This is a genomic window from Shewanella cyperi, assembly GCF_017354985.1.
Taxonomy (GTDB): Bacteria; Pseudomonadota; Gammaproteobacteria; order Enterobacterales; family Shewanellaceae; genus Shewanella; species Shewanella cyperi.
Genome location: NZ_CP071501.1, coordinates 2,628,371 through 2,686,041 on the forward strand (window position 1 = coordinate 2,628,371; position 57,671 = coordinate 2,686,041).

Below are 57,671 nucleotides of genomic sequence, written 5' to 3' on the forward strand. Positions count from 1 at the left end.
GGCTTGGACTGGAAGAAACCAAAACCCTTGGCCAGTTCGGCCGGGATCAGGTTACGCAGCGACACATCGTTGACCAGCATCAGCAGCTTGATGTGCTGAGAGGCTTCTTCGCTGCTAACGCCCATGGGCACATCGTCGGTCACCACGGCAATCTCTGACTCGAAGTCTATGCCCCAGTCTTCGCTGGCCAGCTCGATATTGCTGCGCGGTGGAATGAAGCTGTCGGAACCGCCCTGGTAGAACAGGGGATCGGTCCAGAAGGTCTCCGGCATGTCGGCGCCGCGGGCCTTGCGCACCAGCTCAACGTGGTTCACGTAGGCGCTGCCATCGGCCCACTGGAAAGCACGGGGGAAAGGTGACAGACACTTGGTCTCGTCAAATGCCACTGTGTTTTCCAACTGGCCGGCATTGAGTGCATCGTACAGCTCGTTCAGCTGTGGGCTGAGCAGATCCCAACCATCGAGCAGTTGCTGCATGGTGTGGGCGATGGCGGGCACGGCAACGGCCTTGGTCAAATCGCGGCTTACCAGCATCAGCTGACCGTCACGGCGTCCATTGTGATAACTTGCTAACTTCATATCTGCTCCTGTCCTGTTATCCCGTCGTCGGAACGACGTTGAAATTGGCGATACAAATACCCCAAGGGGCCGAATAAGAGAATAGCGTGAGCAAAATCACATTTCACGCGACTTCCCCGGGGTTTGTAAATTTATTGATACACGCCAGAGTTCCCTGTGGCCCCATGGCGGCGGTGCGACATTGGCGGGCATTTGGGCCGCGCCAACATGGCAGTTTCTTTTTACAGCGCTGACGCCGGGCGTCAGCGCTTCTTGCTTATCTTATATTCCCTGAGCTTGTTGGCGATGGCCGTGTGGCTGACCCCGAGCTTTTTCGCCAGTTGTCTGGTGCTGGGATACGCGGGATAGAGGCGCCTGAGCAAACTGGCCTCAAACTGCTTCATGGCATCGTCGAGGCTGCCATCAAACTGGTGATCGAAATAGCCAAAACCTTCGGCGTAGGACGGCAGCTTCAGCTGCTCCACTGTCAACTCGGTGGAGCCATCCCACATGGACACGGCGCGAAACACCGCATTCTTTAATTGGCGCACGTTGCCGGGCCAGGCATAGGTCAGCAGATGATCCCGGCACTGGGCCGAAATCCTGCGCATGGGGCTGGATAGCTGCTGGCTGTAATGCTCGAGGAACATTTCCGTCAACGGGATGATGTCCACCCGCCGCTCCCGAAGAGATGGCATATGGAAGCTGAGCACATGGATGCGGTAATAGAGATCTTCGCGGAACTCGCCCAACTGGCACAGCTCGGCGAGGTTTTTCTGGCTGGAGCAGATAATGCGCACATCTACCCTCACCTCGTCATCGCCGCCGATACGTCTGAAAGAGCCCTCGGTTAACAGCCTGAGCAGTTTGACCTGGGCCGCCTTGGACATCTCGGCTATTTCATCGAGAAATACCGTGCCGCCCTTGGCTTCTTCAAACAGGCCCCGCTTGACTATGACCCCGTCGCGGACAAAGCCAAACAGCTCTTCCTCGGCGGCACTGTCCGGCAGCGCGGCGCAGTTGATGGCGACAAAGGGATGTTCACGGCGCATGCTGGCATCGTGACAAGCCCTGGCCATCAGCTCCTTGCCGGTACCGGTTTCACCTGTGATAAGCAAAGGCGCATCGAGCTGGGCCATACGTCTGGCCTGTTTGAGCACCTCTTTCATCTTGTCGCTGATGGCAAGTACGTTCTCAAAGCCCTTGGTCTGGCTTTGCAGCGCATTGAACTGCTTGCCGACACGGGCCGGCGACTTGAGGGAGACCACGGCACCGGCGAGTATGCTCTTGTCATTCTCATCGGGCAGGTAAATGGGCAGCATTTCCGCCAGATATTCGTTGGGGCCAATATTAACCCGGGTGGCCTGGGCCAACACCTGGGGTTCACTGAGCCAACGGCCGAAACTGAAGCCCTGCACCCAGTGATTAAGGGACTCATCCATCACTTCATGTTCGGCCATTCCCAAAGTCATCAGGGCAGACTCGTTGACGATACGAATGCGCCCCTTAACGTCGATGGAAAATACCGAGTCGGGCAAGGTGCGCAGCAGGGTTTTGAGGGCGTAATGCTCCTGCTCGGAAGGCATAAAGGCAACGGTGCGCACATCATAGACGCTCTCAACCTTGCGGATCTGCGGCATCAAGGCGCTCAGGGTTTCAAAACTGATTTCGGCAAACTGCAAATACAGAAATCCGAGGTTACTGGCGTCGATGGCAATCAAATTGATGCCGTATTTCTCCAGTACGACCAGGATGTCCTTGGCCAGACCCACCCGGTCCTGGCAACTCACTTCCAAGCGCATATGGTTGATTGTCCCTTTAGCTTGTTCATTTTTATGGGAACGTCTGTGACCGCGGCGACAAGTGACAAGGCGCTGCGGAGGCGTAGCGTACTTGGCCTAATACGGTAGAGCTTAACATGAAAAGTGGCAAGCGATGTTTACAGAGGAATAAACGACGGATGAAAAAAATCAGTGTGCAACCTTAGTTAACACACTGATTTTTACTGACTCATTATCAGCCGAGCAACTGGTCAGTCTTGGCTGCCATGATGAAGTCATTGCGGTGCAGCCCCTTGATGGAGTGGGACCACCAGGTCACTGTCACCTTGCCCCACTCGGTCAGGATACCGGGATGGTGAAATTCAGCCTCGGCCAGATCCGCCAGCTTATTGGTGAATTCCATGGCCAGTTTGAAATTTTTGAATTTGTATACCCGTTCCAGCTGCATGATGCCGTCACGGACTTCCACGGCCCAATCGGGGATCATGCGGATAAGTTCTGCCAGCTCGGCATCGGACACTTTGGGCGCATCGGCCTGGCAGGCCTCACACTTCATGGTAGCTAAATCGCTCATTACTGCTCCTTATTGTTGTTCTGGGGTCAAACGGCCTTGGCCTTGGGTTCAAACAGGGGGGCAAACAACCCAAGCTGCCTGGCACGGGTGATGGACTGCATAATATCCATACGGGCAATCTCATCAAGAAAATCAATATGTTCAATTACATAATAGATGGGCTGCATTATATCTATGCGATAAGGGGTACGCAGCACATCCATAAGTTCGAAGGGCTTACGCTGGGGTACATCGCCCAGGGCGTACATGGTTTCGCCGGGTGAACTCAGGATGCCACCACCGTATATCCTCAGCTCATCGTCCTTGTGCTGTAACAGGCCAAATTCCACAGTGAACCAGTAGAGCCGGGCCAGATACACCCGTTCTTCCTTGCTGGCGGCCAGACCCAACTTGCCATACATTGCGGAAAAGTTGGCAAAGGAAGGGTTGGTCAGCAGCGGGCAGTGACCGAAGATCTCATGGAAAATGTCCGGCTCCTGCAGGTAGTCAAACTCTTCGCGACTGCGAATAAAGGTCGCCACCGGAAACTGTTTGCTGGCCAGGAGTTCAAAAAAGCGTCCAAAGGAGATCAATGCCGGTACAGCGGCTGTTTTCCAGCCCGTAGCAGCCATCAATACCTTATCCAGCTCAGGCAGCTGGGGGATCCTGTCCTTGGGTAAATCCAGCGCATCCAATCCATCAAGATATTGCTGGCAGGCGCGGCCGGGCAGATTCACTGCCTGACGGGCATAAAGCTCGCTCCAGATCTGGTGCTCATCATCCGGATAGGCGATAAAGCCTTGGGCATCCGCCTGGCGGGCAACGTATTGGGTTCCTTTCGTCATGGTGTTTCACTTCACGTCAACTGCAACCCCCCAATAGTGTTCCAACGGATGTTTTTTGTTAACTCCTTCACGTTTTATTCCCGCGGGATCCGCTAGGGATTTTTGTAAAGCTTTTATTACAAAAGCACTACATGAATGTTGTATTTACAGCCTTTTTTATCCCTACCGCTATCGGAACCGTAACAGATGGTTCCCGAAATCCCACAAACCGGAAAATTTCGCATAACCGGGTACCAGCCAATGGTTTTTGCCTCCGAGTCCATTACAATAGGCATATCCGAACCTGCCGGTGCAGGTCATACGACGCCCAATCCCGGTCGAACCGCTTGGGACGTTAACTACTGTGGTTTTCAAAAAAGGAAAGGTATGAAGCCAAGCAAGATCCGTAAGGCTGTGATCCCGGTTGCCGGACTGGGTACCCGTATGTTGCCCGCCACCAAGGCCATTCCCAAGGAAATGCTGCCCGTCGTGGACAAGCCGTTGATCCAATATGTGGTCAGCGAGGCCATCGCCGCGGGGATCAAGGAAATCGTACTGGTCACCCACGCCAGTAAAAACTCCATCGAAAACCATTTCGACACCAGCTTCGAGCTGGAAGCGCAATTGGAGCGCCGGGTTAAGCGTCAACTGCTGGATGCGGTGCAATCCATATGCCCCAAAGACGTGACCGTCATCAGTGTGCGTCAATCCCAGGCCAAGGGCTTGGGTCATGCCATTCTCTGTGCCCGTCCCGTGGTCGGCAACGAGCCCTTCGCCGTGCTGCTGCCGGATGTCCTGATTGATGAGGGCAGTTGTGACCTGACCCATGACAACCTGGCCGCCATGGTGCAACTGTTTAACGACACAGATGTAGGCCAAATCATGGTTGAAGGCGTACCGCACGAGCTGGTACACCAATACGGCATAGCCGACGTTAATGGCCACGATCTCAAGCCCGGCGAGTCCGAACCCCTGATTGAATTGGTGGAAAAACCCGAGCTGGAAGAGGCTCCTTCCAACCTGGCGGTGGTAGGCCGCTATGTGCTGCCTGCGGAAATTTGGCCCCTGCTGGCCAAAACCCCGGCCGGTGCAGGCGATGAAATCCAGCTGACCGATGCCATTGCCATGTTGATGGAGAGCCAGACAGTCAACGCCTATTACATGCAGGGTCGCAGCCACGATTGCGGCAACAAGCAAGGCTATATGCGCGCCAATGTGGAATATGCCCTGCGTCATCCCGAATTGGCAGAGGAATTTACCTCTTACCTCAAGAGTTTGGTCAAAGGATTGAAGTAATGACGATTTTGGTTACCGGCGGCGCCGGATATATCGGCAGCCACACGGTAGTCGAATTGCTGCAGGCGGGTGCTGAGGTGCTGGTGCTGGACAACCTGTCCAACTCCAGCATCACGGCGCTTGAGCGGGTTGGTCAGATCACCGGCAAGTCGGTCGACTTTATTGAGGGAGACATACTCAACAGGCCGCTGCTGCAAAAACTGTTCTCCGACTACAAGATTGACGCTGTCGTACACTTCGCCGGACTCAAGGCCGTCGGAGAGTCCGTTGCCAAGCCGCTGAAATACTACGAGAACAATGTCACAGGTACCTTAGTCCTGTGCCAAGTGATGGCCGATTTCGGCGTCAAACAGCTGGTATTCTCCTCTTCGGCCACTGTCTATGGCGATCCGGCCAGTTTGCCCATTACCGAAGACTTTCCCACAGGTGCCACTAATCCCTATGGCCGCTCCAAACTGATGGTGGAAGAGATACTCGCCGATCTGCACCATGCCGACCCCAGTTGGAACATTGCCAGACTGCGTTACTTCAACCCGGTTGGCGCCCATGAAAGCGGCCTTATTGGTGAAGACCCCAACGATATCCCCAATAACCTGATGCCCTTCATCAGCCAGGTTGCCGTTGGCAAGCGCGAGTGCCTGAGTGTGTTCGGTCAGGACTATCCCACCCAAGATGGTACCGGGGTTCGCGATTATATCCATGTGGTTGATTTGGCCAGGGGCCACCTCAAGGCCCTGGAAAAACTTGCTCAACAGCCGGGATTGGTGACCTATAACCTGGGCACAGGTGTGGGGTACAGTGTGCTCGACATGGTAAAGGCCTTTGAACATGCCTCGGGGCAACCCATCAAGTACCAGATAGCTCCCAGACGTCCCGGTGATATAGCCGCCTGCTATGCCAATCCCGACAAAGCGAAACGGGAACTGGGCTGGCAAGCCGAATACGGCATTGAGGAAATGGTTGTCAGCAGTTGGCGTTGGCAGTCAAATAACCCCAACGGTTACGGACAGTAGGATAATTCATGGGCGATAGCATTAATCTTGGCCGCAGACGTCTGTTCGGGCGCAAAGCCGATAACGCCATTCGCCCACCTTTTGTGCGCGAGGATACAGAATTCACCGACATTTGTACCCGCTGCGACAAATGTATCAAGGTCTGCGAAACCGGTATCCTGTTCCGGGGTGATGGCGGCTTTCCCGAGGTCAATTTTACCCAGGGTGAATGCACCTTCTGTCAGGCCTGTGTTGATGTCTGCCCCGAACCTCTGTTTGATAAACTCAAAAGTCCCCCCTGGACACTGAAGGCACAGATCTCGGATGCCTGCCTCACACAGCAGGGGATCTGGTGCCAGAGTTGCCGGGATATCTGTGAACCCGGCGCAATCAAGTTCACCCCGGCGGTGGGAAAACCTCCCTCACCCCATGTGGATTTGGACGCCTGTACCGGTTGCGGCGCCTGCGTCGCCCCCTGCCCCAGCCATGCCATCAGTCTGCCACCGGGAAATGCTACTTAAGCCCCGATGGCTCATCTAAAGCCTTGGCGGTTAAAGGACTTCAATCCAAGTTTCCACCGGTGGGACAGCCAAAATTCTGACTCCCAAGCGCCAAAACTTAGTGGTTTTGCCGGCCCGAAAAGCACGGTAATATCGCTGAAAATTGTGTAGCTGGACAAAAGTATTATGTTTGCAAAAAACAAATCGGGCGCAGAACTGACCTACCTGGCCAAGGGATGTTCATTCAAGGGCAACAGCCAATTCAGCAGTAACTTGCTGGTAGGGGGCGCGGTCTCAGGCAAGTTGCAATCGGAAGCCAAAATTACCATCGAAGCCGGTGGTCTGGTGGATGGCGAAGTCCATTGTCAGGAAATGAAAGTCTCGGGGCACTTCTCCGGTAAACTGCAGTGTGAAAAGCTGGTGATTGCCGCCGGTGGCCTGGTGGAAGGTGAAGTCAGATGCAACGCCATGGAAATCTACGAAGGTGGCCAGTTTGTAGGCATTCGCCAAAGAGATGCCATCCAGGGCGAGCTGCTGCATCCCGGCCCAACACCCGAGCCGTTGTTGGAACAAGCCTGATATTCCCCTCGAAGATTCAGTCAAAAGTAAGCAGTCTGTTAAATTTTGACATCGATCATAGTAAGGTTATTTGCCTGTGCTACCCTGTTATTCATCTCTTTCTTAAGCAGGCATTAAGCTATGCAACAGCAGCTTATCCGGCAAATTGGCGAACTGGATGTGTTTGCTTTGCAGGTTTTTCGCGCCATTTTCGAATCCGGACACGCCAATATTGCGGCCAGACAGCTGGATGTTTCGCCACCAAAAATAAGCCGCAGTCTCAATAGCTTAAGACAAGCATTCACCGATGAGCTGTTCTACAGACGCGCCCAGGGACTCAGAGCCACTCCACTGGCAGAGCAGCTCTACCCCATTGTCTGTCAGCTGACCGATTCTTTGTTTGCCCTGGGACATTGTGCCTTTACCGCAACTCAGGAGCAGCACAGCCCTTGCCTGCAATTGGCCGTGTGTGAAGGCTTTGTGGCCCCACTGGCCCTGGCCATTACCACAGGGCCACACCAGAGCCGTTTTCAACTGCACAGCTGGCAAAACCAGTCTGCCGATTTGATTCATCGCGGCGAACTGGATATGGGCATTTGCCTGTCGCCCAATGAACATCCGGAATTGAGTTACGAGGCGCTCGGTACCCCCCAGAAATTGTGTCTTGTGGGTCGTGATGACCACCCTATTTGGCAAGCCAGTATGCCGACCTTGGAACAGCTGTGTGAGTTTCCCGTGCTGAGCCCGGCCCACCCCAATGCAAATGGGCCACAGGCGTCACTGGCACTCTTTTGCCAGCGCGAGGGCATAGCAGCCCCCAGCCAGATCATCAGCCAGGATAAGGAAGAATGGTATGCCAACCTGTTGACTCAGGATAGTCTGGCGCTGGTAACCGCAGCCGAGCAGGAATTACTGACCTGTCTACCGCGGCTGAAAGTGAAGGCCATGGATGAAGGACAAAGCGGCCGCCTGAACTCTCAGGTTCAGCCCGCCGTGTTTTATCTGGTTGAAAAGCCCATGCGCTACCGCAGATACAGCGAACAACAGCGTGTGGAAGTCATTGAATTGTTGCGCGGATTGCTTTCATAAACAGCATTTATTTCACACATCGCAATTGCGCATTTTAAAAAAGGGAATTTACATACTTGAGGTTTAAGTCTTTGTTCACAAATACAAAACAAAGAAGTAATTACCTCTTTATGTATAGGAGCAGCACCTTATAGTTAAGGTACTGCATACGCAGTCTGAAAGGCTACAAAGGGACGCGATGATGAAAAACTACAATAAATCTCTGATGGCCATGGCACTTTTCAGTGCCCTGACCCTCTCCGCCTGCGGGGACGGGAAAGATGGCCAAGATGGAGCACCCGGTACCCCAGGTACTCCAGGAACCCCAGGCACACCCGGCGCACCTGCCGGATCTACAGTTTCTTACGTGGATTCGGCTGCCGATGTGACCTTTGAAATTCAACCCGCCGACATCAATGTTGCCGGCAGTGGCACCTTTGCCATCAAGTTCAAAGCAATGGGTAAAACCCCGCAGGGCAAGACAGTGCCCTTTACCGGACTTGACATGGTGTCCCTGTACTCGGTGACAGTTAAAGAAAACACCTCTGGTGACGGTGCGCCATTGCAATGGGTTAACAATGCCATGACCCAGGGCCTTGGCTCTTCCATGTACTGTACCCTGACAGGTACCTACACTTCCCGTGGCCGTACCGGAAATGCCTGTACCATGGTGGAAGACGCCAGCGAACCAGGCACCTATACCGGCACCTGGACCCATGATGGTGCCGCGCCCATCATGAATCCCAATGATGACTTAAATGCCACCCACCGCTTCTTTATGCGCGCTTACAACATTAAAGACAGCGAAGGCAACAGCGTCTCCGGCAAGGTACTGTCGGATCGACTGGACTTTGTCCCTGCAACCGGTGAACTGGTGGCCGATACCGGCAAAGACACAGTGACAGTGGAAGCTTGTATGAATTGTCACGGTAATCAGGATGGTCATATTGCCAAGATCCGTGCTCACGGCAACTATGAAAATCCGGAAAACTGTATCACCTGCCACAACCCCGACAATCAGCCCTCTGAAGAACAACTGGCCGAAGGCTGGGTGTTTGATTTTGGTGCCATGATCCACCGTATCCACGCCGGCCATCACATCAGTGATTACCTGTCAGGCGAAGCCAAGGAGTACTTTGGTGAAATCGGCTTCCCAGGTGAACTGAGTGAATGTACCAGCTGCCACAATAATGGCGACAGCTGGGAGCAAAATCTGTATCGCCAAGCCTGTAAAGGTTGCCATATCAATGTCAACTACGACACAGGTGAAGGCCACTCAGAGTTCAGCCTGGTGCAGACAAATGACACCCAGTGTAAGAACTGTCATGGTGCTGGAGGCTTGAGCCCTGCCGTTGTCCACAATGTGGGTAAACGCGCCGAGTACGCCAATCTCTTCAAAATTGAAGCTCAAACAGCCACAGTCACAGACCCAACTCCTGGCGATGGTAAGAAGACTCTGACAGTCACTGCCAAAATCACCATGAACGGTGCGCCAGTGGCCGATGGCACTGTGCTGAGCGATTACATGACCAGCACTACTCGCGGTATGCTGATCGGTAATATTGATGCCAATGGCAGTGTAACCGCGCTGAACGGCACATCTGCTGCTATCAGCATCACCAGCGGCGCAACCCTTGCGGGCGGCATCTTAACCAACAGCAAGGAATTTGACGAAACCAAACTGACAGGTACTGTTTATGTGACTGCCGAAGTACAGGTGTGCGCAGACAAAGGTGCAGTGGTGAAATGTCGTGATGGCGCCGGAACAGCGCTGGAAGGATTGGAGTTTGGTGTGGACCACGGCCTGGCCAACTCTGCCCCGCTCACTTACTTCAATCTGGACGACCCATCAGGTGCCACTGTGGTTGCCCGTATGGATGACCCAAGCAGGATCACCATAGATGAAGCCAAGTGTAACGGTTGCCACCAGAACCTGACCCATATCAAGGGTACCCATGGTGTAACCGAGTTCACCCAGTGTATGAACTGTCACAACGAAAACACCGGAATGTCTTTCCACTCCACAGTGCAATACGACACCGGAACTGTAGACGTTGACGGCAACAGGATATTCGCCACTGTACCGGGTTTGACCTTTGGACAGAGAGATCTGGTGACTGTTGCCCACCGTTTCCACAGTGGTAACTGGGATGCAGGACGCAGTATTCCAGCAATCTACCGTGACAAGGACATGAAACTGAATGGTTTCCCTGGGGTTGAGAACGACTGTAGCGCCTGTCACCAGGACAATGCCAAGTTCTTCGCCGCCGATGGTGGCCTGACATCCGGCAAGCGTGCCGTACTTGTGGGCAGTAACTATGTCACACCTGTGGCCGAAGCCTGCCGCGCCTGTCACGAGCACTCTGATGACGCAGCCTTGGCCCACTTCAAGAGCATGGGCGCCATAGTTGCCAGTGATGCAGCAACCAGTAAGGACCTGCCGGTTGAAAGCTGCGCAACCTGTCACGCCGAAGGCAAGGAATTCGGTGTCGATAAGATGCACGCCAACTAATAGCTCAAGCTAGACGTAAAAAAGGGGACCTGCGGGTCCCCTTTCTTATGCTTCAACTCTGTGGGCTTATTGCGACGGACCAGTTGCTATAACGGCAAGTAAAACTCTCTTGATAACCGGAAGTGAGCCAGTCTATATACTCGGAAAAACCTGCCGCTTTAACCCGGCACCAAAAACAGAATTGCCTCATCATCATAGGCGGATATGACTCCACCATAAGGTTTACCCGGGCCATGAAAAGAAGGTTTGAGGTCGAAGGGTTACTCCGGCAGAAAGGTAATCAACGACGGGTTATTCAGGCGGGTTGTCCGCCAACTGCGCCTGCCGGGTCTGACGCAGCAACCGCGCCACCTCCATTGGTTCCCTATCCAGGGCATCGGCAGGAATATACAGATGGTAGCCCAAATGCTTGGCCAACAGCTCACTGCGATGGCCAAACATCGCCAGTACCCCGCGGTAGCGCTCACCGTTAACAATAAGCGGGGTAAACTCGGTCCCAAGATAAGCCTCCAGAGTTTGCAGGCTCTCTTCATTGGCGACAGCCGTCATCATCAGCGGCCTTTGCTCCGACAACAGGCCCGTAGCCAGTCTGGGGGAAATGGAGTCCAGCACAGGATTGATGGCGTAGAGCCTGAGGCCAATGAAGGGTAAGTCCAATTGCTCCAAGCCATGGGACACCCGCGGAATATCGATGCGCTGGATATTGTCCCAGCGTACATACAACTGACCACGACGGTGTTTAAAGGTAAATCCCTGCTCATCACCGATAAGGCTTTCGTCGGGCTCGGCCAATTTAGCCCAGCCAAGCACCATGGCGAGCACCCCAAGAGAAAAACAGGTTAGTCCCAGCGCAAACAAGGACTGAGAATTGAGAAAAATCCCCAGCCCCAACAGTGCCAGCACCAGCCCTCCCAGACTCAGGGTCAGGCCATTGTGCTTGGCGCGGGGTTTAACGGTGAACAGGGGAGATGTCATGCATGCCTCAGCCAAAACCAGAAAAGGCCCACATATTCGTGGATTGCCCGCTGGGATGCAAGCAGGAAGCTGCCATCGGGACGCCACCAGTAGCCGCTGCGACCATAAAAATCCGTGGGCGCCGGAGCCGCCTTGATACCGCGCAGTTTGAAAATCGCCATGGCCCTGGGCATGTGGGTGGCGGAGGTTACCAGGCGCACCGGCACATCCCCAAGAATTTGGCTCAGGTACTCGGCCTCTTCCAAGGTGTCCCGAGCCTCGGGCAAACGCAGTATTCGGTCGGGTGCCACACCGAGTTCGACGGCCGCCTCCGCCATCACGTCCGCGTGTGCCCGACCACGGCCACCATTCCAGCCACTGACAATCAACACACAATCCTTGCCAAGGCGCAGCTGGGCCAATCCTTCGGTCAGGCGCGCCAAAGCAGTAGGCGACAACTGCTGCACCACACTGCCGGCTATGCCGTCATCGTGTCCCGAGCCCAGCACCATCACCTGGCAGCTTCCTTCAATGGGGCTGCGATTGACCTCATACTGCGCCTCTAAAGGAGCGGTTAACAACTTGCTGCCCCAGGGCATGGACAACACCAGCAGCAAAACGGCGGCACAGGCCAGCAGGAACCTGGCCTTGGCGCGGGAGCGAATGAGGATAAATGCCAGCAGTATCAGCAGTAGCACCAGTGGCAAGGGCATAACAAACAGCGAGAGGATTTTTTTCAACCAAAACATGGACCAAGCTCCTTATCGGTCAAGGTTAGCCGCTGGCCCTTTCTTGAATACGGACCGGTGGATAAGGATAACTGCTGCAGAGACAAAAACGCCAGCCCCGGGGCTGGCGTTTGGTCATCGCAGTGGCGTTACTTACTCCACAGCCAAGCGGCGCCGCGAACTCCGGAGGAGCAGCCGAAACGGTTTGGCACCACTGGAGTATCACATTCACCGCCGAGCACGTATTTTCGCAGCAGTGCCGGCAATTTGGGATAGATGGCCTCAACATTGGACATGCCGCCACCGAGCACTATGGCGTCGGGGTCGAGCACATTGATCACATGGGCCAGGGAGCGCGCCAGACGGTCCATATAGCGTTCAAAGGCTGCAATGGCCAGCTCATCACCCTGCTCAACCAAGGCCATGATTTCATTGCCCGTCTTGGCATTGCCACCATGGGCATTGAAGTCCCTGACAAAGCCGGTACCGGAAACAAAGGTCTCAATACAGTCGGCATTGCCACAGAAACATTGGGTGGTATTGAACTCATCGGCACGCATCCAGGGCAAGGGGTTATGACCCCATTCGCCGCCAATGCCATTGCCACCGGCGTGCACCCGACCATTGATGGCAACACCGGCGCCGCAACCTGTGCCTATGATGACGCCGAATACCACACCCTTGCCGGCAGCGGCGCCGTCAACGGCTTCGGATACGGCAAAACAATTGGCATCGTTGGCCACCCGTATTTCGCGGTTAAGGCGTTGCCCCAGGTCCTGGTCCAGCGGATGGCCGTTGATCCAGGTAGAGTTGGCATTCTTTACCAGGCCGGTAAAGGGTGAGACCACGCCCGGGATGCCAATACCCACGGTGCCGCTCATGCCCAGCTCGGCCTCGGCCTCCTGCACCAGGGCGGTCAGAGTTTGAAGGGTCCCCTCATATTCACGGGGCGTTGGCACCCGCTTGCGGTACAACTCTTCACCTTCTTCGCCAAGGGCAACCAATTCTATTTTGGTGCCACCGAGATCAATACCCATACGCATAATGAAACTTGCCTCTTTCTGTCAGCACTTTCACATAGTGCTGTTATTCCGTGCCCTGCCCTGGCGCCAAAGCGAGAAACCAGGGGTTGAGCAAGCTTTCTTTTTGGTTATACCTGAGGGGCTGACGGCTTTCATATTCCAGCACCTTGCCACCGGCAGCTTCCAATACGGCCTGGGCTGCCGCAGTATCCCACTCACTGGTGGGCCCAAGGCGCGGGTAGAGATCGGCCCGCCCTTCGGCCAGCATGCAAAACTTAAGCGAACTGCCAACGCTGAGCAGCTCATGCTCGCCCAACTCGGCCAGATAAGCCTCGAGCCCGGGCGAGCCGTGGGAGCGACTGCCGACCACCAAGGGTACCGGTCTGACATGCTCAGCTCCTGTCAGTGGCCTTGCCTGTTCACCTGGCACTCTCAACCAAGCACCCAGGCCTTTGGCACCGACGTAACAGGCGCCCTGACCTTCTTCCCCTCCAAAACAGGGGGCGTAAACCACACCGGCAACCGCTTGCCCCTGACGTATCAGAGCAATATTGACGGTAAACTCGCCATTGCGCTTGATGAATTCCTTGGTACCGTCCAAGGGATCCACCAGCCAGTACTCCTGCCACCCTTGCCGTACCGTCCAGGGCACCTCCGCCTCTTCCGACAACACGGGCACACCGGGATAGCGCTCCGACAAGGCCGACATAATGACTGCATGGCTGGCTAAATCTGCCGCGGTGACCGGGCTGTCGTCACTTTTGAGCGCCACATCAAATTGCTCACGGCCATAAATGGCCAAAATGGCATCACCGGCACGGCGCGCCATGTCGGCCAAATTGTCTAGTAATTCAGGCCCTATGGTGATGATTGTCATTGGATTCTCCGGGATACATGAGGCTAAACTGCCGGCCATTATGCCACTTCAGCATCCCCGGATTTATAACAAATTCATCATATTCCCGAGAAATGATACTAAGCCAGCAGGCCGGGGCAGGAAAGCCCCGCAGGCCCTTGTGCATTCGTATTCAGGTCAAAAGCATTCCAGCGCATACCGGAAACAGGGTGATAAGCCGGGACGGTAGTGTTGGCTTGAGGTCAGGGTGAAAGGCAGTGAGCAAGGAAGCCTGCGCTTTTACCAAGAGAAGGTAAAAACGCAGGCCATAGAGGAGTTAACGAGCGCAGTTGTAGTAGTCCAAATACCAATTGGCAAAGGCCTCAACGCCTTCTTTAATGCCCACCTTGGGGCTGTAACCCGTCAGCTTGAACAGATCTTCGGTATCAGCCCAGGTGGCTTTCACATCGCCGGGCTGCATAGGCATCAAGATTTTTTCAGCCTTACGCCCCAGTGCATTCTCAAGCGTTTCAATGAAATCCAGCAGTTTTACCGGACTGCCGTGGCCGATATTGAGCACCCGATAAGGGGCCGAACTTTCTGCCGGTGTCCCCTGCTCCACGGTCCAGTCAGCTTGGGTTGTCGGCGGTAAATCCGCCACCCGTACTATGCCTTCAACAATATCATCGACAAAGGTGAAGTCGCGACTCATCTCCCCCTGGTTAAATACCTTGATGGGCTCACCGGCCATAATTGCCTTGGCAAACAGCATAGGGGCCATGTCGGGGCGTCCCCAAGGGCCATACACGGTGAAGAACCTCAGGCCCGTGGTCGGCAGACCATACAAATGGGAATAGCTGTGAGACATGAGCTCATTTGCCTTCTTGGTCGCCGCATACAGAGACACAGGGTGATCAACACTGTCGGCTGTGGCAAAAGGCAGCTTTTGATTCAGCCCATAGACGGAACTGGAAGAGGCATACACCAGATGTTCGACCTTATGATGGCGACAGCCTTCAAGCACGGTCAGGTGGCCCACCAGATTCGCATCCGCATAGGCCATTGGGTTGTCGATGGAGTAACGCACACCGGCTTGGGCACCGAGGTGAATGACCCGTTGGAATTGCTCCCTGGCGAACAACCCGGCCATCGCCTCTCTGTCCGCAAGATCCATCTGAATGAAAGAAAAATTGGATTGGTCTGCCAACTTCCCAAGCCTATCCTGCTTCAGGCTGACCTCGTAATAGTCGTTGAGATTATCTATGCCCACTACCTGATGGCCATCACGGCAGAGAAATTCAACCACCCGGGCACCGATAAAACCGGCTGCGCCTGTCACCAAATACTTCATATCAACCTCTCAAATGTAAAACGCCGCCAACGGCGGCATTTATTCTTTCATGCCAACAGGATTTAATCCTGACCGAACAGATCCCGGGTATAGACCTTATCAGCCACATCGGCGAGTTCATCAACCATGCGATTGGAAATAATCACATCGCACATTTGTTTAAATTCATTGAGATCGCGGATAACCCGTGAGCGGAAAAACTCATCCTCTTTCAGTACCGGCTCATAAACCACCATCTCAATCCCCTTGGCCTTGATGCGTTTCATCACACCCTGAACCGCAGAGGCGCGGAAGTTATCTGAGCCGGCCTTCATAATCAGGCGATATACCCCAACCACTTTTGGCAGCTTGCGAATAATAGAGTCGGCAATAAAGTCCTTGCGGGTGGTATTGGCATCCACAATAGCGGCAATCAGGTTATTGGGCACGTCGTTGTAATTGGCCAGTAACTGCTTGGTATCCTTGGGCAAACAATAACCGCCATAGCCAAAGGAGGGATTGTTGTAATGCCCACCAATACGAGGGTCGAGGCAAACACCATCTATTATCTGCCTGGTATCCAGGCCATGGGTCTCGGCGTAGGTGTCGAGCTCATTGAAATAGGCCACCCGCATCGCCAGGTAAGTATTGGCAAACAGCTTAATAGCTTCCGCCTCTGTGCTGCCGGTAAAGAGCACAGGGATATCTTGTTTAACCGCCGCAGCCTGGAGCAACCCCGCAAATACCCGAGCCCGCTCAGAGTCTTCACCGACAATTATTCTGGAGGGATGCAGGTTGTCGTATAGAGCCCGCCCTTCCCGCAAGAACTCCGGTGAAAAGAGGATATTGTCACTGCCGAACCTTTCACTCACCGCTTTGGTATAACCCACAGGCACAGTGGACTTGATGATCATCACCGCCTGAGGGTTCACTTTTATAACCTTCGCAATAACAGCCTCGACCGACTTGGTATTGAAATAGTTGGTCGCCGGGTCGTAATCGGTAGGGGTTGCAATAACAACAAAATCAGCATCTTGATAGGCCTGTTCTGCATCCAGGGTGGCTGTCAATTGCAGTGGCTTTTCAGCCAGAAATCGCTCAATTTCAGTATCGACTATGGGTGATTTACCCGCATTAATTAATTCGACTTTCTCAGCGACAATATCAACCGCAATGACCTCATTATGCTGCGCCAAGAGCACTGCATTGGACAAACCTACATAACCTGTACCCGCTACCGCAATCTTCATAAAATCTGCCTATCTCCTAAAAAACTACAGGTAAAAATTGAACTTACATCCGGTAAACATCAGCCGATCATACTCCCGGCTCTACCGGCGACGAAACAAAACCTTTTTACATACTGCCGAGTCACCAACTTAACCGTTTACTTTTTCGACTACAGTAGCAAAATCGCCCCCTTGAGAATCTTTCCAGGATACTATTGGATCAACATCTAAGGGCCAGTCAATGGCCGTCGTTGGATCCTGCCAGTGCAGAGTCAATTCATCTTCTGGATGATAAAAATCTGTACACTTATAGAGCACATCGGCAAATTCAGATAACACATAAAAACCGTGTGCAAAACCTTCGGGGATCCACAGAGCCCGATGCTCCTCGACTGACAAAATTTGTGCGGTCCAGTGCCCAAAAGTAGCTGATTTAGGACGCATATCCACGGCTACGTCAAAAATAGTGCCGGACAACACCCAAATCAATTTCCCCTGAGGGTGGTTGAGTTGAAGATGCAAACCTCTGAGCGTACCTTTTTTAGAGCGAGAATAATTGTCCTGCACAAAACGGGTTTCCCCAATCAGTGCATCAAAAGTTGCCTGATTCCAGCTTTCCATGAAAAAACCCCGGTTATCATGGAAAACTCTTGGTTCGAACAGCACTACTTCTGGTATAGATGTCGGAATAAGTTTCATAAGATCTTGATAGCTAGATGAAGAGTCACGTTTGGCATCAGCACGTTACTACTGCATAACAGACACAGCTAAGTGTGTATCAATTCTTGCGCGCCTTAAGCACATCACGCAACGCCGTGGGCCAATCAGGTGACGACAGCAAGAATGTATTGTGAATTTTACTGTTATCCAGACAGGAATTTCTCGGTCTGGCAGCTTTGGCACCAAATTCAGTACTAGTGACGGGGCGCAATATTGGCATTGCTGGCAACAAACCTTGCTCTGTGAAGACGATGAAAATCCGCGACGCAAACTCAAACCAACTCACACAGGGCGTTCCACTGTAATGGTAAATGCCCCATTGAACCTTATCAATCGCAATGCTGGCGACTATGGTCCAAATCGCTATAGCGAGATCTTTTGCCGGGGTTGGGCCACCTACCTGATCCGCCACTATATTCAAGACTGAACCCTCGCCGGCGAGCTGAGCCCTAGCCAACCGCAGCATGGTACTGACAAAATTGTTACCCTCGGCGGCAAATACCCAGGAAGTTCGCAAAATGATATGTCGGGGGTTGGCCGCCAGAACCGCTTGTTCCCCCGCCAACTTACTTTTGCCGTACACGGACAAAGGCGCTGGCAGATCATCTTCGGTGTATAGTCCGTTCTTAAAACCATCAAACACATAATCGGTTGAAAGATGAATAAGAGGAATACCTGCCTCAGCGGTCGTCTCGGCAATAATAGCAGCGCCATCGCGATTCACTGCGTAACAATGCTCAGAATTCTGCTCGGCCAAATCCACTGCCGTGTATGCCGCGCAGTTAATCACCACATCAGGTCTCACCATGGCAACATAAGCGGTGACAGCGTCGGCATCGCTTATATCCAGCTCCGCATGCCCAGGTGCAACACACTGCCATCCCTCTGGCAATGTTTGCTGCAAAGCCCTCGCCACCAGTCCTTTGCCACCGGTAATCAACACTTTCATCTTTATACCCAAAATAAACCTATGAACCGGACACTTCTAAAGCCACGACTTTCAAATAGTCGCCATAGCCGGACTGTTGATATCGGGCAGCCAGTTTAAGCAAAGTGGTTTTATCTATCCAGCCTTGACGGAAAGCGATTTCCTCCAAACAAACAATTTTGAGTCCCTGACGTTTCTCAATCGTCTGCACAAAATGACCAGCTTCCATCAGGGCGTCATGGGTACCAGTGTCCAGCCAGGCAAAGCTACGACAAAACAGGCTTACGTGCAGATCATTGTTTGCGAGATAGGCATTATTGATATCGGTGATTTCAAGCTCTCCTCGCCCCGAGGGCTTGAGTGTTTTCGCAATGTCAACCACTCGATTATCATCAATAGTAATCTGAACCCCGAGTTGGCCTTCCCATTGAGTGCAATTCAATATTCTCGCAATACTTCAAGCACCTTAAAGGTACACAGTAAATTGATTTGTATGAGCTCAGCCTGACCATCTATGGACCTGTCCACATGACTTTCAGCCGCCGTATGGATAACCGCATTGGGCTTATAACGTTGAAAAATCGCCGATAATTCTGGATCACAAATATCCAGTTGCTCCAAATAATAATTCCGCGAATTCGCGACGCAGGCCAGTGTGTATAGACCGGAGACATGGTAAACACTTTGTTCGGAGACTTGGGTTACACATTTACTAGTCATTCTAGTTGTATGTTTCCCACTTGTTTGTGTCGATAGAATACAGCATAAACCCCGTCTTCTATCGTGGGTCTTATCCCAACTTTCAACTGCCCAAACACTTCACCTACGGTATAAGCTTTTCCCTTGAACTTGACCCGTCCATTGGGGTTCACGATACGGACTGCATGCTCTGAACTGTATTCATATTCAGGAACTTGTTCCTTAAATTCTCTTCTACTGATTTCGTAGTGAGCCGCTGGTACATCCAAGTTCAATGCGCAATGAGGCCTAAGCTGGTTGTACTGAATACGCCATTCATCGCATTTGCGTTGTAAGTGGGCCAAGTCACTGAACTCATTGCGATTTAAGAGCTCATCTTTCAAAGTGCGATGAAATCGTTCATCTTTACCCTGAGTTTGCGGATGACGGGGCCTGGAATGACTCACAGCAATGTCCAAATCCAGTAGCCACAAGGTAAAACGTGTCCAACGACCATACGGATTTCCCCATGGAGTCCCATTGTCCATCGTCATGGCATCCGGCAGTCCGTAGCGCCTAAATATGTCTGACAAATGGAATCGAGTTTCTTCGTAACTCTGTCTTTTAGTTATCTTTACACCCAAGGAAAAGCGGGAATGGTCATCCAGTACCGTTAAGGCGTGACATTGCTCCTGTCTAATGGATAGTGGACCTTTAAAGTCTATTTGCCACAGGTCATTTGGCTTTTCATGTTCAAACCGTTGCCAGTTTGGTTTTGATTCTGCAGAACTTAGCTTCAGCAAATCATTACGGCGCAGGATTTCAGTAATCGTGCTCGCAGCAGGAAGATTGCGATGTCCAAGGTTTTCCAGATGCCTTTTCAGCTTCCGACCGCCCCACTCAGGATGCATTAGTCGAGCATCCAAGATAAGTGCTTCGATATTATGCGCAGTTTGCGCAGGGCTTGATTTCGGGCGCTTAGAGCGGTCATCCATAGAGTCATTATCAGTGGCACGGTGAAGCCACTTATAGCCTGTCTTACGGCTAATCCCAAAGCGTCTACACAGAGCGCTGACATTTGAATCTGGTTTACTCGCTAGGGCAGTAAACTCTTGTCTTAGGGTCATCACTAACACCTCATTCCAGGGCATATCAGCATCCTCAAAATCTGACATACCACTTACTTTAAAGTGTTACCTATGTGTCCGAACGTTTTGTAACCTATGTCTCCGGTCTATACACCAGTGCCTCAGGGTTAGCCGCATAGGTGAGCTTGTCGACATTGACCACCTTATGCCCTTTTGCAATCAGCAAACGCATCAATGCCGAACCGATAAAGCTGCAGCCACCCGTGACAAGAATCTTCATGTCTGTGCTCAATAATCATTGCCGCTTATCAGCAAAGGTCAAACCTTATCGGCGACAATATCAAAAAGCAAACACTTGATGTTTCAGGGCTAATAATACAGCATTTGAGAGGCCTACATAGCCCGTACCGGCAATCGACACTTTCATTTTTACAACAAGCCCTTAAAGTAAAATACAGTTATCTCAAACTAAGCTTTATTAAAAAAATTCAACATTGTTAAATACTGATCAATAATCAATTTCTCATCGAACTTTGTCTTTATAAACTCACGACTAAACTTACCCATTAGAGCACGTTGTTCGCCTGTCATATAAATAATTTTATCAAAACAACTAGCAAGTGATTCTGCACTTCTTACATCGCAAATAAATCCATTCAAATTATCTAATACAACTTCGCGACAACCTGGAGCATTGCTGACTATAAGAGGTTTCTCCATAGCTGCAGCCTCGATCATAGTTCTAGGTATACCCTCTCTATATGACGGTAGAACTACACAATCTGCAGCTGCCATATAAGGACGTACATCATCAGTAACACCAAGATATTCAACTAATCCAGATTTAACCCATAAATCAATTATATCGTTTCCAATAGCGCTAGGATTATTAGAGTCACACGGACCTAAAAGTTGAAAAATCACATCAGGATTTGACTCTCTAACTAACTTAGCAGCATCTACGTACTCACGAATTCCTTTGTCCCAAAGCATTCTAGCTATTAAAAGAAATCGTACTTTATCATCGCGCCTATCATTAACAACCGGAGAAAAATAGTTTAAATTAACACCTTCACCATTTAGAACAACAGCTTTTTGCGCAGAAACAAGCTTGCTTTCGATAAAAACTGTTTTATCATCTTCGTTTAAAAACCACACTTGGAAGGGAAATTTAAAAGAAAATTTATAGAGAACTCTAGCTACTTTTGAAACAAAATTACTATTAATAAATGTATACCCCAAGCCTGTTGTAACAGCAAGTGAAGGAATTGAAAGTAGCCTTGCTGCAATTGAACCGTAAATATTGGGCTTTATTGTATAATGAATCACCAAATCTGGTTTCAGTTTTTTGTATAAAAAAAGTAGTCTAATAAAAACAAAAAAATCTTCTACTGGACTAACACCTTTTGCAGACAACGAAAAATCAACAACCTCGCAACCTATAGATACGAGCTTACTTGAAAAACTATCAGATGGGCAGACAACGGTGACTTTAAAACCATCTGCGATCAAACGTTTTATCAACCCCAACCTAAAATTGTATAAAGACCAAGCTGTATTTGACACTAATAATAATTTCATTTAAACCCACAAATAACCAAACTAAAAACCTATTATATATTGATGTTCTTACCTGAACGCATAACGTAAAAAGATACAAAATGCCCAACAATAAGAACGTATAATAACTTGAGCTTATAAAACTCCCATGCAGTAAAAAGCATTAGGCAAGTGTTAAGCAAATGCAACAATAAAAAGCATCTACTTAAACTATTTAAGTTATACATTTTTTTTATTAAAATACTAAGCAACATTGACCAAAAAACAAATCCAACAGGACCTGTAAATGACAATATTGTTAGACCTGAAAATAAATTAAATTTATCATTCAAAAAGAAACCACTTGAATCACCAACTCCTTTACTTTGAAACTCACCTGATAGTCGGTCAACAATCTTAAAAATGAAGTCTGGTTCAAAAAAAGGAAAAAAAGAACTAAACTTTCCAACGTTATAAAACTCATTAATATTTATTAAGTATATAGAGTTTACGCTAGCGCTAGTTATATAGCCTAACAGACCACCGCCCCCTCCCCCTCTAATAAAAATAAAAAACGAAAGTATAAAGGACAAGAAGGTACAAGCTAATATATATATGTATTTATTGAACTTGAAATCGGAAAAAATATAAAAGGAAAATCCAGCAAAAACAAATGCATGAAGAACGGTAAATTTTATACCGTGAAAAAAGGATACTATAACACATAAAAAAAACAGAATAACATCCAATATTTTTTTATTAAATTTAAGAGAAGTTATTAATGGGTGCTTAAAGTAACAAATAAATAAAGGGATAGCACAAAGATGTAAAAAATAAAGATAATTTAAAATAACATACCGACCAAAAGTTTTTTCCCACACTCTCGGAGATATAAATATGAGTTGCATGTCACCAACTCTGTAAACATTTAAAATAGTGGCTATAATAGCTACAGCCGCAAATGAACGTGCAATATTACGGAGAAGAACTAAATTTACCCCTCTTGAATATATATCTAAAGTAAAATTATTACGTCCATTTGTCCTTAGAAAAAAACAAAAAATCAAAAACGATACTAAAAATGAAAACCAGTAAAAATAAACATTCAGTGTATTGATTGCAACATTGTGCACATACATATAGTCCCATAATCCAAACTCATTTCCATCTAAAGCAATAGAAAAAAGCAGAAAAGAAATAAAATATAGAAAAACAGGTAGCTTTGGAATGTTGAATGCTATCAATACAATAACAAGTATTACGATACTAATCAGAGAAAACATTCAAAATTCCCAAGGTTAAAATCTAGACATGAATACATAAAACGAAAAATTAACTCCGCCTGAAAAAATAATTCAACAAATATGAGTCCTTGGTTATAATACTAATTTTAAATAAAATCAAAAAAAACCTTAACTTTGTTGACAACTTCATTGCATTTCTATATTTAGAAAAAAACTTTAATGATGCAGGGATATTAAAACTTCTCTGCTCACTACGAAGCCAAACTATCGTGACAGTAATCACTGGTAAGCAACAACATTTTAAAGCGCTAGCAGCACGGATAAAAAAATCTAAATCTTGTGAGCGCTTAAGTTCTTCATCCCAACGAACCAAATTAAAAGCTTGCCTATGTATAATATAAGAAGAAGTTTGGGCATATCCACCACAAAAACCAAGAATATAGTCAACAGGACTCTCAAACTTATTCAAGTCCCTAGCCTTTCGTATCTTATAAACATTCCCGTCAAATATTTTCGCACCACCATAGACAAATTCAGCCTTAGTTGACTCAAGGAAACTTAAAGCTCTCTCTAAATGAGTTGAGTCCCATATATCATCAGAATCTAAAAAAGCAATAAATTCTCCAGAAGAATTGTCAGCTCCAAAATTCCTAGCAACATTTGTATTACTACAGATATCCATTGAATAGTATTTTATATTCATATCTAACGAATTCACAAATGATGCAATGAGTTCAGGATTTACACTATTGTTTTCAACTATAATTACTTCAAAATCCTGAAAAGACTGCTGATCAACACTTTCTATTGTTTTAATTAATTTATCTAAGCGGTCACAAACAGGAATAACTATTGAGACTTTAACAATATCTTTCATATAAGATCACATCTTTTATCTTGATTAAATTCAAGAATATTATAAATAATATATCTTCATGTTATTACTGACTCAACTAATAGCAGCAAAAACTAATTTTTTAGTTCTGTCAACAACAACCAATTCTGACCAAATATTTTTTAATAAGGTTCTATTATCCTGTATCTGTTCACTTGTTAAATGATGTTCGAGTAAATCCTGATTAATCTCTAACTCTTGCACAGAGTAAATGTGCGCACTCAAACCCTTGAAAAACTTATATAGAACAGACTCCTCACGCAAAAAAACCTTAGAACCGCGATACAGCATTGCCACTATATTACCAAGCGCTTGTTGTCTAACATGATTCATAATAACAAAGCCACAATTATTAATTATAGCATTATATTCATCCAAAGGAAGGAATGTATCTAACACCTTACACTGAGATGCTAGTTTAGGGTTGTTATAAATATATTCTTTAACCGATTTAGCATATATCATGTCGCCATAACTTAGCGGCACATAAACTGTACGCATAAAATCAGAATGTAAAATAATATCTAGTGCCTCAAAGTGGTTATTAGTTGGAGTAGCACTATTTCCTAATAAAATTGAATTTGCAGAATCAATATTATTTAACTCAATATTCTTAATTAGATGCCTTTCTAAAATTCCATAATTCCACGGTGAGTATTTTGTTTCCTTGCCTAATCCATAGAAATTTTTTACTAAATCAAACTCTTGCGGAAGTACAGGCGAAAAAACCTTAACATTTCGCATAGCCAAATTATAAAAAGTCTTACTTTCTATAATTTTTTTAGCTAAACTTTTTAAAACAGATAAACATTTAACACTGGGACCGATATTATCATTAACTCCAATATATCTTTTTTTAGTTTTCTCTAGTACGACAGGATTTGGCAGCAAATCTTTATCAAATGGCCGACTGTAATAGTCAAACCCCCAACCTAACCATACATATCGCTGTTTCAACAGAACCGGAGGAATTAGAAATGTTGATGGCAAACTATGCAGAATAATTAAATCATAACTCTTCATCTCAGAGCGATTTAGTAAGAAATATTCAACCCATTTTTTCGAACTGAAATTCTTGTAAATTACTCTATCTTTGACAAAGCGCCAAGGTTTGGGAGCATTAATATAAAAAGTATTTTGGTTAGGAAATGCTATCTCAAATATATCCACAGCATTTTCTATAAACTTTTCATCTGCTGCAATATGTGCGATTTTCAACATTGATTATAATTCACCGTTAATCAACTTCTCTTCAAGAGCTAACAAATCCCGATTGCGATTCTTTATTTTTTTTGCAGGTGCGCCAATATAAATACCAAAGGGTTCACAATCTTTGGTGATCATAGATAATGAACCAACCGCTACTCCGTCATGAAGTATCACACCTGGTAATACAACTGAGCCAGAACCAATAATCACATGCTTACCCAAGGTGACATCTGCATGAGTCACATTGGTATACTCAGATGGAATCATTGGATTTGTAAGAAAACCTCCGGAGTAATCATCATTACTGGAGTATACGCATACACGAGATGAAATACCTGCAAAATCCGAAACAATTATTTTACCGGCTCCAATCAGTAATGCAGAAACCGCTATATGTACATAATTACCAATTTCAATTCCCCCCTCGCCAGCAGACAGCACACAAAAATCATCAATACGAACATTACTACCAATCTTGATGCGGCAAGCACCATAAATTGAGACCTTATCAGAGATCAATACATTGGAACCCAGTTCAGCAAACCCCATGGTGCTTAATTGTTGCTCTGTAAGAAACGCCATTAATTAAAACCCCTCTTTTATTAACGAAATAATATGATTCTGTTCTTCAATGGTTAACTCATTAAAAATCGGCAAACACAATACCTTTTCGGCTAAGGCATTTGCTTGGGGCAAATGCGCAGTATTGGCACTTGGAAAACGCCGATACATCGGCATATTGCTGATCAAGGGATAAAAATAACGACGGGATAAAATACCATTGGCTTTCAGTTTGTCATATAACTTATCGCGGCTCAGTGGGTAATCGGCTTCAACCAAAATCGGGAAATAAGAGAAATTGCTGTTGGCGTGTACATCGTGTTGATACAGAGCAATGCCTTTCACATCCGCTAGTTCTGCACGATAACGAGCATCGACAGCTTGGCGCTGTAACATCGCTTCATCAATATGCTTAAGCTGCACCAAACCAAAGGCTGCATTAATTTCACTCATTTTGCCGTTAATACCAGGTGCGGTTACGGTGAGTTCATCGGCTATGCCAAAGTTTTTCAAGCGATCTATACGCTGCTTAGTTTTGGCATCCTGGCTGATAATTGCGCCCCCTTCAAAGGTATTAAAAACCTTGGTAGCATGAAAGCTCAAAATCGACAGTTCGCCCCATTTCAGTATACTCTCGCCTTTATAACTCACCCCAAAGGCATGGGCCGCATCATAAATCACCTTCAGTCCATAGTTATCAGCGATTTTTTGAATGGCTTCTACATCGCAAGGATTGGAATAGCAATGTACCGGCATAATGGCGGAAGTGAGCGGAGTAATCGCCGCCTCGATTTTAGCAGGATCAATATTGAAGGTTGCGGGATCAATATCGACGAACACAGGCGCCAAGCCATTCCACATGATCGAATGGCTGGTAGCCACAAACGAATAGGGGGTAGTGATCACCTCACCATGAATTCGCATGGCCTGCAAGGCGGTGATTAAGGCAATGGTGGCATTATTAAATAACGAGACATGTTCAACCCCCAGATATTCAGCCAGCTTGGATTCCAATTCTTGATGGAATGGGCCATTGTTAGTTAGCCAACGGTTATCCCAAATTTTTTCAAGATAAGGTACAAATTCGCTTAATTCTGGCAAAAATGGCTGAGTGACTGGTATCAATTTATTACTCATGCTACATCCAAAGAAAATAATTAAATCGTTAGCGGCGCAAAGTGCTGCGCAGTTGCAACAGCAGTGGTTTTTGCGCCAACACTAAATACAAGCCATACGCCAATATGGCCGCGCTCAAGTTAACCGCTATTTGCAACCACGGTTGTAAAACATATAAACCTGCGAAATAGCCCAAAGCTGCTGCCACCATCACGGCAAGCCAAATTGGCAAAATATCTTTGCACTGCTGCCATTGGCTTAAATCAGTTAACTTGGCAGTGTAATAGGTGTTAAGCAGTAAGGCTAAATAGGAGGTAATAGTAAAACCGATGCACATCGCCAGCACGCCATAAGGAATGCTCAGCAGCAACAATGTCCCGCCAATGCCTTTTTTAATTACCTCAAGCTTTAAAAATAGATCGCTGCGGCCAGTAACTTGCAGCAAATTAAGATTAACCGCGTGGATGGGATATAAAATATAGCCCAAACAAAGCACACTGAGCAACATCGCCGCATCCTGCCACTGCGAACCCAACAGGCTGGTCAACAACGGCTTAGCGATTAAGCCCAATGCAACAATCAATGGGAAAATCAACAGCGCTGACAATTTTAAGGTTTTACGATAAGCATTGACCATTCTAGCCGGTTCATCTTGAAGCTGGCTAAACATCGGGAAGGTAACCCGCTGAATAATGCTGGTTATCGTTATCGCTGGCACACTGGCCAACTGGTTAGCTTGGGTGAATTGCCCCACTAAGGCCGGGCTGAATTTTTTGCCAATGATGATTTGATATAGGTTGCTGTAGGTAACATCTAACAAACCCGATAACAGAAGTTTACTACCGTATCCAAACAAGTAATTAAAAGATTGTTTGGTAAACCGACCACGAGGCAACCAAGGTGCAAATAAAATCAATAACACTGTGGTACAGCTGGCATTGAGTAATGCTTGCATCACCAAGGCCCACACTCCATAGCCATTGATGGCCAATACAATCGCGGTTGGGCCACTGATTAAAACACTAAGCACCGATATCTTGGCTTGGGTTTTAAAATCCATCGCCACATTAAGCTTGACCCGCGGGATTAACGTGAATGCGTTGATAAGCACCGTCAAGCCCAATACCCGAAGCAGACTTTGCAGTTCTGCTTGCTGATAAAAATCAGCCACAACCGGCGCGCTGATATACAGGGTTAAATAGCACAATGCAGAAACTGCAATGTTGTAATAAAAAGCGGTCACCAAATCGCTTTCACTGCGATCGGTTTTGCGAATTAATGCCGAGGTAAAGCCGCTATCGATAAACACGTTTGCTATGGCAATAAACACTGCCAACATACCCACTAAACCAAAATCAGTTGGTCCCAACAATCGAGCCAAATATAAGGCTATGGCAAGTTGAATACCTTGAGTCACAATGCGCTCGATAGCGCTCCACTGCAGGCCTTTTTTGGCTTTGGCTTGAAGTTCGGCCATGAAGATTAAGCTTTGGCTAACGTTAACAAATATTGGCCATAACTGTTTTTGTTCATCAATTCACCCCGTGAAATTAACTGCTCTTCAGTTAGCCAACCCTGCAAATAGCCAATCTCCTCTAAACAGGCGATTTTATAGCCTTGGCGTTTTTCCAGCGTTTCAACAAACTGAGCCGCTTCGAGCAAGCTTTCATGGGTACCAGTATCGAGCCAGGCAAAACCACGACCGAGCATTTCCACTTGCAAGTTACCTTTTTCAAGGTACATCTGATTCAAACAAGTAATTTCTAACTCGCCGCGTAGAGAAGGTATTACTTGATTGGCCTGCTTTACCACATCATTTGGGTAAAAATACAAACCAGTTACTGCATAATGGCTCTTTGGTTTTGATGGTTTTTCCTCAATACTGATTGCTTTTTGGTCTCGATCAAATTCGACCACACCGAAACGCTCAGGATCTTTGACTTGATATCCAAACACTGTTGCAGCTTCCCCAGCTTGGGCTTTAGCCACCGCCTTTTTTAACTTGGCGCTGAAATTTTGGCCATAAAAAATATTGTCACCCAACACCAAACATACAGCATCGTTACCGATAAACTCTTCACCAATGATAAAGGCTTGTGCCAAACCATCGGGGCTTGGCTGTACAGCATAGTCAAGACAAATACCAAATTGACTGCCATCTCCCAACAAACGTTGAAATGCCGCCTGTTCTTCCGGTGTGGTAATAATCAAAATGTCTCTTATGCCAGCCAGCATTAATACCGATAAAGGATAGTAAATCATAGGCTTATCGTAAACTGGCAGCAACTGCTTTGATACCCCCATAGTGATGGGATAAAGGCGTGTACCCGATCCACCCGCTAAAATAATTCCTTTCATTAAGCCATTTCTCCGTACTGCTGGGCCAGCCAGTTTTTGTAACTACCACTTTTCACGTTGGAAACCCATTCTTGGTTGGCCAAATACCACAAAACTGTTTTACGAATACCAGTTTCAAAGCTTTCTTCAGGCTTCCAGCCCAATTCAGCGTTCATTTTATTGGCATCGATGGCATAACGGCGGTCATGGCCTGGACGATCAGCCACGTAAGTGATCTGATCTCGATAAGGCCGAGGTTTGGGTACTAACTCGTCAAGTAAATTACAGATAGCATAAACCACTTCCAAATTTTGCTTTTCGTTATGCCCGCCGATGTTATAGGTATCGCCTACCTTACCCTCGGTCACGACCTTATAAAGAGCTCGTGCGTGGTCTTCGACATACAGCCAATCTCTAATTTGATCTCCCTTTCCATACACAGGTAAAGGTTTGCCTTCCAACGCGTTCAGGATAACCAACGGAATAAGCTTTTCAGGAAAATGATAAGGGCCATAGTTATTGGAGCAATTGGTCACTATCGTCGGTAAACCATAAGTGCGACGCCAAGCGCGCACCAAGTGATCGCTCGACGCCTTAGACGCAGAATAAGGGCTGCTAGGCGCATAGGGGGTAATTTCAGTAAACAAAGGCAAGCCGTCTGGATCCGTTGCGCCCGCCTCAAGCTCTTCCGGATGGGGTAAATCACCATACACCTCATCAGTTGAAATATGATGAAATCGAAACGCCGGCTTGCGCGGCTCAGGCAGAGCATTCCAGTATGCGCGAACGGCTTCTAATAACTGGTAGGTGCCAACGATGTTTGTTTCAATAAACGCCGCTGGGCCGCTAATTGAGCGATCAACGTGACTTTCTGCTGCTAAGTGCATCACCGCATCCGGCTGATACAGGGCAAACACTCGATCCAACTCGGCACGGTTGCAGATATCCACTTGTTCAAAAGCATAACGCCCGCTGCTGCTCACGCTAGCTAGCGACTCGAGATTACCCGCATAGGTGAGTTTATCAAGATTGATGACACTGTCTTGTGTACTATTAATGATGTGGCGAACTACTGCTGAACCAATAAATCCAGCACCGCCGGTAACGAGGATCTTCACTCTATAACTCCAAATCTACTTCTAAACCAACTCACCACTTGCCAAACATGCATCAATAACCAACTGTAGGTGGCAAACATTGCAATGAATCCGATGAACAATAACCATTCTGAAGTTTGGTAGATTTCGGTAACACAGCCAATTATTGCGATCGAAGTGGATATGAGTGTAATAATCAGCAAGGTTTGCCTACGATTGAACCCTGCACGCTCAAAAATATGGTGTAAATGTTCTCTGTCAGCTGTAAACGGAGACACACCTTTACGAATTCGACGATACATTATCGCCGCCATGTCCATCAAAGGAATCGCTATCAAATAGAGCGCTGTTACCGGCCTAAATGCACTCACTTCTGCTGATGTACCAATCACCAGCAACCATACTACTGTCAGTCCAATCAACATGCTGCCTGCATCGCCCATAAAGATTTTGCCGAAGTTTTTGGGCCAACTTAAGTTAAACATCAAATAGGCAATTAATGCTGCAATAAATAACACTGGTAATAGATACCATTCATTGTTAACTCGACTAAGCAAAAATGCCAACGCTGAAAACGTCACCAAACTTAGCATGCCAGCAAGACCATCTATACCATCGACCATATTAAAGGCATTGATCGCTCCAATCACCGCTACTATTGTAACTAAAACACCAATTGGGCCTAGTACAACTTCAAGGGGCCCGATAATGTAGCCTAAACTTTGAAGATAAAAACCAGCACCGAATATCATGAGAGAGGCAGTAATAACTTGCGCTGTCATACGCAACTTTACAGACAAATCATACTTATCATCAAGCACTCCTAAAAATAGGATTAATGCAGATGAAATTAGATAGATATTAAATGCTTGGCTTTGCTTTATAAAAAACATCGACGCCATGAGCACGCCGATAAAAATTGATATTCCACCAATTAACGGAATTGCACCTACATGAAGCTTCCGTTCATTTGGTAGGTCAACCAATCCCGCTTTTACTGCGAGCGGTTTAACCAATTTAATTGCAACAAATGAGATACTGAATGTTGCCAACAGCGGGATAACATATTCCATCATTTAACCCCTTCCAGACTAAAAATCATTAATTAATCCAAAATATTCTAGGTTCTTGCCGACCAGAACGTGTACAAGCGCACTCACCGAACACTTCGTTTACAGAATACTGTCAATACTGACTGTACAGTATTGTTACTGCACGCCCATCACGCACAGCAAAGTTCTAAACGAGTAGCTTTTTATACCCTACTCTTTACTAGCAAAATGCCTCACCAGCACAATCATTACGGCGAGCATGCCACCAAGCATGGTGCCTAACACACAGATCAGCGCCCGCTTTGGTTTGGCCTTTTCTTCCGGTACCAATGCAGGATCGATTGTCTTAAATACATACTCATCACGCACCTCGGCAAACATAATTGTCTTTGCTTGTTCTTCAATTAGTTTATATAGAATTGACCTAATATCTGCTACGTTCGTCTGTGCTATCTGTTTATTCAAGAAATCACTACTACGAATAGCTTCTGCAACATCACGCTCTTTCATCACCTTGTTGATATCTTCAACAAGCCAGTTTACCCACTGCTGTGCTACAAATGGGGATAGATGTTCGACAGATATTGTTACCATTCCGGTATCCTTTGAGGGATTCACGCTAACTATCTTGCTAAATTTTCTATAAGCTTCCTGCATTGACGGTTCTGGCTTGAAAGGCGCTTTTACTTCTCTTACCCATTTATTCGACTCAGCATTATATAGCTCACTGTCATAAAGCATACTGTTATCAGCTATATTCCATTTTTCTGCGGCCATCAAATCAGGTAAAAGATCGTGCTTTTTAATAAAATCACGAGCAAACTGACGTGACTTTATTACCTCTATAGCCATCTGCGTTTTGTCAACGCCACCTTTACGACCAAAGTTAATGCCAGCCATGCTCGCTAAACCGCCAAACTGAGAAGCTAAGGCGCTTAGGCTGCCTCCCTGTTCTTCACTTGCTGGTGCTAAAAGCGCCTCAGACTTGTAGATATTGGGTTGCATAATGGCGAAAATAACTGAGCTAATGGCAAACACAGTAGTAATGGCAATAATAAGCCATTTTCCCTGCCAAATAACTGTAAAAAGTTCACGGAGATCGATTTCATCATCCCGCATAGCTTGTGAGATAGATTGCGGGAACTGAGCATCGGTAGAGTTTTGGATTTGCTTTGTCATATTATAAGGTTTCGGGTTCCAGGCTGGGTAAGAAGTGCTCTATTTTATGCGCTCTTCCTTTACAACCTCGAAATTGTGGCGATTGCCACAGCTGTGTTGTAAACGATTTGAGTCACCTGGCTCCAAAGAGTCAGGTTATCTTTGTACTCTGTATCCAAGGGAACGACTATAGTATCGCCGGGCTGTATGTCCTCTGAGGTATTGAACCACAATGAACTGTCCGGCATGGCCACCGAGCCGTCAGCGCGGAGAATATAGGCGCGGTCATCATCGGCCCGCTTACGTGGTCCGCCGGCAAGTTGTAGATACTGGTCAAAGGTATATCCCAGCTTGTATCTGTGAGTACTTGGATGCTGCACCTGCCCCATGACTGAAACCGTTTGATTCTGTGGTGGGATATAAAGTGCATCCCCATCCTCAAGCTTAAGATCGGCCTCAGCAATTCCGAGTTCAATGGCGTTGATATCGACAACCAATCGCCCCAGTACCTGCACATTTTCAAGCTCTTTAAGCATGCTTTGCGCATCGGCATAACCCACAGTCACACCATCTTTGGTCAGCGCCTTTGCAGCTATCTCGCGACGCAGTTCATCTGAGAGTTTGGCAAGTTCGGTTTGCTCTTTTTGCTTAACCGATTCGCGCAGGAATACCGCACTGCGAGGAGCTGCGTCCTGTGTCAGGCCGCCAGCTCTGTCGAGCACGTCTTTAAGTGATTCACCGCGTTGAATACTGTAAGTGCCAGGGAAACGCACTTCCCCTTTTATCGTAACCCAGCGCGTTTCTTGCCAGTCAGGGAGAGTGCGTACAGTCAATACATCACGGCTCTGCAAAGCAATACTGGCTTTACCTTGGAGCACGTCTGCCAAATTGACTTGTTGATGTTCAATCAATACGCCATCTGTCTCGGATATCTGCTGCCGGGTCAATTCGGCAATCAGGGTGTAAGCGCCTTCTTCCAGACCACCGGCTGCAATCAAAAGATCGCGAATTCCTGCACCTTCGGTAATCGGATACTTACCGGGGAAACGCACATTGCCATTGATATCAGCCAGTTTTATGGCTTCCCCATAACGATTTTGTTGCCTGAGCTGCTCTATAACAGGCTCAAGCAAGGTCTCACGATCAGCATAATCAAACACAATGACACTGTCCCTTGGCTTAAGTGTCAGGTTGTCAGAGCTGCTGCCATCTGCAATGGCCTTACCAATATTGAGATGGAATAACTTGATGTCGCCTCTTTGATTCACTTCCCTGACCAATAGGCCGTAGTCCAGATCAGCATTTATCGTCAGATCGCCCCAAATGGATGGCAACAAATCGGCAACCCGCATTCCTTGCCTATATTGATACTTCCCTGGACGAACAACAGCACCTATCAGGGTGACTGCATTATCTACCCGGGCAGTTGCCGACTTTACCCGAACCAAATCGCCGGCCTTTGCCTGGATGGCAAACCCGGACTCCTGGGTAAGATCAATGTTGACAATGGTTTTGGATTCATTAGTAAAGCGTTCAATGGTGCTGGCCTTTGGATAAGCGCCGGGCTTCACGCCGCTGGCCATCTTGATTACATCAGCCATTGTCTCGCCGGATTTGACTTCATAAATAGCTGGTCGACGCACTTCACCTGTAACACTTACCAATCCCCCAACAGAGGGAATAAACACAACGTCTCCAGATTGCAGACGCAGATCACCAGAGGCGTCACCACGCAGCAGCAGGTCATACAAATCAAAGGTACCAACCAACTTGCCGTTACGCTTTAGCTGTATGTTGCGTAGCGACCCGATTTCATTGATGCCGCCGGATACAAACAGTGCCTGGGTAATAGTCGACAGGCTTGATACTGTGTAAGAACCGGGTTTATAAGCATCACCTGCCACAAAAATACGTATGGAACGCAGCTCGCCCATGCTGATGCTGGACTGAATCCCAATCATCGATTGGGATATTTTATCGGCAAGTAATTCCTTTGCCTCAGCAAAGCTGAGACCAACCAGGCTGATAGGGCCAAGATCAGGGAACTGAATGCTGCCATCACGGCCAACGGTCAGCGCAAAGCTCTTGTTGTCTTTGCCGTAAAGCTGAATGTTCAGGGTATCACCGGGTCCCATACGATATTCTGCTGGTACAGGAACATCAGACACTGGAGCAAAAGTGGACGGTTCACCGGCAAATAAGTCGTAACCGAATCGCTTCAACTGCTTTTCTTTTTCTTCTTCCGAGGCTTCAACAATCTCTTCTGTTTTGGTTGCCTGATTGAAGTCGTCGGTTTCTGACTGGTTGACTACACCCTCAGATTTATCTGAGGGTTCTCCTGATTTATCAGAGAGCTCCCGGCGCGTTACCACCTCTGGATTAACAACAGGTTTAGCAGCTTTGCTACCACCGGAAAGAATCGCGGGATCTATACCATATTGACGGGCAATGCGTTCCTGCTCTGCCTTTGGCAATTGCTTAAACTGCTCAATCATTTGTGGTGACGGAGTCAAGGCATTGGCTTGTCCCGCAACAAAAACCAGCATCGCTGTACCGGCGATAATGAATTGTTTGACTTGTTGTAGCACCAGAAATCTCCGTGATTGGTGATTGAATAAAAATCAAATTAGAGCGGGCTTCGCCCTGCTAGAGCGTCGCAGTGCGACTTCTAGGAACTAGGTTTCGGACATCAGAACGTTCGCAAGCTCACTTACTGAACGCTTCGCTACTGAAAAGCTGAGCACTTCGCTTTCGGATAGCTGCGCTCTGTAGGACGAAGGCCGTTCTGTAAGCCCGCTAGCGGGCGTTCTATAAGCAACGCCTTTCGCTGCGCTCTGGCAGCCACGCAATGGCGTTCTAAGCAGCCTCTGGCTGCATTCTTGCAGGCACGCTACCGCCCATGGATTTCGGCTTCCAACGTGCCATCTTAATTTTTTATCTTGCAAAACATAGACCTGCAAAGGATGCTTTAGGTTGAATAGCAAGAATTTTGTGTCACTTTACTGCATGGGAATTCAAAGAACATCACAAGTCGCCCCCCAGCACAGTCGCAGCTTTGGTGTCGCCGTCAGCACAGCGATCACCAGAACCTCAAGCCCCATTTCCGCAGATGATTACTCGGAGAGTTTCAATACGGCGCAGGGATTGTACCTTGTCGTGGCCGTAGACGTTGTATAATTATCCGGCAAGCACTCTTTTTGCAACGACTTACACACCCGACTACCCGTCAGAAAAATAGCATTCGTCAAAAAAACATCAAATATACTTACATCTCAACCAGTTAAGCTGGGAGAGTAAGTCAGTTTAATGACATTTATATGACAGGACAATGATCCAGTATGGCAAATGTCTTACAAATTGAATAAGCCATTACGCACAAATGGATTCGATACAGGATTCAGGTACAGCCACACTTTGGAGTTGCCCCATGATGCTGAACAATACGCTGCAACGTTTATCGGCACAGGGCTCCAGAAAGACGGCCTCCAAATCCACAAAGGGGCCTTCCTTGAACCGGACCCTGTCGCCCTTCTTCAGTCGCTGCAGTTGCGGCAGCTTGAAGATCTTCTGTTCCTTGCGCTTGATAGCCCTGATAATGGCATCATCTATGGGAGTCATATCCTCGCGGCAATCCACCAAACGATATACGCCGCGGGTGGCCTGGATGCTGCGAACACTGGTCTCGAGCGGGTCGAAATAGATAAACAGATAATTGGGAAAGAGTGGCGCTTCCGATACATGGATCTGGCCATCAGGTTGCCGCACCTGCTGCCTGCACTTGGGCAGATAGGTCTCGACCTCCTGTAACATCAGGTTTTGTTGTGCCCGCGCTTCGCTGCGAGGCTTACAGTAAAGTAAATACCAGGCCTTCATGCATACTCTCATCTTGGCTGAGTGACATCCTGTTCACGGTCGGCAATCATAGCAAAGCATGACGTCAATGAAAATGAGAAATTCTGCCGTTAGCCGTTCGACAGTATCGGCCTGCAGCTGGCGCCAAAATTGACTTTGGCGCACTTTAGAGGGTATATAGGGTGGGCTTTTTCGTATTTGAATGCGAAACTGGCAACTAAATTATAATAAATAAGAAAACACTGATAGTGGCCAAGGAGCGGGGTGAGTGATTTTTTGAATCAATATCAAAAAGTTACAAACAACTGCCACAATCAGAAACCTTGAATGGAATACTCTTTCTGCGGAGACAATGGTCCTGCAGGCAATCACAAGCTTAAGGTGGAAGACTTAATGAGCGTAACAAATAACCAAGGAACGATGCTCGGGCATCCCAAGGGACTGTTCCTGCTGTTTACAACCGAACTGTGGGAACGATTCAGCTATTACGCAATGCGCGCCATTCTGGTGCTGTATCTGGTTGACCGGGTACAGACAGATGGCGGCCACGGTCTGGGCTGGTCTCAGGCAGACGCTATCTCCCTCTATGGTACCTTCACCGGTTTGGTTTATCTGACGCCGCTTATTGGTGGTTGGTTGGCCGACAATATCCTCGGCCAGCGCAAAGCCATTATGATCGGTGGCACCCTGATGGCGGCCGGCCAGTTTATTCTCGGTACCCCTCACGCCTGGGTTCAGGGCATGGAGCTGGAAGCCTTCTACCTCGGCCTGGGTGTTCTTATTCTGGGTAATGGTCTGTTTAAGCCCAATATTTCGACCATGGTGGGCGATCTGTATCAGGAAGGCGATCACAGACGTGACGGTGCCTTTACCATCTTCTACATGGGTATCAACGTGGGTGCCTTCCTGTCAGGTATCATTGTTGGTTCGGTAGTTAACGCCTTTGACGGCAACTTCCAGGCAGGCTTTATCTGTGCCGGTATCGGTATGGTGTTGTCCCTGATAATTCAATTGGTGTTCGCTCAGAAGCTGCTGGGTGACATTGGCACTGTGCCTGCTGCCAAGCTGGAAAAACAAAAAGACATGGCCCGTGGCCAGGAACGTAAAGAGCCCCTGACCAAAGTCGAGCGCGATCGCATCAAGGTAATTATGGTGATGGGTCTGTTCACCATTATTTTCTGGGCCGGTTTTGAACAGGCCGGTGGTCTGATGAACCTGTTCACCAACGACTTTACCGATCGCATGATCGGCAGTTGGGAAGTGCCCACTACCTGGTTCCAGTCACTGAACGCCATGTTCATCGTGATTTTTGCCCCCGTGGTCGCTTCCATCTGGGTACGCCTGGGAGCTAAAGAGCCCAACTCTCCGGTGAAGTTTGCCCTGGGTCTGGTTTTGCTGGCCACAGGCTTCCTGTTTATGATTGGTGCCGTATTGGAAATGGGTGGCGATGCCTCTGCCAAATCCAGTATGTGGTGGTTGGTGGGTGCTTACCTGTTCCACACTCTGGGTGAACTGTGTCTGTCCCCTATCGGTCTGTCCATGGTGACCAAACTGGCTCCGCTGCGCATAGTATCGCTGATGATGGGGGCCTGGTTCCTGTTTATCGCGGCCGCCAACAAGATTGCCGGCGTAGTGGGTTCATTCATTGGCCATGGTGGTGAAGCGGAAGAGCAACTGGCGAACGCCATGTCCATCTTCTCCGGTATTGCCATTACGGCTGCATTGTCGGGCGTTATTCTCTATTTCATGGCCGACAAACTGGTTGACTGGATGCATGGTGCCGAGAGCAAAATCCATCACACAGAGGAAGAAGCTCTGGAAGAAGAGATTGCGGTGACCGGCGATCACGAAGCGCTGAAGCGCTCTTGATAGGCTGAATGTATCAGTAATAAAAAACGCCTCAATTGAGGCGTTTTTTATTATCTGCAACTGGCATTAGAAACTGACCTGTACATAGCCACCGCTGGCGAGATCCGGTTCAAATGCCAATCCATCAAAGCGGTCTTGCAGCAGCATAGATTTGTGCTCAGGTTCACTTGTGGAGATACACAGCTTTTCACCCGGCAGCAAAGTACGGAACTGGGTACTGGGCTTGCCCCAATCCAGAACGCCAAGTTGCAAGGCATCCGGCAATGCCAAAGGACTGAGCCCTTTTTCGTTGCGAAGATAACAGCGCAGGCCATGCCCCGCCTGGGCAATCGCGGCCCGATAATGCTTGAGTTCAACCACTATGTAAATGATGTCGACTGTGATATCCAGGCCTGACTTAACCACCCTTTCATTCAAATAGCACAGCATATTGAAGGGCTCGAGCACCATGGTACCCAAACCATTGCGCATCGCTTTTAGCTTTTGGTTCACGAAGCTGCGTAGCATTACGCCGGCAAATGCGGCGCTGTTATTCTCGGGATGAAAATGCGCCATATAAAGCAGCAGGTGCTCACTGTCGGCCATGGTGGAATCGATAAAATAAGCGCTGATGTTGTCGCGACGATACAGGCTGTAATCTATTTGGGCCTGGGGATAAACCACGCTTGATGCAGGGAACAACTGATGTTGCAAATGCCTTGCAGCCTCGGTGCTTTGTTCCAGTAAGCGCAAGTGTTCATCCAGTTCCATCCGTGACAGCTCATCCAATTCGGCGAATTCCTTCACCTGCTCGGTCTTGCCAACCAGACTTTGCTTGATGGACTGTTCTATCGTGTAGAGATCGGACACCGGTTTAACCAAAAAGTCGGAAGCACCTATTCGCAGCGCTTCTACCACATCGGCCATGACGTTATTACCGGAAATCACAATGGAAGGCAGAGAGGGATCGAGACGGTACATTTCCCGCAGCATGTCCAATCCACCCAGATTGGGCATGCTGAGGTCAGCCAGAACAATATCGAAAGATTGTTGCCGAAAGCGGGCCAGACCTTTTTCGCCGTCATCCGCTTCTATGACCAGAGCCCCTCGGCTGTCGAGGAAGGAAGCCACTATCTTGCGAAAGACAGGATCGTCCTCAACCAGTAATACAGAGACATCATTCAGCGCCATAACTACCCCTTAAAAGGAACTCACAGCACTGCCACCGGTTGGCTGTTATTTTTCGCTCTGACCACCATACCGGGATAAGGAAAAATGACCTTGGAATGTGCTATTCAAGCTCCTGCATATATTCATCCAGCAACTCATCATCATCCTGATTTGACGGAACGTTGCCATCATACACTTTGTAATCCACATGCTGGATATAAGCGTCCTTGACGAAAGTGTATGGATCAAGCGCATTGTCGAGTAACCTTTCCTGATCTATCGCTGCGGCACGGGCGTGCAGGCTTTTAAGTCCCCACTTAACCACTGACTGCCACATGGTCAACTCTGACAATGGGAAGTATAGTCCATCCACCCAATCGGATGCGAGTTCACGGGTAACGTAGGGACCAAAAAATGGCGCCATGAAAAATGGGCCATTGGGTACGCCGTAGTAACCCAGAACTTCATTGAAATCATCCTGTTTACGTGACATGCCCATCATGTCCGCCACATCAAAAATTCCCAGCAAACCAATGGTGGAGTTGATGGTGAAGCGACCACCGGCATTGGCAGCCCAGCCCCACTTACCCTGGAGGGTGTTGTTGACCAGCGAGCTGGGTTCTTCCAGGTTAAGCACCAGGTTATTCAGGCCACTCTTGATCGGCAAAGGCACATAATCCTTATAACCATGGGCTATGGGGCGATAAATATGTCGGTCAAGCACGTTGTAGTTGAGATCCCACATGGCACGGTTAAAGCCCTCGAACGGGTCGCGCGGATCTACATACTCAACTTTGATTCCCTGGGCGTCGCTTTCCTTTGCGTCTTCGGCCACCACATTGGTGGCGGTCAGAATGCCCACGCATAACATCATCCATTTGAATTTCATAACGCTCTCTTTGACTAAAAGTACTGCCAGCCGTTTTGGAATCGGGTTAAAGTAACCAGGTGCAGGTGTCGATAAACCGGTATGGGTCAATATTTTGTCTACCCGCACAGAGCGCTAAGGATAGCGGCCCGGACAATAAGGTCAACCGGTAAATTGTGATAAATCATAACTCTTTGGCTGTGGTGTCGGCCCTATTGACGCCGGATGTAAAGATGACTCCGATGGAACCTTTGGGCAGCCTGCAGACAGGCAGTGCCGCTGCAGCAACAAAACAGGTCCCTGTTTCCGTCACCCTGGGCGCAGACGGTATAGTCCTGACGGTCGATAACCGTCAGTATACACTCACTCTGCCGGACAGGTTTCATCCCAGGCTATTGCTTCAGGCCCAGGCCTTTGCCTTGCCTCTGGCTGAAGACAGCAAGCTAACCAGCTTGCCGGACAGAGTGGCGCTGGCATTACTGGGGCAAACTCGACTGCTCCCCTTGCCGAGCGCCTTGGTGGAAATGTCACGCCAACAGGGAATTGCCTTCGAGCAACTGGTCAACCTTGCATCCAGGCCACAGGGCTATCCCTTACCAAACGCCACAATCAAAGGCGGTCAGATCAGTTTCGACAATGGAGTAAGTATCCACTCCGCCCAGGCCGCACGCCAGGGGGATGGGCATTATCAGGTCGCTGTGGTGCAACAGGGGCGTCAGTTAATGTTAAGGTTGGTGCAAATCCTGGACATAGTGCAGGTTAACGCCGCTCCCCTGCTCAAAGCAGCCCCCGAGCCCGGTATCAAGACGCAAACCGAGCTAGCTCCCCAGCCTCCCGAGGCCAAAATTATCATCACCAAGCCGGAAGCTGCCGGTATCCTCAATCAGTTGTTTAAAAACCTGGAACAACAGCCATTACCGCCTCAGGTAAAAGCGGCGCAGCAAGCGTTGCAGCAACAAATCTTGCAGCAACCCCAGCAGCAGGAAATCCAGCAATCATCACAGGTGAGCGAAGGCGGCAAAGACCAGGCAGCGTTGGCAACAGCAGCGAAAACCCAGGCGACCAATTTAAGACTTGATGTCCCACAAGGTGCTCCTGCCGCACCTGACAAAGCCCAAACCCCGGTTTCAGGAAACCAGGGCAGCACATTACAGGCCGGCGAAAAATTGCTGCAAACAGCACCCGAGGGCACCACACTCACCTCAGGCAAGGAGCCGGCAGAAAAGAGCACAGGCAAAGGACTGACACCTGATACACCACCACCTCAGGCAATATTGTCCAAGGTGTTATCACGCACAGGGGCGCTGCCATTGGTGCAATTGGCCCGCTCAACCAATGAGAACATCGCCAGCGAAGTGCTAAGATTACTTCCCGAGCTGGCCCCCCTGCCCCTTTCCAGTCTTACCCAGCCACAACTGCTGGCCGATACCCTTAAACAGGGCGCAACGGTAAACCTGGCCCAATTTGCCGCACCTCAGCTGCAAGGCAATAATCCCCTGAGTATATTGTTCCAATTACTGCTCGGCGTAAAAGCCGATACACAAAAGCAGCCACTCAGCCCAACCATGAAAGAGTATCTTGGCTCTTTGCAGCAGCAAACAGGCCTGAGCCAACCGCTGCTGGCGCTGCTGGAGCGCCACAAGAGCCTTGAATCCCTGGTGCAGTTGGGGCAATCAATGGCTCAATATCAGCAGGCCAGTCTGGATAATCCCGCCACACCGGTACACTGGTTTTTCGCTTTGCCCTATCAGATGGGCCAGCGCAATGAGCAAATGGAAGGCTATTTTGAACGTGAGCAGGAAGAGGAAGGGGGGCTCGGCCGGGGAGGCTGGAAGTTACAACTCAAGTTTGTGCTGACCCAGGGGCCCTTGCTGATCAAGGCCCAGAAAACCGACACAGGTCTGAACCTGCATTTTGAATCTTCTTCCGAATCCCTGCTACACAGGATAGAGAATTTCCTGCCGCCGCTGGCGACCAAGCTCAATGAATTGGGAATGAAGCCGGACAAGCTGACCACCAAAGCTGCCCCCATACCGGCAACCCTGCTGCCCGGTGACCATTATCTGGTACACACCAGAGCTTAGGAGCCCATATGACGGACACCCCAGAGAGAAAAACAGCGGTTGCGCTCAGCTATGATGGCAAGAATACCCCAACGGTTACGGCCAAGGGTCAGGATTTGCTGGCAGAAGAAATCATTGCCCTGGCCAAAGCCAATGGGATCCACATACACGAGGATCCGCATCTGGCAAACTTTCTCAATATGTTGGAGTTGGGAGAGGCCATCCCCAAGGAGCTATATTTGCTCATCGCAGAATTGCTGGCCTTTGTTTATATGCTGGATGGTAAGTTTCCAGAACAGTGGAATAACCTGCACAAGAAAATTATCGCCGAGGCCTGAACGCCTCAGCCCGCCGACTGCCTGCCATGGAGGCGAATGAGCAATTCTGCCTCGGCTCTGGGCAGTTCACACTCCGCCATCAGTTCTTCGATGCCGGCCCCCAGAGACACCATTTTCATTGCCCGGGTATAGAGTCGAGCCTGGGGATCCTGCTCACGGGATTCATCCAGTTTGGCAGCCTGCTGTGCCAGGCGCTTTTCCAGCTCCAGCACCCTTCTGCCCACGCCTATGGTGCCACTGCGAAGCTCATGCAGCTCCTGCTTGACCGCATCCCTTTGCTTGTCACTGTCCTTAACCAGCAAGGTCATGGCATCCACCTTGGAACGCAATTTATTCAATTGCTTTTGCAGGTACAACACCAAGCCAAGACAGGCGATCACATAGACCAGGGCCGCGATCAATAATTCATTGCCTTCCATCTATCACCTGTATTCATAGAAATTGACCGGTCTGGCACCGGTCAAAGACTTCAGTGTCAGATCTGAGCCAATTCGGCCCACTCTTCATCTGACAGCAATTTATCCAGATCCACCAGGATCAACAACTCGTTGTCCCTGTTGCTGACGCCCTGAATAAACTTGGCGCTTTCCTCGGTGCCGACATTGGGAGCGTTGTCGATTTCGGAGCGACGCAGATAGACCACTTCCGCCACACTGTCGACCAAAATACCAATCACCTGCTTTTCGGCCTCAATAATCACTATCCGGGTAGAGTCATCCACTTCGGCCGGCGCCAGGCCAAAACGAGAGCGGGTATCTATGACTGTCACCACGTTGCCACGCAGGTTGATGATACCCAACACATAGTGGGGTGCACCTGGCACGGGAGCGATCTCGGTGTAACGCAGCACTTCCTGCACCTGCATCACGTTGATGCCATAGGTCTCGTTATCGAGCCTGAAGGTGACCCACTGCAATACTGCATCGTCTTTACCGGCCGCAACGGCCGCAACGTTTCTTGAATCTGCCATATCTACCTCAGTTAATAGGATCCTGACAACCTAATCCCGCGTTGAGCATCTCGACCAGTGCCTGCACATTCAAGATGCCACACATTTGTTCTTTCACCACGCCGGCAAGCCAGGGCCGCTTTCCTGCCTTGCTGCGCCAATTGACCTCGGATTGCTTTATTCTCACTGAATTGACCAGTGATTCACAGGCGAGGCCCCAATTACTGTCTTCCAATAGTACAAGATATTGATAATTTACGGTTTGCGCCAGCTCTTCATCGTATTTTTCTGGCATGACCCAGGCGCAAGTGTCCACCAGATTCAGCTGTGACTCCCTGTGGGTTTGCACTCCCAGGAACCAATCCGGACGTCCGAAGATCTGATTGATACGCTCAACCTTAACTATGCCACCCAGGCTGACCAGGGGTACCGCCAGTGTCAAACCTGCAACCTTAAAAAAGAGTACCTGAAACTCTTCATCCAATTGTTGCTGCAGGTCATAGGTCAGGCTTGGCGGTTCGCTGCCGGTTTGCGTCTCGGGAATAACCTCGGGCACCATCTCGGGCTCAAGGCGCTGCGGCACAACCTGAGCCTCAACCGCTTGAGTGGTGACCTCAGTTTGAGCAGCAACTGCGACTTCAAGCTGTGGCGCAGGCGCTGCGTCAACTTTTACCTGCTGCAGCACAGGGGCCAGCAATTTTTCCAGGGTTTGTTTTTGCAGCACATCCGCAGGTACCGCTTTCGCGGCGACTCCGGCTGTCACCGGCGCAGGCTCCTGCTGTTGAACGGCCGCTTGTGGGGCTGCAGCGACTATTGCGGCCTGTCTCGCCAGCGGTACTTCGGCAGCGCGCGTCAAAACGTCCAGTGAAGATGCTAATGCTGGCTCTGTTGACTGTGACGGCTCGGTTTCCGCCAGCAGTATCCGGAAATAATCGATTACGGTATCGTCAACCGATTTTGACATGGTCAAACTCTCCGGCCATCAGAAAATCCAGCAAACGCTCATAGGCCTTCACACCGCGGCTGTGGGCAGCGTAGTGTGACGCAGGTAGATGTGCCAGGCTGGCATCGCGAAACTTGGTGTCCACCGGCACCACATCGGGCCACAGGGTATCCCCATAGTCCTCTGCCAATTGTTGCAGTGCCGCCGGAGAGGCCTTGGTGCGCCTGTCGTACATGGTCGGCACCACGGTATAACTGTAACGGGTCTGTTTCGAGCGTCCCATCAGCTCCATGGTCTTGATCATCCGGTCGAGACCTTTAATAGCCAAAAATTCAGTTTGCACCGGGATCACTATGTGCTGGCTCGCCGCCAGGGCATTGACCATCAGCACCCCCAACACGGGCGGACAGTCAATCAGGGCCACATCATAATCATCATCAACCAATTGCAGCAGGTTGCGCAGCACCAATCCCATGCCCTCCTGGTGGCCAAGCGCCCTGTCCAGGGTCGCCAATGCCATGGTGGCGGGCAAAAGCTCAAGATTTTCAACCAGGGTAGGTACTGTGTGTTGCCGCACCAGCTCCCGTGTCAGGTGCTTGTGCGCAAGAAATACGTCGTAGAGCGAGCCGGGCACCTCTTCCGAGTCTATGCCCAGGTAATAACCCAGAGAAGCATGGGGATCGGTATCAATCATCAATACCCGCTTGCCCCTTTTGGCCAGGGTTCCGGCCAGGCTGGCAACTGTGGTGGTCTTTCCGACCCCACCCTTTTGATTCGCGATGGTCCAGACTTTCAAGACTCAGGCCCCCGAAATGCGCGCATTTATTATCAGTGTTTTTCTTCTCTGGTGGTGACCCTGATCCCGCCATGGGGCAGATTGATCACCTTCACCCCATCGGCACTCTCGGAGACAACCACAGGTTGCAATGAGGGGGCGTCAGGCTCATCAGTATGAGGCAAGTCGCTGACCGGTTTCAACGGCGACAAGGGTAATTGTTCTTGGGGTTGCGATGAAGTCCCAGCGGCAGGATCTTGCTGTTGCTGCTTACGGGCATCGCGGATAATGACATCGGTAGCGTCAGGATGCCGACTCAGCCATTCGGCAATGGCCTCGGCCTGCGCATCGGGCACCATCAGCAGCACCTGGCTGTTTTGCAACCTCTGTATTTCCTGTTGCAAGACACGATTTTTGCGCTGTACATCCAGATACAGCGCCAGGACTGCCACCAGGGCAAGACCGAGCAAAAACAGCCACAGTCTTCCCACTGTTTGCTTTTCAGACACGGCCCGACTCTTTGAGTATGGCATCGGCCATGCTTTCAAGGGCAATGGACTGAGTGGCAATACCGGCTGCAGCCACGGCCTGAGGCATGCCATAGACAACACAGCTGGCCTCGTCCTGAGCCCAAATGGTCGCACCGGCGCTCTTGAGCATGCGGGCGCCCTCTCGACCATCTGCGCCCATGCCGGTCAGCACCACAGCCAAGACATCGCCGCCGTAGGCCTTGGATGCCGAGGCAAAGGTGATATCCACACAGGGCTTGTAATTCATGTCGGCACTGCCGGCCACTATCTTGATCCGCCCCGTGGCGCCGGCTTTTTCCACCATCATCTGCATTCCACCCGGTGCCAGATAGGCACAGCCGGGCTGTAACACATCGCCATTGGCGGCCTCTTTTACCGAAATGCGGCAAAGACCATTCAGCCGGCTCGCAAAGGCGGGAGTGAAGGCTGCCGGCATATGCTGGATAAGCAAAATAGGATGAGGATAATTGGCCGGAAACTGGGTTAATACCTTCTGCAGCGCCACAGGACCGCCGGTAGAGGTGCCAATGGCCAGCAGCTTATAGCTCTTTCCACTGGCACGGATCGGCGCACTTGGCGAGGCTGTCCGCGGAAAAGATTGCGACAGTGGCGGACGAGTGCCCAGTGCTGGCCGTGTGGGCTCTGGGACGGCCACAGCAGGTCTGGATACAGGGCGATAAACCCTGCGTCTTCCCAGCGCCTTGACCCTTTGCTGTAACAGCTTGATGGCTTCGTCTTTATTGGTAGCAATGTCTTCGAAACGCTTGGGTAAAAAATCCAGCGCCCCCGCATCCAGTGCATCCAGCGTCGCCTTGGCGCCGTCGTGGGTCAGGGACGAAAACATCAAAATCGGAGTCGGCACCTTGGCCATGATTTCACGCACGGCTGTGATGCCGTCCATGACCGGCATCTCTATGTCCATGGTGATCACTTGAGGCTGGAGTTCCTGAGCCATTTTAACTGCCTCGGCACCATTAACGGCGGCGCCGATCACTTCCAGCTCAGGATCCTGGTTGACTATCTCGCTTACCCGTCTGCGGAAAAAGCTTGAATCGTCAACCACCAGTACTTTAATTGTCATTGGGGTACCCGTATTACTGCATTACTTCTTGCGGGCATAGTGCTTGAGCAGCCCTGGCACATCGAGGATCAGAGCGATACCACCATCGGAGGTGATAGTCGCGCCGGCCATACCGGGAGTGCCGTGCAACAAGGCACCCAGAGGCTTGATAACCACTTCTTCCTGACCGATAAGTGCATCCACCACAAAACCTATCTGCATGGTGCCCAGCTGCACTATCACCACATGGCCGTGCTTCTTGTCACCGTGTTTGAAGGTGGTTTTGTTTCGCCGCAACCAATGCTCCAGGTAGAACAAGGGCACGGCCTTGTCGCGCACTATGACCGTCAGCTGGCCGTCGACTATGTTGGTTTTGGTCAGATCCAGATGGAATATTTCATTGACGCTGGACAGCGGCAGGGCAAACACTTGCTTGGCCACTTCCACCATCAGGGTTGGCATAATCGCCAGGGTCAGGGGCACTTTGATTTCCAGACAAGTACCCTTGCCCTTCATGGAATCTATGTGCACAGTACCGTTGAGCTGGGTGATACGGGTTTTCACCACGTCCATCCCCACCCCACGACCGGAAATATCGGAAATTTCGGTTTTGGTGGAGAATCCCGGCGCAAAAATCAGATTGTAAGCATCATTATCAGACATCCGCGCAGCGGCATCCTCGTCAAGCACGCCGCGCTTGATGGCGATTTGCTTGAGCTTCTCGGGATCCATACCGGCGCCGTCATCTTCTATCTTCAGCAGTATATGATCGCCTTCCTGACTGGCAGACAGTGTAATGGTACCTGTGCGTCGTTTACCTGCGGCTTCGCGTTCGATGGGCATCTCAATGCCATGGTCCACCGAGTTTCGTACCAGGTGCACCAAGGGATCGGCCAGGGCCTCCACCAGGTTTTTATCCAGATCAGTCTCTTCACCCACCAAAATCAGGTCGATTTCCTTGTTCAGACTGCGGGCAAGGTCACGGACCACCCGAGGGAAACGACCAAAGACTTTCTTGATGGGCTGCATGCGGGTTTTCATCACCGCACCCTGCAGATCGGCAGTCACCAAATCCAGGTTTGCCAGCGCCTTGGACATTTCCTCGTCTTCACGGGTAACACCTAGACTCACGAGTCGATTGCGCACCAGTACCAGCTCACCCACCATGTTCATGATCTGGTCGAGACGGGCGGTATCCACCCGCACTGTGGTTTCACCCTGGGGCACGTTGGTCGCTGCAGCTTTTGCCTGGGCTGCCGGTGCTTCGGGCACTGCGGCAGCCTTAGCCATCTGGGGCTGAGGCGCTGCAGGTGTAACCGCAGCTACTTGCTTGGGCGCTGATGGCTTTGGTGCAGCTGGCTCTGCGGCAGATTTGCCGGGCCCGGTGCCCTTGCCATGCAATTCATCCAGCAGGCGTTCAAATTCTTCATCGGTAATCTCGTCGGCATCGACCTTGTCGGCAGCACTGACTTCCACTTTGGCCACTTCACCCTTGGCCGCGCTCTTGAATTTGCCGGCACCATGGAGCTCATCGAGCAAGGCCTCAAACTCATCATCGGTAATATCGTCACCTGACGGTGCTGAAGTGGGTTTCGCGGCGGCAGCTTTGCCTGCTACATCCTGTGGGACGCCAGTCTTGACGCCGGGTCCCTTGCCTGAACCGTGGAGTGCATCAAGCAAGGCCTCAAATTCAGCCTCGTTAATTTCATCAATGCTGGATTCGCCGCCACTGGTGTTTTTGGAAGCAGGCGCAGCCACTACGGGTTCAGGAATGGGTTCTGGTTCAGGTTCAGGCTCTGGTTCAGGCGCGGGTGCAGCCGCACCACCTTCGGAGGGAAGCGGCGCCCCTGAAGACAGGAGTTTAAGCTTGGCCAGCAACTCAGGAGAGGCAGGGTCTTGCTCCTGACCGGCCTGGGTTTGAGCAAACATGGTATTAATGGCATCGACCGCCTGGAGAATAATATCCATCAATTCGGCGGTGACATGACGCTTGCCGGTACGCAGCAGGTCAAAGGTGTTTTCCGATTCGTGGCAGACGTCAACCATGGGAGCCAATCCCAGGAAGCCCGCCCCCCCTTTCACTGTGTGGAAACCACGGAAAATCGCGTTAAGCAGATCCGTGTCACCGGGGTTATTTTCCAGCGCTACCAATTGTTCCTGCAGCAGCTCTAAAATTTCACCGGCTTCGATCAAAAAGTCCTGCAGGATCTCTTCATCTACGTCAAATGCCATTAAACTGACTCCTTAATCAGAAACCCAGGCTTGAAAGTAAGTCGTCGACTTCATCCTGGCCCGTTACCACATCCTGACGCGCCTCCGCGTTCATGATGGGGCCTTCGGCTTCTATGCTGCTTTTTGGGGGCTCGGTGGTTTCCTGGGGAGTATGTTCACCAAACACGGTCAACATGGAGACCAGACTGCTCTCCACCTCCCGAACCAACTCTATTACCCGACGGATCATTTGCCCGGTAAGATCCTGGAAATCCTGCGCCATCAGAATCTGATTCAAGAGTTCTCGCAGGCGGTTTGAATCGTTCTCGCTGCGGACCATCAACTGCTGTACATCGTGACAAAGCGCTTTGAATTCATTCAACTCTATATCACGGCGCATCAGTCTGTCCCATGCAGGAGTCACAGTCTGAATATTGTTTATCAATGCATCGGCCAGCGGCAGACATTCTTCAACGGCGTCCATGGTCTTATTGGCCGCCTGTTCCGTCATATCGATAACGTAATTGAGTCTTTCCTTGGCATCCGGAATTTCGGTATTGGCCAACTCCAACAATCTGTTATCAACCTGAAAGTCCATCAAGGCACTGTGAAGCTGGCGGGTGAGTTTTCCGACTTCATCAAACAACTCACGCTGCAACGGCATGGCAAAATCACGGAACAGCGCATCGGCCTGATCCTGCTCACCGGCGGACAAGAGTTCGACAAGCATTTGCGCCTGTTCGAGACTGATGAGCCCTGAAGTGTTTAGCTGCATAGCCCGTCCTTGCTTAACTGAGGCGCTCGAATATCTTGTCCAGCTTTTCTTTCAGGGTGGCAGCGGTAAATGGCTTAACTACATAGCCGTTTACCCCGGCCTGTGCCGCGGCAATGATCTGCTCTCGCTTGGCTTCGGCAGTTACCATCAACACTGGGATATTCTTCAGGTTTTCGTCGGCGCGAATGGCCTTCAGCAGGTCAATACCCTGCATGCCGGGCATGTTCCAATCCGTGACCACGAAGTCAAAATCGCCTTTTTGCAGCATGGGCAACGCTGTGGAGCCATCATCTGCCTCCTGGGTATTGTTGAACCCCAGGTCTCGCAACAAGTTCTTGATGATACGCCTCATCGTCGAAAAATCGTCAACAATGAGAATCTTCATATTCTTGTCCAAGGTTTCCTCCGGTGAGCTGACACTCTAAATGCTCAATTAGTAATTATACGTGTGTCCAATGCTTGAGTTTGCCCTTGAGTCGCAGCATAGCTTGGCTGTGTATTTGACTCACCCTGGACTCACTGACATCAAGAATGGCACCAATTTCTTTTAAGTTCAGCGCTTCATCATAATAAAGCGATAATACCAATGCATCTCTCTCTGGCAATTGTTTGATGGCCTCGACCAAAGCACCATGAAATTGGCTGTCGGCCAAAGAATCAAAGATGCCATCAGACTGCTCACCCTCTGGAACCAATACGTCCTGAGAGATGCCTAAATCTTCTATCCCTATGATTTTACCTACAGAAACATCGCTCAAGATATGATGGTACTCATCCAGCGTCATATCAAGTCTTTCTGCGATTTCTGTGTCCCGTGCATCACGGCCGAGTTCCTGCTCCAACTCATCTATGACCTGGGCGACCCGCCGCTGATTGCGATGCACCGAGCGGGGAACCCAGTCGCCACGACGGATTTCATCCAACATGGCGCCGCGGATCCTTATCCCGGCAAATGTTTCAAACTTGGCACCCTTGCTGCCGTCAAACTTAGTCGACGCCTCAAGCAGGCCTATCATGCCTGCCTGCAGCAAATCATCCAACTGTACGGAAGCCGGCAACCGGGCCAACATGTGGTGCGCGATTCTTTTAACCAGCGGTGCGTACTGTTCAACGATGGATGTTTTATTATCCAAAGCGGTATACGCCGCGGCTTTATTCACTCGATCTATCCTCTTGGTACTCAGGACGCTGCACCAAACGTTCAACAAAGAACTCCAGGTGACCACCCGGTTGTTGCGGAATAGGCCAACTCATAACCTTATTCGCCAGACCATGGTAGGCAATGGCCGCCGGTGATTTCGGATAAGCCTCAACAATCAGCTTTTGCTTGCGCACTGACTTTCGCAGGTTTTCATCGAAGGGGATAGTCGCCACCAGCTCCAGCGCCACGTCCAGGAACCTGTCGGTGACCTTACTCAGCTTGGCAAACAGTTCCATACCTTCACGCAGACTACGGACCATGTTGGCCACTATCTTGAATCTGAATACTCCGTGCTCACGGCTGAGGATCTTAATCAGGGCATATGCATCTGTGATGGACGTGGGTTCATCACACACCACCACCAGCACATCCTGAGCGGCGCGGGAAAAACTCAGCACCATGTCGGAGATACCGGCGGCGGTATCCACAATCAGCACATCAAACTGGGTGCGCATTTCGCTGAAAGCGCGAATGAGACCGGCGTGCTGCGCCGGGGTCAGCTCCACCATGGCCTGGGCGCCCGAGGTCGCCGGGATAATACCAATGCCCTTGGGTCCCCGGAGAATGATGTCATCGAGCTCCGCCTCGCCGGACAGCACATGGGACAGGTTCTTTTCGGCCCTCAGGCCCAACATGACATCCACGTTGGCCAGACCCAGGTCGGCATCCAGTACCAACACCCGCTTGCCCTTCTCGGCAAGCGCAACCGCCGTATTGATGGAAACGCTGGTCTTACCGACCCCGCCCTTGCCACCGCTGACGGCGATTACTTTGACTTTTTCGTTATATGGTTGATTCATCATACGTAAACCGCTTGCTTGATCCCGGGTCATAGCTTTACTCAAATGCATAGGTCGGTTGTTCTGCCCATTTCTTTTCTTTCACGGGTCTGTGTTCATTGTCATTCATGGCTGCCAGCGCTTGTTTGGCCAGCGCCAGGGTATCAGCCACTTGCATATCTTCAGGAACCCTTTGACCATCAGTCACATAACTCAACTGCAATCCGCTTTGGATCAGCACACTCAGGGCGCCTGCCAAAGAACAGGCTTCATCCAACTTGGTCAACACAGCCCCGGAAAGGGGGATCCTTTTGAAGTGTTCCACTGCATCCTGCAACACCCGCCGTTGTGATGTCGCTGACAATACCAGATAACTGCGGATCGGCAAGGCTCGGTTAGCGGTCAAGTTATCCAGTTGTTCCACCAGACGCATGTCCCTTTGCCCCATTCCTGCCGTATCTATCAATACTAGCTTGCGATTCCTGAACTGATAAAGTATTTGTTCCAACTCATTGAGATCATGAGCTTGCTTTACCGGACAGCCCATTATTTTGCCATAAGTTGCCAATTGCTCAAAGGCTCCAATGCGATAATGATCCGTGGTAATGAGCGCAACTTGATCTGGGCCATGTTGTGCAGCGAATCGCGCCGCCAATTTGGCGATGGAAGTGGTCTTGCCGACACCGGTCGGACCGACAAAAGCCACCACGCCACCGCGACGCACTATGTCATCGCCCTGGTTGTCCAACATGTTGGCCAGACTCTGGGGCAAGGCTCTTACCAGCTCCACAGGTGAGTAATGCTCGGACAGAGCTGCCAGCTTGGCTGCCACGGCAGGGGAAAACTCCGCGTCAATCAAACGGCTCTCCAGCATGGCCCCTACCGGATTGTTACGTTTCTTTTGCTCCGACATCAGGGCGGCAACCTGGTGGGTCAGCAAGTTACGCAGGGAACTCAGTTCCTCACGCATGGCATCCAGCTCTGCGCTGGGCTTTTGCTGGGTGCGCTGCTTATCGGGGGACGGTGTAAAAGTCGCAGGCTGGGGCGCCGATTTGGGCGCAGGTGCTTCAAGTCCGCGGGCCCAGGCAGGCATGTCCAGCTCACTTTCCTGTTGTCCGGTCAGCTGCTGCATACGGCTTTGTTGTTTTTCCAGCAGGGCCTGCAGGGAATCGGCGGGGGCTGCGGCAACTTTTTGACGGCTGGTTTTGACCGTGGGTTTGGCACCGAGCGAGACCCTGTCGTCGGCCACTTCATCAAAAGGGGAAATAGACTGAGGCTTGGCAGCAACCGGCTTGGGATCGTCGTAGTCTACGGCAGCAACAATTTCTATGCCACCGGTCACCTTTTTATTGGACATGATGACCGCGTCGGAACCCAGAGTCTCTTTTACCTGAGCCAGTGCCGCACGCATATCTTTGGCAAAAAAACGTTTAATTTTCATTATTTATCCCCTACTGACCCACCGCCGACACGATGCGGATTTGCTTCTCATCCGGCACCTCCTGATAGGATATGACCCTCAGGTTTGGAATGGTGTATTTCACGAATCTCGACAGGGTGGAGCGCAACATCCCCGAGGTCAGCAGAATGGCAGGTTGTCCTACCATTTCCTGTCTCTGGGCGGCATCAGCCAGTGATTGCTGCATCCGCTCTGCCAGGCCGGGTTCGATATTGGGTCCCTCTCCCCCGGTCGCCTGCATAGATTGATGCAACATTTGTTCCAACTCTGGCGCCAATGTTATGACAGGGATTTCCGCCTCGGGACCGGCGATTTCCTGCACTATCATCCGCTTGAGGGCGATACGCACCGCTGCGGTCAGCACCTCGGTATCATTGCTCTTGGTGCCGTATTCCAGCAAGGTCTGAACTATAGTGCGCAGATCCCGTACCGATACGCCTTCATTGAGCAGGTTCTGCATCACCTTAACCACATTGCCAAGTGACATCACATCCGGAATAAAGCCGTCAACCAACTTGGGTGAGCGCTTGGCCAGCATATCCATCAATTGCTGTACTTCCTCGTAACCGAGCAGCTTGGCGGCATTATTGGTCAACAGCTGACTGATATGGGTTGCCACCACAGTCGCGGCGTCCACCACAGTGTATCCCAGCGTCTGGGCGTGCTCCCTCAGCTCGGGCGCAATCCAGACCGCTTCCAAACCAAAGGCCGGATCGCGGGTTTCAATACCATCAAGCTTGCCGAATACCTGACCAGGGTTGATGGCCAGCTCGCAGTCATGGCGGACATCCGCCTCTCCGACCACCACACCCATCAGGGAAATCCGATAGGCATTGGGTGACAAGTCCAGGTTGTCACGAATATGAACCGCCGGCACCAGGAAGCCCAACTCCTGAGACAGCTTCTTGCGTACGCCCTTGATCCGACCGAGCAGTTCACCGCCCTGCCCCTTGTCCACCAAGGGAATGAGGCGATAACCCACTTCCAGACCGATAGTGTCAACATGACGCACATCATCCCAGCCCAGCTCCTTGGGTTCATGGTCGAGTTTTTCCACTGTACCTTGAGAAGCCTTTTCCAATGCCTTCTGCTTTTTCACTTCATTGCGTTTGTTGACCATATAGGCCGCCGCGGCAGTCAGCAGCGCAAAGGTCAGGAAAGCCAGGTGCGGCATGCCGGGCACTATGCCCATGATAAACAGCACCCCGGCAGCGATGGCCAGCGACTTGGGACTGTCAAACATCTGGCTCATCACCATCTGGCCCATGTCACCGGACTCATTTTGACGTGTCACCATCAACGCGGCGGCTATAGAGAGCAGCAAGCCGGGGATCTGGGCCACCAGGCCGTCACCTATGGTCAACAGGGTGTAGATTTCCACCGCGGTGGAGAAGTCCAGGCCATGTTGCACCATACCAATGACGAAGCCACCGAGAATGTTAATGGCCAGGATCATCATACCGGCGATGGCATCGCCTTTTACGAACTTTGATGCACCGTCCATGGCGCCGTAAAAGTCTGCCTCACGGGTCACTTCGGCGCGGCGGGTACGGGCTTGATCCTGGTTGATGATACCGGCGTTGAGATCGGCATCGATGGCCATTTGCTTGCCAGGCATGGCATCCAGAGTAAAGCGGGCGCTGACTTCGGAAATACGGCCGGCACCCTTGGTGACTACGGCGAAGTTGATAATGATGAGGATCAGGAACACCACCAAACCCACGGCATAGTTGCCGCCGATTACCACTGAGCCGAAGGCTTCAATCACCTTACCGGCGGCGTCACCACCGTTATGACCTTCGAGCAGAACCACCCGGGTCGATGCCACGTTCAGCGCCAGACGCAATAAGGTCGCAACCAGCAGCACTGTGGGGAAGGCTGCAAAATCCAGTGGCCTGTCGGTGTAAATGGCCACCAGCAGAACCACCAGAGCCAAGGCGATATTGAAGGAAAACAGAATATCGAGCAGGAATGCCGGGATCGGCAGCACTATCATGGCCAGGGCGGCCAACACCAGGACGGGAGTTCCCAGTCCCTTGATATTTTGGGGTTTAACCTGCTTGATTTGCCCGAGAGTCGCTAACAGATCCATTCACATTCAACCAGAAATTTGACGCTGTGGCAGGGATAAAGCAAAGAGCAGGCCAAGATGACTCAGTATTTCAAATCGTCCGGAATTGGCTGGTTGAGCGGAATGGGTTTGGGCCTGGTGCCCTTACCTTTCTGGTATTGCCGCAGCTGGAACACATAGGCCAGCACCTGGGCCACGGCGGTAAACAGGCCTTCGGGCACCTGCTGATCGAGCTTGGTGGTGTGATAAATGGCGCGGGCCAGCGGCGGCGCCGACACTATCGCCACCTGGTGTTCGCGGGCAATCTCGCGGATTTTGAAGGCCACATCGTCCACCCCTTTGGCGACCACAAAGGGTGCCGGCGAGCGGGTGACGTCATATTTGATTGCCACCGCATAGTGCTCGGGGTTGACCACTATCACGTCGGCCTTGGGCACCTCTGCCATCATACGGCGCATGGCCAATTCCCGCTGCATCTGGCGGATCCTGCCCTTGACCTCGGGCTTACCTTCGGTGTCCTTGTATTCGTCCTTGACTTCCTGCTTGGTCATTTTCAGCTGACGGTTGTGATTCCACAGCTGAAACGGCACATCTATGGCGGCAATGAGCAGCATGGAAGCACTGATCCACAGGAACATCCACATCACCAGCTTGAGGGCATGGAACACATTGCCCGGCAGATGGTCACTGGATAGCTGCATGATTTCGTTGAAATGCACCGAAAGCAGCATGTATGCCGCCAGCGCGACCACGGAAAACTTGGCAATGCCCTTCACCAGCTCCACCAGGGCCTGGACGCCGAACATCCGCTTGAAGCCGTTCATGGGGTTGAGTTTGTTGCCCTTGGGCATAAAGGCGCTGGCGGAAAAGGTGATCCCTCCCAGCACTATATTGCCAATAAAGGCAATCAGCGCCAACATCAGCAAAAATCCCAGCATGGGCAAGGCCAATTCCTTACCAATGGCCCCCCACACCAGCAACATACTCTGGGTGTCGTATACCTGATCGCGGGTCATGGTAAACACACTGCCCATCATCAGGTACATGCTGCGGGCAAGCATTGGGCCCATCATTAAAAAGCCGGCCGCTGCCGCCAGCAATACGGCGGCTGTGCCCAGTTCCTTGGAGCGGGCAACCTGACCTTTCTCACGCGCCTGTTCAAGGCGCCTCGACGTGGGTTCTTCTGTCCTTTCCTGACTGGTATCGTTCTCTGCCATGGTCTAATTCACCTTGCATTGAACGCGGCTGATATCGCACATAAGCAATTGGGCAGCCTGCCAGATTTCGTCGAAATGGCCCATGATGGGCTCCAGGGTCAGCCAGAGGATCAACAGACCACAGATCATGATGACCGGGAAGCCAATGGCAAAAATATTCAGCTGCGGTGCGGCCCGGGTCATGACCCCGAAGGAGAGGTTTATCAGCAACAGTGCCGTAATGGCCGACAGGGACATGGTCAGGGCAGCGCCGAACATATAGTTGCCCCACTCGGCCAGGGCCCGATAGCTGGAGATATTGATGCCTTCCATTGACACAGGCACCGTCTCAAAGCTGGCGATTAACATGCGGATCATCAGCAAATGCCCGTCTACCGCCAGGAATATCATGGTTGCCAGCAGCAGGAAAAAGTTGCCCACTGCCGGGGTTTGCTGCCCGGACCCCGGGTCCACCATGGAGGCGAAACCCAAACTGGTTTGCATACCCACTATCTGTCCGGTCAGCACAAAAATCTGGATCATCATCAGGCTGACAAAGCCCATGGCCGCACCGATAAGCACCTGCTGGGCACTGATAAATACCGAGCTCAGTGCAAAGAGTTCTCCAGAGGGCATCGGGGGCAACATGGGAGCGACAGCGAAGGTCATGGCCACGGACAACAGCAGTCTGACCCGGGCGGGCGTAGTGGTGGCACCAAATACCGCCATCACCATCAACATGGCGGCGATCCGGAACAGGGGCCAAAGATAGCCCTTGATACTGTCCATCAGTGTCGCCAGCAGCCAGTCCATATCAGCCCACGACCGAAGGGATCATGTTGACCATCTCGACAAAGAAGTCCATCAGGGTCTGCACCAGCCAATGCCCTGTGTACATCAGTGCCAACAAGGTGATAAGCAAACGCGGCAGGAAACTTAAGGTCTGTTCGTTGATGGAGGTGGCGGCCTGGAATACAGCGACAATCAGACCCACCACCAGTCCGGGCACCACAATGACGGACACCGCCATCACTATGACCGCCAGGGCGTCACGGAAGATATCAATCAGGGCTTCTGGAGTCATGTCCTGCCTCCCTAGGGCCCAAAGCTGTTGGCTAGGGTACCGAGCACCAGGCTCCAGCCATCCACCAGCACAAACAACATGATCTTGAACGGCAGCGACACAATCATGGGTGACAGCATCATCATACCCATGGCCATC

Annotated in this window: 56 protein-coding genes and 1 pseudogene (2 of these 57 running past the window's edge); 9 read left to right on the forward strand and 48 right to left on the reverse strand. The window is 50.2% G+C overall.

Annotation, left to right across the window (positions count from 1 at the left end; all coding sequences use genetic code 11):
• The 4 genes from JYB84_RS11380 to phhA form a co-directional block, all read right to left on the reverse strand.
• Window positions 1-578, reverse strand: partial view of a fumarylacetoacetate hydrolase family protein gene (locus JYB84_RS11380; protein WP_207320191.1) — the 5' portion only. Its footprint begins 409 nt before the window's first position; the window shows 578 of its 987 coding nt (coding positions 1-578); the start codon lies at window positions 576-578; the stop codon falls past the left edge of the window.
• Between the two features lie 242 nt (window positions 579-820).
• A complete protein-coding gene (gene tyrR / locus JYB84_RS11385; RefSeq protein ID WP_207320192.1) occupies window positions 821-2,359 on the reverse strand; it encodes a transcriptional regulator TyrR in 1,539 nt (512 codons plus the stop codon).
• 214 nt (window positions 2,360-2,573) lie between these two features.
• The gene (locus JYB84_RS11390; RefSeq protein WP_207320193.1) at window positions 2,574-2,912 is read right to left on the reverse strand and encodes a 4a-hydroxytetrahydrobiopterin dehydratase; all 339 of its coding nucleotides are present in this window, start codon (window positions 2,910-2,912) and stop codon (window positions 2,574-2,576) included.
• 26 nt (window positions 2,913-2,938) lie between these two features.
• Complete coding sequence (phhA, locus tag JYB84_RS11395) at window positions 2,939-3,736, reverse strand: phenylalanine 4-monooxygenase (RefSeq protein ID WP_207320194.1); 798 nt, start codon at window positions 3,734-3,736, stop codon at window positions 2,939-2,941.
• A 366-nt stretch (window positions 3,737-4,102) separates the two neighbouring features.
• On the opposite strand from phhA, the gene galU reads away from it, so the two are divergent.
• From galU to JYB84_RS11425, 6 genes are all read left to right on the forward strand, one after another.
• A complete protein-coding gene (gene galU / locus JYB84_RS11400; RefSeq protein WP_207320195.1) occupies window positions 4,103-5,011 on the forward strand; it encodes a UTP--glucose-1-phosphate uridylyltransferase GalU in 909 nt (302 codons plus the stop codon).
• The gene (gene galE, locus JYB84_RS11405; RefSeq protein WP_207320196.1) at window positions 5,011-6,024 is read left to right on the forward strand and encodes a UDP-glucose 4-epimerase GalE; all 1,014 of its coding nucleotides are present in this window, start codon (window positions 5,011-5,013) and stop codon (window positions 6,022-6,024) included. The genes galU and galE overlap by 1 nt, the downstream gene beginning before the upstream one ends.
• An 8-nt stretch (window positions 6,025-6,032) precedes the next feature.
• Entirely contained in the window at window positions 6,033-6,524 is a 492-nt protein-coding gene (gene napF / locus JYB84_RS11410) for a ferredoxin-type protein NapF (RefSeq protein WP_207320197.1), read from the forward strand.
• A 165-nt stretch (window positions 6,525-6,689) separates the two neighbouring features.
• Window positions 6,690-7,082 (forward strand): bactofilin family protein, encoded by a 393-nt coding sequence (locus JYB84_RS11415; protein ID WP_207320198.1) that lies wholly within the window; start codon window positions 6,690-6,692, stop codon window positions 7,080-7,082.
• A gap of 120 nt (window positions 7,083-7,202) precedes the next feature.
• Entirely contained in the window at window positions 7,203-8,150 is a 948-nt protein-coding gene (locus tag JYB84_RS11420; RefSeq protein ID WP_207320199.1) for a LysR family transcriptional regulator, read from the forward strand.
• 178 nt (window positions 8,151-8,328) lie between these two features.
• Window positions 8,329-10,641, forward strand: a complete 2,313-nt coding sequence (locus JYB84_RS11425; RefSeq protein WP_207320200.1) for an OmcA/MtrC family decaheme c-type cytochrome — start codon at window positions 8,329-8,331, stop codon at window positions 10,639-10,641.
• Between the two features lie 291 nt (window positions 10,642-10,932).
• Here the strand turns inward: JYB84_RS11425 and JYB84_RS11430 are convergent, their stop codons facing one another.
• The 25 genes and pseudogenes from JYB84_RS11430 to rfaH form a co-directional block, all read right to left on the reverse strand.
• The gene (locus JYB84_RS11430) at window positions 10,933-11,616 is read right to left on the reverse strand and encodes a DUF2982 domain-containing protein (RefSeq protein ID WP_207320201.1); all 684 of its coding nucleotides are present in this window, start codon (window positions 11,614-11,616) and stop codon (window positions 10,933-10,935) included.
• A complete protein-coding gene (locus tag JYB84_RS11435) occupies window positions 11,613-12,344 on the reverse strand; it encodes a YdcF family protein (protein WP_207320202.1) in 732 nt (243 codons plus the stop codon). The genes JYB84_RS11430 and JYB84_RS11435 overlap by 4 nt, the downstream gene beginning before the upstream one ends.
• Window positions 12,345-12,472: 128 nt before the next feature.
• On the reverse strand, window positions 12,473-13,369 hold the full coding sequence (gene mak, locus JYB84_RS11440) for a fructokinase (RefSeq protein ID WP_207323199.1): 897 nt from the start codon (window positions 13,367-13,369) through the stop codon (window positions 12,473-12,475).
• A 40-nt stretch (window positions 13,370-13,409) separates the two neighbouring features.
• Window positions 13,410-14,222, reverse strand: a complete 813-nt coding sequence (gene cysQ / locus JYB84_RS11445; protein WP_207320203.1) for a 3'(2'),5'-bisphosphate nucleotidase CysQ — start codon at window positions 14,220-14,222, stop codon at window positions 13,410-13,412.
• Between the two features lie 295 nt (window positions 14,223-14,517).
• Window positions 14,518-15,531, reverse strand: a complete 1,014-nt coding sequence (locus tag JYB84_RS11450; RefSeq protein ID WP_207320204.1) for an NAD-dependent epimerase — start codon at window positions 15,529-15,531, stop codon at window positions 14,518-14,520.
• A gap of 62 nt (window positions 15,532-15,593) precedes the next feature.
• Window positions 15,594-16,760, reverse strand: a complete 1,167-nt coding sequence (locus JYB84_RS11455; protein ID WP_207320205.1) for a nucleotide sugar dehydrogenase — start codon at window positions 16,758-16,760, stop codon at window positions 15,594-15,596.
• Between the two features lie 129 nt (window positions 16,761-16,889).
• Window positions 16,890-17,438: a dTDP-4-dehydrorhamnose 3,5-epimerase gene (gene rfbC / locus JYB84_RS11460; RefSeq protein ID WP_207320206.1), complete on the reverse strand. Its 549-nt coding sequence runs from the start codon at window positions 17,436-17,438 to the stop codon at window positions 16,890-16,892.
• Between the two features lie 79 nt (window positions 17,439-17,517).
• Window positions 17,518-18,408: a dTDP-4-dehydrorhamnose reductase gene (gene rfbD, locus JYB84_RS11465; protein WP_207320207.1), complete on the reverse strand. Its 891-nt coding sequence runs from the start codon at window positions 18,406-18,408 to the stop codon at window positions 17,518-17,520.
• A gap of 19 nt (window positions 18,409-18,427) precedes the next feature.
• Complete coding sequence (locus JYB84_RS11470) at window positions 18,428-18,769, reverse strand: sugar phosphate nucleotidyltransferase (RefSeq protein ID WP_407695997.1); 342 nt, start codon at window positions 18,767-18,769, stop codon at window positions 18,428-18,430.
• Window positions 18,770-18,825: 56 nt separating this feature from the next.
• Window positions 18,826-19,107, reverse strand: coding sequence for a GDP-mannose 4,6-dehydratase (locus tag JYB84_RS18525; RefSeq protein WP_207320208.1), 282 nt, complete (start codon window positions 19,105-19,107; stop codon window positions 18,826-18,828).
• Window positions 19,104-20,240, reverse strand: coding sequence for an IS481 family transposase (locus tag JYB84_RS11480; protein ID WP_207320209.1), 1,137 nt, complete (start codon window positions 20,238-20,240; stop codon window positions 19,104-19,106). Before JYB84_RS11480 ends, JYB84_RS18525 begins: the two co-directional genes overlap by 4 nt.
• A gap of 67 nt (window positions 20,241-20,307) precedes the next feature.
• A pseudogene (locus JYB84_RS11485) lies at window positions 20,308-20,433 on the reverse strand (NAD-dependent epimerase/dehydratase family protein); the annotation flags it as partial.
• Window positions 20,434-20,621: 188 nt separating this feature from the next.
• A complete protein-coding gene (locus JYB84_RS11490) occupies window positions 20,622-21,734 on the reverse strand; it encodes a glycosyltransferase family 4 protein (protein ID WP_207320211.1) in 1,113 nt (370 codons plus the stop codon).
• Window positions 21,735-21,766: 32 nt separating this feature from the next.
• The gene (locus JYB84_RS11495) at window positions 21,767-22,975 is read right to left on the reverse strand and encodes an O-antigen polymerase (protein ID WP_207320212.1); all 1,209 of its coding nucleotides are present in this window, start codon (window positions 22,973-22,975) and stop codon (window positions 21,767-21,769) included.
• 49 nt (window positions 22,976-23,024) lie between these two features.
• Entirely contained in the window at window positions 23,025-23,813 is a 789-nt protein-coding gene (locus JYB84_RS11500; protein WP_207320213.1) for a glycosyltransferase family 2 protein, read from the reverse strand.
• A gap of 72 nt (window positions 23,814-23,885) precedes the next feature.
• Window positions 23,886-25,052 (reverse strand): TDP-N-acetylfucosamine:lipid II N-acetylfucosaminyltransferase, encoded by a 1,167-nt coding sequence (locus tag JYB84_RS11505; protein WP_207320214.1) that lies wholly within the window; start codon window positions 25,050-25,052, stop codon window positions 23,886-23,888.
• Between the two features lie 3 nt (window positions 25,053-25,055).
• The gene (locus JYB84_RS11510; RefSeq protein ID WP_207320215.1) at window positions 25,056-25,622 is read right to left on the reverse strand and encodes an acyltransferase; all 567 of its coding nucleotides are present in this window, start codon (window positions 25,620-25,622) and stop codon (window positions 25,056-25,058) included.
• A 3-nt stretch (window positions 25,623-25,625) separates the two neighbouring features.
• Window positions 25,626-26,738: a dTDP-4-amino-4,6-dideoxy-D-glucose aminotransferase VioA gene (gene vioA, locus JYB84_RS11515; protein ID WP_207320216.1), complete on the reverse strand. Its 1,113-nt coding sequence runs from the start codon at window positions 26,736-26,738 to the stop codon at window positions 25,626-25,628.
• A 28-nt stretch (window positions 26,739-26,766) separates the two neighbouring features.
• Complete coding sequence (locus JYB84_RS11520; RefSeq protein WP_207320217.1) at window positions 26,767-28,194, reverse strand: lipopolysaccharide biosynthesis protein; 1,428 nt, start codon at window positions 28,192-28,194, stop codon at window positions 26,767-26,769.
• A 5-nt stretch (window positions 28,195-28,199) separates the two neighbouring features.
• Window positions 28,200-29,075 carry a glucose-1-phosphate thymidylyltransferase RfbA gene (gene rfbA, locus JYB84_RS11525; RefSeq protein WP_207320218.1) on the reverse strand — a complete coding sequence of 292 codons (876 nt, stop codon included), beginning with the start codon at window positions 29,073-29,075 and terminating at the stop codon, window positions 28,200-28,202.
• Window positions 29,075-30,172, reverse strand: coding sequence for a dTDP-glucose 4,6-dehydratase (gene rfbB / locus JYB84_RS11530; protein ID WP_207320219.1), 1,098 nt, complete (start codon window positions 30,170-30,172; stop codon window positions 29,075-29,077). Before rfbB ends, rfbA begins: the two co-directional genes overlap by 1 nt.
• Complete coding sequence (gene wecA, locus JYB84_RS11535) at window positions 30,169-31,224, reverse strand: UDP-N-acetylglucosamine--undecaprenyl-phosphate N-acetylglucosaminephosphotransferase (protein ID WP_207323201.1); 1,056 nt, start codon at window positions 31,222-31,224, stop codon at window positions 30,169-30,171. Before wecA ends, rfbB begins: the two co-directional genes overlap by 4 nt.
• 189 nt (window positions 31,225-31,413) lie before the next feature.
• Window positions 31,414-32,382, reverse strand: a complete 969-nt coding sequence (locus JYB84_RS11540) for a Wzz/FepE/Etk N-terminal domain-containing protein (RefSeq protein WP_207320220.1) — start codon at window positions 32,380-32,382, stop codon at window positions 31,414-31,416.
• Between the two features lie 59 nt (window positions 32,383-32,441).
• On the reverse strand, window positions 32,442-34,949 hold the full coding sequence (locus JYB84_RS11545; RefSeq protein WP_207320221.1) for an SLBB domain-containing protein: 2,508 nt from the start codon (window positions 34,947-34,949) through the stop codon (window positions 32,442-32,444).
• 781 nt (window positions 34,950-35,730) lie between these two features.
• Window positions 35,731-36,234 (reverse strand): transcription/translation regulatory transformer protein RfaH, encoded by a 504-nt coding sequence (gene rfaH, locus JYB84_RS11550; RefSeq protein ID WP_207323202.1) that lies wholly within the window; start codon window positions 36,232-36,234, stop codon window positions 35,731-35,733.
• 372 nt (window positions 36,235-36,606) lie between these two features.
• Here rfaH and JYB84_RS11555 point away from each other — a divergent pair, with 372 nt between their 5' ends.
• The gene (locus tag JYB84_RS11555) at window positions 36,607-38,082 is read left to right on the forward strand and encodes a peptide MFS transporter (protein WP_207320222.1); all 1,476 of its coding nucleotides are present in this window, start codon (window positions 36,607-36,609) and stop codon (window positions 38,080-38,082) included.
• A 66-nt stretch (window positions 38,083-38,148) separates the two neighbouring features.
• On the opposite strand, the gene JYB84_RS11560 is transcribed toward JYB84_RS11555, so the two are convergent.
• Both JYB84_RS11560 and JYB84_RS11565 read right to left on the reverse strand, forming a co-directional pair.
• Window positions 38,149-39,252, reverse strand: a complete 1,104-nt coding sequence (locus tag JYB84_RS11560; RefSeq protein WP_207320223.1) for a response regulator — start codon at window positions 39,250-39,252, stop codon at window positions 38,149-38,151.
• Between the two features lie 100 nt (window positions 39,253-39,352).
• Complete coding sequence (locus JYB84_RS11565) at window positions 39,353-40,120, reverse strand: MlaA family lipoprotein (protein ID WP_207320224.1); 768 nt, start codon at window positions 40,118-40,120, stop codon at window positions 39,353-39,355.
• Window positions 40,121-40,332: 212 nt separating this feature from the next.
• Here JYB84_RS11565 and JYB84_RS11570 point away from each other — a divergent pair, with 212 nt between their 5' ends.
• Together JYB84_RS11570 and JYB84_RS11575 are read left to right on the forward strand one after the other, a co-directional pair.
• On the forward strand, window positions 40,333-42,183 hold the full coding sequence (locus JYB84_RS11570) for a hypothetical protein (RefSeq protein WP_207320225.1): 1,851 nt from the start codon (window positions 40,333-40,335) through the stop codon (window positions 42,181-42,183).
• An 8-nt stretch (window positions 42,184-42,191) separates the two neighbouring features.
• Window positions 42,192-42,500 carry an EscU/YscU/HrcU family type III secretion system export apparatus switch protein gene (locus JYB84_RS11575; protein ID WP_207320226.1) on the forward strand — a complete coding sequence of 103 codons (309 nt, stop codon included), beginning with the start codon at window positions 42,192-42,194 and terminating at the stop codon, window positions 42,498-42,500.
• A 5-nt stretch (window positions 42,501-42,505) separates the two neighbouring features.
• Here JYB84_RS11575 and JYB84_RS11580 read toward each other — a convergent pair whose 3' ends face one another.
• The 17 genes from JYB84_RS11580 to fliP all read right to left on the reverse strand — a co-directional run.
• Window positions 42,506-42,919, reverse strand: a complete 414-nt coding sequence (locus JYB84_RS11580) for a DUF2802 domain-containing protein (protein WP_207320227.1) — start codon at window positions 42,917-42,919, stop codon at window positions 42,506-42,508.
• Between the two features lie 56 nt (window positions 42,920-42,975).
• Window positions 42,976-43,470: a chemotaxis protein CheW gene (locus JYB84_RS11585; RefSeq protein ID WP_207320228.1), complete on the reverse strand. Its 495-nt coding sequence runs from the start codon at window positions 43,468-43,470 to the stop codon at window positions 42,976-42,978.
• Between the two features lie 7 nt (window positions 43,471-43,477).
• Window positions 43,478-44,413 (reverse strand): chemotaxis protein CheW, encoded by a 936-nt coding sequence (locus tag JYB84_RS11590; protein WP_207320229.1) that lies wholly within the window; start codon window positions 44,411-44,413, stop codon window positions 43,478-43,480.
• The gene (locus JYB84_RS11595) at window positions 44,397-45,188 is read right to left on the reverse strand and encodes a ParA family protein (protein ID WP_207320230.1); all 792 of its coding nucleotides are present in this window, start codon (window positions 45,186-45,188) and stop codon (window positions 44,397-44,399) included. Before JYB84_RS11595 ends, JYB84_RS11590 begins: the two co-directional genes overlap by 17 nt.
• A 32-nt stretch (window positions 45,189-45,220) precedes the next feature.
• Window positions 45,221-45,610 carry a membrane anchored protein in chemotaxis locus gene (locus JYB84_RS11600; protein WP_407696034.1) on the reverse strand — a complete coding sequence of 130 codons (390 nt, stop codon included), beginning with the start codon at window positions 45,608-45,610 and terminating at the stop codon, window positions 45,221-45,223.
• Between the two features lie 58 nt (window positions 45,611-45,668).
• Window positions 45,669-46,778: a protein-glutamate methylesterase/protein-glutamine glutaminase gene (locus tag JYB84_RS11605; protein ID WP_207320232.1), complete on the reverse strand. Its 1,110-nt coding sequence runs from the start codon at window positions 46,776-46,778 to the stop codon at window positions 45,669-45,671.
• Between the two features lie 21 nt (window positions 46,779-46,799).
• Window positions 46,800-48,989: a chemotaxis protein CheA gene (locus tag JYB84_RS11610; protein ID WP_207320233.1), complete on the reverse strand. Its 2,190-nt coding sequence runs from the start codon at window positions 48,987-48,989 to the stop codon at window positions 46,800-46,802.
• A 16-nt stretch (window positions 48,990-49,005) separates the two neighbouring features.
• Window positions 49,006-49,743, reverse strand: a complete 738-nt coding sequence (locus tag JYB84_RS11615; protein ID WP_207320234.1) for a protein phosphatase CheZ — start codon at window positions 49,741-49,743, stop codon at window positions 49,006-49,008.
• Between the two features lie 13 nt (window positions 49,744-49,756).
• On the reverse strand, window positions 49,757-50,140 hold the full coding sequence (gene cheY, locus JYB84_RS11620) for a chemotaxis response regulator CheY (protein WP_207320235.1): 384 nt from the start codon (window positions 50,138-50,140) through the stop codon (window positions 49,757-49,759).
• Window positions 50,141-50,183: 43 nt separating this feature from the next.
• Window positions 50,184-50,903, reverse strand: a complete 720-nt coding sequence (locus tag JYB84_RS11625) for an RNA polymerase sigma factor FliA (RefSeq protein WP_207320236.1) — start codon at window positions 50,901-50,903, stop codon at window positions 50,184-50,186.
• Window positions 50,896-51,777, reverse strand: coding sequence for a MinD/ParA family protein (locus JYB84_RS11630; RefSeq protein ID WP_228289602.1), 882 nt, complete (start codon window positions 51,775-51,777; stop codon window positions 50,896-50,898). Before JYB84_RS11630 ends, JYB84_RS11625 begins: the two co-directional genes overlap by 8 nt.
• Before the next feature lie 4 nt (window positions 51,778-51,781).
• On the reverse strand, window positions 51,782-53,164 hold the full coding sequence (flhF, locus tag JYB84_RS11635) for a flagellar biosynthesis protein FlhF (RefSeq protein ID WP_207320238.1): 1,383 nt from the start codon (window positions 53,162-53,164) through the stop codon (window positions 51,782-51,784).
• Between the two features lie 10 nt (window positions 53,165-53,174).
• Window positions 53,175-55,274 (reverse strand): flagellar biosynthesis protein FlhA, encoded by a 2,100-nt coding sequence (flhA, locus tag JYB84_RS11640; RefSeq protein WP_207320239.1) that lies wholly within the window; start codon window positions 55,272-55,274, stop codon window positions 53,175-53,177.
• Between the two features lie 62 nt (window positions 55,275-55,336).
• On the reverse strand, window positions 55,337-56,470 hold the full coding sequence (flhB, locus tag JYB84_RS11645; protein WP_207320240.1) for a flagellar biosynthesis protein FlhB: 1,134 nt from the start codon (window positions 56,468-56,470) through the stop codon (window positions 55,337-55,339).
• A gap of 3 nt (window positions 56,471-56,473) precedes the next feature.
• On the reverse strand, window positions 56,474-57,262 hold the full coding sequence (gene fliR / locus JYB84_RS11650) for a flagellar biosynthetic protein FliR (protein ID WP_207320241.1): 789 nt from the start codon (window positions 57,260-57,262) through the stop codon (window positions 56,474-56,476).
• A gap of 1 nt (window position 57,263) precedes the next feature.
• Window positions 57,264-57,533 carry a flagellar biosynthesis protein FliQ gene (gene fliQ / locus JYB84_RS11655; protein WP_207320242.1) on the reverse strand — a complete coding sequence of 90 codons (270 nt, stop codon included), beginning with the start codon at window positions 57,531-57,533 and terminating at the stop codon, window positions 57,264-57,266.
• An 11-nt stretch (window positions 57,534-57,544) separates the two neighbouring features.
• Window positions 57,545-57,671 carry the 3' end of a flagellar type III secretion system pore protein FliP gene (gene fliP, locus JYB84_RS11660; protein ID WP_207320243.1) on the reverse strand. The gene runs 623 nt beyond the window's last position, so only the last 127 of its 750 coding nucleotides appear in the window; its start codon lies off the right edge, out of view; the stop codon is at window positions 57,545-57,547.

Coding starts and splice junctions, on each gene's coding strand:
- fliR (WP_207320241.1), bottom strand. CDS start 57,262: ATGGACTGGCTGCTGGCGACACTGATGGACAGTATCAAGGGCTATCTT.
- JYB84_RS11510 (WP_207320215.1), bottom strand. CDS start 25,622: ATGGCGTTTCTTACAGAGCAACAATTAAGCACCATGGGGTTTGCTGAA.
- JYB84_RS11455 (WP_207320205.1), bottom strand. CDS start 16,760: ATGAAGATTGCGGTAGCGGGTACAGGTTATGTAGGTTTGTCCAATGCA.
- JYB84_RS11590 (WP_207320229.1), bottom strand. CDS start 44,413: ATGTCAAAATCGGTTGACGATACCGTAATCGATTATTTCCGGATACTG.
- JYB84_RS11435 (WP_207320202.1), bottom strand. CDS start 12,344: ATGTTTTGGTTGAAAAAAATCCTCTCGCTGTTTGTTATGCCCTTGCCA.
- JYB84_RS11390 (WP_207320193.1), bottom strand. CDS start 2,912: ATGAGCGATTTAGCTACCATGAAGTGTGAGGCCTGCCAGGCCGATGCG.
- fliQ (WP_207320242.1), bottom strand. CDS start 57,533: ATGACTCCAGAAGCCCTGATTGATATCTTCCGTGACGCCCTGGCGGTC.
- tyrR (WP_207320192.1), bottom strand. CDS start 2,359: ATGCGCTTGGAAGTGAGTTGCCAGGACCGGGTGGGTCTGGCCAAGGAC.
- JYB84_RS11480 (WP_207320209.1), bottom strand. CDS start 20,240: ATGTCAGATTTTGAGGATGCTGATATGCCCTGGAATGAGGTGTTAGTG.
- JYB84_RS11430 (WP_207320201.1), bottom strand. CDS start 11,616: ATGACATCTCCCCTGTTCACCGTTAAACCCCGCGCCAAGCACAATGGC.
- galE (WP_207320196.1), top strand. CDS start 5,011: ATGACGATTTTGGTTACCGGCGGCGCCGGATATATCGGCAGCCACACG.
- JYB84_RS11560 (WP_207320223.1), bottom strand. CDS start 39,252: ATGGCGCTGAATGATGTCTCTGTATTACTGGTTGAGGACGATCCTGTC.
- JYB84_RS11585 (WP_207320228.1), bottom strand. CDS start 43,470: ATGGCAGATTCAAGAAACGTTGCGGCCGTTGCGGCCGGTAAAGACGAT.
- JYB84_RS11450 (WP_207320204.1), bottom strand. CDS start 15,531: ATGAAGTATTTGGTGACAGGCGCAGCCGGTTTTATCGGTGCCCGGGTG.
- galU (WP_207320195.1), top strand. CDS start 4,103: ATGAAGCCAAGCAAGATCCGTAAGGCTGTGATCCCGGTTGCCGGACTG.
- JYB84_RS11555 (WP_207320222.1), top strand. CDS start 36,607: ATGAGCGTAACAAATAACCAAGGAACGATGCTCGGGCATCCCAAGGGA.
- rfaH (WP_207323202.1), bottom strand. CDS start 36,234: ATGAAGGCCTGGTATTTACTTTACTGTAAGCCTCGCAGCGAAGCGCGG.
- JYB84_RS11565 (WP_207320224.1), bottom strand. CDS start 40,120: ATGAAATTCAAATGGATGATGTTATGCGTGGGCATTCTGACCGCCACC.
- rfbD (WP_207320207.1), bottom strand. CDS start 18,408: ATGAAAGTGTTGATTACCGGTGGCAAAGGACTGGTGGCGAGGGCTTTG.
- vioA (WP_207320216.1), bottom strand. CDS start 26,738: ATGAGTAATAAATTGATACCAGTCACTCAGCCATTTTTGCCAGAATTA.
- JYB84_RS11580 (WP_207320227.1), bottom strand. CDS start 42,919: ATGGAAGGCAATGAATTATTGATCGCGGCCCTGGTCTATGTGATCGCC.
- JYB84_RS11570 (WP_207320225.1), top strand. CDS start 40,333: ATGACTCCGATGGAACCTTTGGGCAGCCTGCAGACAGGCAGTGCCGCT.
- wecA (WP_207323201.1), bottom strand. CDS start 31,224: ATGGAATATGTTATCCCGCTGTTGGCAACATTCAGTATCTCATTTGTT.
- JYB84_RS11420 (WP_207320199.1), top strand. CDS start 7,203: ATGCAACAGCAGCTTATCCGGCAAATTGGCGAACTGGATGTGTTTGCT.
- JYB84_RS11605 (WP_207320232.1), bottom strand. CDS start 46,778: ATGACAATTAAAGTACTGGTGGTTGACGATTCAAGCTTTTTCCGCAGA.
- JYB84_RS11520 (WP_207320217.1), bottom strand. CDS start 28,194: ATGGCCGAACTTCAAGCCAAAGCCAAAAAAGGCCTGCAGTGGAGCGCT.
- JYB84_RS11610 (WP_207320233.1), bottom strand. CDS start 48,989: ATGGCATTTGACGTAGATGAAGAGATCCTGCAGGACTTTTTGATCGAA.
- rfbC (WP_207320206.1), bottom strand. CDS start 17,438: ATGAAACTTATTCCGACATCTATACCAGAAGTAGTGCTGTTCGAACCA.
- JYB84_RS11425 (WP_207320200.1), top strand. CDS start 8,329: ATGATGAAAAACTACAATAAATCTCTGATGGCCATGGCACTTTTCAGT.
- JYB84_RS11500 (WP_207320213.1), bottom strand. CDS start 23,813: ATGAAAGATATTGTTAAAGTCTCAATAGTTATTCCTGTTTGTGACCGC.
- JYB84_RS11540 (WP_207320220.1), bottom strand. CDS start 32,382: ATGACAAAGCAAATCCAAAACTCTACCGATGCTCAGTTCCCGCAATCT.
- flhA (WP_207320239.1), bottom strand. CDS start 55,274: ATGGATCTGTTAGCGACTCTCGGGCAAATCAAGCAGGTTAAACCCCAA.
- JYB84_RS11630 (WP_228289602.1), bottom strand. CDS start 51,777: ATGACCCGGGATCAAGCAAGCGGTTTACGTATGATGAATCAACCATAT.
- rfbA (WP_207320218.1), bottom strand. CDS start 29,075: ATGAAAGGAATTATTTTAGCGGGTGGATCGGGTACACGCCTTTATCCC.
- napF (WP_207320197.1), top strand. CDS start 6,033: ATGGGCGATAGCATTAATCTTGGCCGCAGACGTCTGTTCGGGCGCAAA.
- JYB84_RS11415 (WP_207320198.1), top strand. CDS start 6,690: ATGTTTGCAAAAAACAAATCGGGCGCAGAACTGACCTACCTGGCCAAG.
- phhA (WP_207320194.1), bottom strand. CDS start 3,736: ATGACGAAAGGAACCCAATACGTTGCCCGCCAGGCGGATGCCCAAGGC.
- cysQ (WP_207320203.1), bottom strand. CDS start 14,222: ATGACAATCATCACCATAGGGCCTGAATTACTAGACAATTTGGCCGAC.
- JYB84_RS11505 (WP_207320214.1), bottom strand. CDS start 25,052: ATGTTGAAAATCGCACATATTGCAGCAGATGAAAAGTTTATAGAAAAT.
- JYB84_RS18525 (WP_207320208.1), bottom strand. CDS start 19,107: ATGACTAGTAAATGTGTAACCCAAGTCTCCGAACAAAGTGTTTACCAT.
- JYB84_RS11615 (WP_207320234.1), bottom strand. CDS start 49,743: ATGCAGCTAAACACTTCAGGGCTCATCAGTCTCGAACAGGCGCAAATG.
- JYB84_RS11575 (WP_207320226.1), top strand. CDS start 42,192: ATGACGGACACCCCAGAGAGAAAAACAGCGGTTGCGCTCAGCTATGAT.
- flhF (WP_207320238.1), bottom strand. CDS start 53,164: ATGAAAATTAAACGTTTTTTTGCCAAAGATATGCGTGCGGCACTGGCT.
- JYB84_RS11495 (WP_207320212.1), bottom strand. CDS start 22,975: ATGTTTTCTCTGATTAGTATCGTAATACTTGTTATTGTATTGATAGCA.
- flhB (WP_207320240.1), bottom strand. CDS start 56,470: ATGGCAGAGAACGATACCAGTCAGGAAAGGACAGAAGAACCCACGTCG.
- JYB84_RS11490 (WP_207320211.1), bottom strand. CDS start 21,734: ATGAAATTATTATTAGTGTCAAATACAGCTTGGTCTTTATACAATTTT.